At 60.6% G+C, this 56,794-nt stretch carries 55 protein-coding genes (2 of these 55 only partly in view); 30 read left to right on the top strand and 25 right to left on the bottom strand.

Annotated features, from left to right (window positions below; all coding sequences use genetic code 11):
- From JFT58_RS08295 to JFT58_RS08285, 3 genes are all read left to right on the top strand, one after another.
- Positions 1–1,243 carry the 3' portion of an OprD family porin gene (locus JFT58_RS08295; RefSeq protein ID WP_054898421.1) on the top strand. Its footprint begins 8 nt before the window's first position, so 1,243 of the gene's 1,251 nt are visible here — the last part of the coding sequence; its start codon lies off the left edge, out of view; its stop codon occupies positions 1,241–1,243.
- Between the two features lie 82 nt (positions 1,244–1,325).
- Positions 1,326–2,225 (top strand): polysaccharide deacetylase family protein, encoded by a 900-nt coding sequence (locus JFT58_RS08290; RefSeq protein ID WP_054898420.1) that lies wholly within the window; start codon positions 1,326–1,328, stop codon positions 2,223–2,225.
- 108 nt (positions 2,226–2,333) lie between these two features.
- Positions 2,334–3,947, top strand: coding sequence for a M91 family zinc metallopeptidase (locus JFT58_RS08285; RefSeq protein WP_054898419.1), 1,614 nt, complete (start codon positions 2,334–2,336; stop codon positions 3,945–3,947).
- On the opposite strand, the gene pcaC is transcribed toward JFT58_RS08285, so the two are convergent.
- The 11 genes from pcaC to pcaR all read right to left on the bottom strand — a co-directional run bounded on the left by pcaC (position 3,944) and on the right by pcaR (position 14,750).
- The gene (pcaC, locus tag JFT58_RS08280; protein WP_054898418.1) at positions 3,944–4,342 is read right to left on the bottom strand and encodes a 4-carboxymuconolactone decarboxylase; all 399 of its coding nucleotides are present in this window, start codon (positions 4,340–4,342) and stop codon (positions 3,944–3,946) included. The two genes, JFT58_RS08285 and pcaC, sit on opposite strands and share 4 nt — an antisense overlap.
- A 10-nt stretch (positions 4,343–4,352) precedes the next feature.
- The gene (gene pcaD / locus JFT58_RS08275; protein ID WP_054898417.1) at positions 4,353–5,144 is read right to left on the bottom strand and encodes a 3-oxoadipate enol-lactonase; all 792 of its coding nucleotides are present in this window, start codon (positions 5,142–5,144) and stop codon (positions 4,353–4,355) included.
- A 10-nt stretch (positions 5,145–5,154) separates the two neighbouring features.
- Positions 5,155–6,519 carry a 3-carboxy-cis,cis-muconate cycloisomerase gene (locus JFT58_RS08270; RefSeq protein WP_054898416.1) on the bottom strand — a complete coding sequence of 455 codons (1,365 nt, stop codon included), beginning with the start codon at positions 6,517–6,519 and terminating at the stop codon, positions 5,155–5,157.
- Positions 6,520–6,529: 10 nt separating this feature from the next.
- Positions 6,530–7,825 carry an MFS family transporter gene (locus tag JFT58_RS08265; protein WP_032893116.1) on the bottom strand — a complete coding sequence of 432 codons (1,296 nt, stop codon included), beginning with the start codon at positions 7,823–7,825 and terminating at the stop codon, positions 6,530–6,532.
- Positions 7,826–8,043: 218 nt separating this feature from the next.
- Positions 8,044–8,610 carry a protocatechuate 3,4-dioxygenase subunit alpha gene (gene pcaG / locus JFT58_RS08260; RefSeq protein ID WP_054898415.1) on the bottom strand — a complete coding sequence of 189 codons (567 nt, stop codon included), beginning with the start codon at positions 8,608–8,610 and terminating at the stop codon, positions 8,044–8,046.
- 1 nt (position 8,611) lies between these two features.
- Positions 8,612–9,316 carry a protocatechuate 3,4-dioxygenase subunit beta gene (gene pcaH, locus JFT58_RS08255; protein ID WP_019817832.1) on the bottom strand — a complete coding sequence of 235 codons (705 nt, stop codon included), beginning with the start codon at positions 9,314–9,316 and terminating at the stop codon, positions 8,612–8,614.
- 21 nt (positions 9,317–9,337) lie between these two features.
- Entirely contained in the window at positions 9,338–10,540 is a 1,203-nt protein-coding gene (pcaF, locus tag JFT58_RS08250; protein WP_169918776.1) for a 3-oxoadipyl-CoA thiolase, read from the bottom strand.
- Positions 10,537–11,316, bottom strand: a complete 780-nt coding sequence (locus JFT58_RS08245; RefSeq protein WP_003189301.1) for a CoA-transferase subunit beta — start codon at positions 11,314–11,316, stop codon at positions 10,537–10,539. Before JFT58_RS08245 ends, pcaF begins: the two co-directional genes overlap by 4 nt.
- Positions 11,316–12,173, bottom strand: a complete 858-nt coding sequence (locus JFT58_RS08240; protein WP_014717292.1) for a CoA transferase subunit A — start codon at positions 12,171–12,173, stop codon at positions 11,316–11,318. The genes JFT58_RS08245 and JFT58_RS08240 overlap by 1 nt, the downstream gene beginning before the upstream one ends.
- Before the next feature lie 248 nt (positions 12,174–12,421).
- Positions 12,422–13,762: an MFS transporter gene (locus tag JFT58_RS08235; protein WP_034125964.1), complete on the bottom strand. Its 1,341-nt coding sequence runs from the start codon at positions 13,760–13,762 to the stop codon at positions 12,422–12,424.
- 145 nt (positions 13,763–13,907) lie between these two features.
- Positions 13,908–14,750 (bottom strand): pca regulon transcriptional regulator PcaR, encoded by an 843-nt coding sequence (pcaR, locus tag JFT58_RS08230; RefSeq protein ID WP_003189296.1) that lies wholly within the window; start codon positions 14,748–14,750, stop codon positions 13,908–13,910.
- A 561-nt stretch (positions 14,751–15,311) separates the two neighbouring features.
- On the opposite strand from pcaR, the gene JFT58_RS08225 reads away from it, so the two are divergent.
- Both JFT58_RS08225 and JFT58_RS08220 read left to right on the top strand, forming a co-directional pair.
- Positions 15,312–15,512, top strand: a complete 201-nt coding sequence (locus JFT58_RS08225; RefSeq protein WP_054898413.1) for a hypothetical protein — start codon at positions 15,312–15,314, stop codon at positions 15,510–15,512.
- A gap of 315 nt (positions 15,513–15,827) precedes the next feature.
- On the top strand, positions 15,828–17,303 hold the full coding sequence (locus JFT58_RS08220) for an inorganic phosphate transporter (protein WP_003189291.1): 1,476 nt from the start codon (positions 15,828–15,830) through the stop codon (positions 17,301–17,303).
- 230 nt (positions 17,304–17,533) lie between these two features.
- On the opposite strand, the gene ccoM is transcribed toward JFT58_RS08220, so the two are convergent.
- Both ccoM and JFT58_RS08215 read right to left on the bottom strand, forming a co-directional pair.
- Positions 17,534–17,650 (bottom strand): cytochrome c oxidase subunit CcoM, encoded by a 117-nt coding sequence (gene ccoM / locus JFT58_RS30670; protein ID WP_019817835.1) that lies wholly within the window; start codon positions 17,648–17,650, stop codon positions 17,534–17,536.
- Positions 17,651–17,793: 143 nt separating this feature from the next.
- A complete protein-coding gene (locus JFT58_RS08215) occupies positions 17,794–17,955 on the bottom strand; it encodes a hypothetical protein (RefSeq protein WP_005785860.1) in 162 nt (53 codons plus the stop codon).
- A gap of 133 nt (positions 17,956–18,088) precedes the next feature.
- On the opposite strand from JFT58_RS08215, the gene JFT58_RS08210 reads away from it, so the two are divergent.
- The 3 genes from JFT58_RS08210 to JFT58_RS08200 all read left to right on the top strand — a co-directional run bounded on the left by JFT58_RS08210 (position 18,089) and on the right by JFT58_RS08200 (position 20,701).
- Positions 18,089–18,961: a LysR substrate-binding domain-containing protein gene (locus tag JFT58_RS08210; RefSeq protein WP_054898412.1), complete on the top strand. Its 873-nt coding sequence runs from the start codon at positions 18,089–18,091 to the stop codon at positions 18,959–18,961.
- A 91-nt stretch (positions 18,962–19,052) separates the two neighbouring features.
- The gene (locus JFT58_RS08205) at positions 19,053–19,523 is read left to right on the top strand and encodes a RidA family protein (protein ID WP_054898411.1); all 471 of its coding nucleotides are present in this window, start codon (positions 19,053–19,055) and stop codon (positions 19,521–19,523) included.
- The gene (locus JFT58_RS08200; RefSeq protein ID WP_054898410.1) at positions 19,520–20,701 is read left to right on the top strand and encodes an aminotransferase class V-fold PLP-dependent enzyme; all 1,182 of its coding nucleotides are present in this window, start codon (positions 19,520–19,522) and stop codon (positions 20,699–20,701) included. Before JFT58_RS08205 ends, JFT58_RS08200 begins: the two co-directional genes overlap by 4 nt.
- Here JFT58_RS08200 and JFT58_RS08195 read toward each other — a convergent pair.
- A complete protein-coding gene (locus JFT58_RS08195) occupies positions 20,698–21,039 on the bottom strand; it encodes a hypothetical protein (protein ID WP_054898409.1) in 342 nt (113 codons plus the stop codon). The two genes, JFT58_RS08200 and JFT58_RS08195, sit on opposite strands and share 4 nt — an antisense overlap.
- Positions 21,040–21,258: 219 nt before the next feature.
- Between JFT58_RS08195 and rapA the strand changes: the two genes are divergently transcribed.
- Positions 21,259–24,105 (top strand): RNA polymerase-associated protein RapA, encoded by a 2,847-nt coding sequence (gene rapA / locus JFT58_RS08190; RefSeq protein WP_054898408.1) that lies wholly within the window; start codon positions 21,259–21,261, stop codon positions 24,103–24,105.
- A 714-nt stretch (positions 24,106–24,819) separates the two neighbouring features.
- On the opposite strand, the gene JFT58_RS08185 is transcribed toward rapA, so the two are convergent.
- Positions 24,820–26,166, bottom strand: a complete 1,347-nt coding sequence (locus JFT58_RS08185; protein WP_034125959.1) for a spinster family MFS transporter — start codon at positions 26,164–26,166, stop codon at positions 24,820–24,822.
- A 253-nt stretch (positions 26,167–26,419) separates the two neighbouring features.
- On the opposite strand from JFT58_RS08185, the gene JFT58_RS08180 reads away from it, so the two are divergent.
- Both JFT58_RS08180 and JFT58_RS08175 read left to right on the top strand, forming a co-directional pair.
- On the top strand, positions 26,420–26,788 hold the full coding sequence (locus JFT58_RS08180; protein WP_054898407.1) for a YkgJ family cysteine cluster protein: 369 nt from the start codon (positions 26,420–26,422) through the stop codon (positions 26,786–26,788).
- A gap of 139 nt (positions 26,789–26,927) precedes the next feature.
- Complete coding sequence (locus JFT58_RS08175) at positions 26,928–29,189, top strand: putative bifunctional diguanylate cyclase/phosphodiesterase (RefSeq protein ID WP_054898406.1); 2,262 nt, start codon at positions 26,928–26,930, stop codon at positions 29,187–29,189.
- A gap of 228 nt (positions 29,190–29,417) precedes the next feature.
- On the opposite strand, the gene JFT58_RS08170 is transcribed toward JFT58_RS08175, so the two are convergent.
- Positions 29,418–29,720, bottom strand: coding sequence for a DUF2288 domain-containing protein (locus JFT58_RS08170; protein WP_034125956.1), 303 nt, complete (start codon positions 29,718–29,720; stop codon positions 29,418–29,420).
- A gap of 341 nt (positions 29,721–30,061) precedes the next feature.
- Between JFT58_RS08170 and JFT58_RS08165 the strand changes: the two genes are divergently transcribed.
- From JFT58_RS08165 to JFT58_RS08125, 9 genes are all read left to right on the top strand, one after another.
- Entirely contained in the window at positions 30,062–31,189 is a 1,128-nt protein-coding gene (locus JFT58_RS08165) for a branched-chain amino acid ABC transporter substrate-binding protein (protein WP_003193533.1), read from the top strand.
- 227 nt (positions 31,190–31,416) lie between these two features.
- Positions 31,417–32,340: a high-affinity branched-chain amino acid ABC transporter permease LivH gene (gene livH / locus JFT58_RS08160; RefSeq protein ID WP_003193535.1), complete on the top strand. Its 924-nt coding sequence runs from the start codon at positions 31,417–31,419 to the stop codon at positions 32,338–32,340.
- A complete protein-coding gene (locus tag JFT58_RS08155) occupies positions 32,337–33,590 on the top strand; it encodes a high-affinity branched-chain amino acid ABC transporter permease LivM (protein ID WP_034125955.1) in 1,254 nt (417 codons plus the stop codon). The genes livH and JFT58_RS08155 overlap by 4 nt, the downstream gene beginning before the upstream one ends.
- Positions 33,587–34,354 (top strand): high-affinity branched-chain amino acid ABC transporter ATP-binding protein LivG, encoded by a 768-nt coding sequence (gene livG / locus JFT58_RS08150; protein ID WP_003193538.1) that lies wholly within the window; start codon positions 33,587–33,589, stop codon positions 34,352–34,354. The genes JFT58_RS08155 and livG overlap by 4 nt, the downstream gene beginning before the upstream one ends.
- Before the next feature lies 1 nt (position 34,355).
- Positions 34,356–35,057 carry an ABC transporter ATP-binding protein gene (locus tag JFT58_RS08145; protein ID WP_003193540.1) on the top strand — a complete coding sequence of 234 codons (702 nt, stop codon included), beginning with the start codon at positions 34,356–34,358 and terminating at the stop codon, positions 35,055–35,057.
- 257 nt (positions 35,058–35,314) lie between these two features.
- A complete protein-coding gene (locus tag JFT58_RS08140) occupies positions 35,315–35,611 on the top strand; it encodes a BufA1 family periplasmic bufferin-type metallophore (protein ID WP_034125953.1) in 297 nt (98 codons plus the stop codon).
- 22 nt (positions 35,612–35,633) lie between these two features.
- Entirely contained in the window at positions 35,634–36,512 is an 879-nt protein-coding gene (gene bufB / locus JFT58_RS08135) for an MNIO family bufferin maturase (RefSeq protein ID WP_054898405.1), read from the top strand.
- Positions 36,509–37,285, top strand: a complete 777-nt coding sequence (locus tag JFT58_RS08130) for an HvfC/BufC N-terminal domain-containing protein (RefSeq protein WP_054898404.1) — start codon at positions 36,509–36,511, stop codon at positions 37,283–37,285. Before bufB ends, JFT58_RS08130 begins: the two co-directional genes overlap by 4 nt.
- Entirely contained in the window at positions 37,282–37,767 is a 486-nt protein-coding gene (locus JFT58_RS08125; RefSeq protein WP_034125950.1) for a DoxX family protein, read from the top strand. Before JFT58_RS08130 ends, JFT58_RS08125 begins: the two co-directional genes overlap by 4 nt.
- Here JFT58_RS08125 and JFT58_RS08120 read toward each other — a convergent pair.
- A complete protein-coding gene (locus tag JFT58_RS08120) occupies positions 37,758–38,672 on the bottom strand; it encodes a LysR family transcriptional regulator (protein ID WP_054898403.1) in 915 nt (304 codons plus the stop codon). The genes JFT58_RS08125 and JFT58_RS08120 overlap by 10 nt on opposite strands.
- A gap of 218 nt (positions 38,673–38,890) precedes the next feature.
- Between JFT58_RS08120 and JFT58_RS08115 the strand changes: the two genes are divergently transcribed.
- The 3 genes from JFT58_RS08115 (at position 38,891) to JFT58_RS08105 (ending at position 41,978) form a co-directional block, all read left to right on the top strand.
- A complete protein-coding gene (locus tag JFT58_RS08115; RefSeq protein WP_034125948.1) occupies positions 38,891–39,490 on the top strand; it encodes a short chain dehydrogenase in 600 nt (199 codons plus the stop codon).
- Positions 39,491–39,586: 96 nt separating this feature from the next.
- Positions 39,587–40,258: a COG3650 family protein gene (locus JFT58_RS08110; RefSeq protein ID WP_034125947.1), complete on the top strand. Its 672-nt coding sequence runs from the start codon at positions 39,587–39,589 to the stop codon at positions 40,256–40,258.
- 106 nt (positions 40,259–40,364) lie between these two features.
- A complete protein-coding gene (locus tag JFT58_RS08105) occupies positions 40,365–41,978 on the top strand; it encodes an NAD(P)/FAD-dependent oxidoreductase (RefSeq protein ID WP_034125946.1) in 1,614 nt (537 codons plus the stop codon).
- Positions 41,979–42,070: 92 nt separating this feature from the next.
- Here the strand turns inward: JFT58_RS08105 and JFT58_RS08100 are convergent, their stop codons facing one another.
- On the bottom strand, positions 42,071–43,165 hold the full coding sequence (locus JFT58_RS08100; RefSeq protein WP_054897976.1) for a PLP-dependent cysteine synthase family protein: 1,095 nt from the start codon (positions 43,163–43,165) through the stop codon (positions 42,071–42,073).
- 216 nt (positions 43,166–43,381) lie between these two features.
- On the opposite strand from JFT58_RS08100, the gene nhaA reads away from it, so the two are divergent.
- Positions 43,382–44,566, top strand: coding sequence for a Na+/H+ antiporter NhaA (gene nhaA, locus JFT58_RS08095; RefSeq protein ID WP_054897977.1), 1,185 nt, complete (start codon positions 43,382–43,384; stop codon positions 44,564–44,566).
- Between the two features lie 101 nt (positions 44,567–44,667).
- Here nhaA and JFT58_RS08090 read toward each other — a convergent pair whose 3' ends face one another.
- The 6 genes from JFT58_RS08090 to dinG form a co-directional block, all read right to left on the bottom strand.
- Positions 44,668–45,132, bottom strand: a complete 465-nt coding sequence (locus JFT58_RS08090) for a glycine zipper 2TM domain-containing protein (RefSeq protein ID WP_003189251.1) — start codon at positions 45,130–45,132, stop codon at positions 44,668–44,670.
- 265 nt (positions 45,133–45,397) lie between these two features.
- Positions 45,398–46,045: a pyridoxamine 5'-phosphate oxidase gene (gene pdxH / locus JFT58_RS08085; protein WP_054897978.1), complete on the bottom strand. Its 648-nt coding sequence runs from the start codon at positions 46,043–46,045 to the stop codon at positions 45,398–45,400.
- Between the two features lie 27 nt (positions 46,046–46,072).
- Complete coding sequence (locus tag JFT58_RS08080) at positions 46,073–47,224, bottom strand: OmpA family protein (RefSeq protein WP_082423425.1); 1,152 nt, start codon at positions 47,222–47,224, stop codon at positions 46,073–46,075.
- 143 nt (positions 47,225–47,367) lie between these two features.
- A complete protein-coding gene (locus JFT58_RS08075) occupies positions 47,368–48,513 on the bottom strand; it encodes a serine hydrolase domain-containing protein (protein WP_054897980.1) in 1,146 nt (381 codons plus the stop codon).
- An 82-nt stretch (positions 48,514–48,595) separates the two neighbouring features.
- Positions 48,596–50,893, bottom strand: a complete 2,298-nt coding sequence (locus tag JFT58_RS08070; protein ID WP_054897981.1) for a beta-galactosidase — start codon at positions 50,891–50,893, stop codon at positions 48,596–48,598.
- A gap of 88 nt (positions 50,894–50,981) precedes the next feature.
- Positions 50,982–53,126 carry an ATP-dependent DNA helicase DinG gene (gene dinG / locus JFT58_RS08065; protein WP_014717263.1) on the bottom strand — a complete coding sequence of 715 codons (2,145 nt, stop codon included), beginning with the start codon at positions 53,124–53,126 and terminating at the stop codon, positions 50,982–50,984.
- Between the two features lie 99 nt (positions 53,127–53,225).
- Between dinG and JFT58_RS08060 the strand changes: the two genes are divergently transcribed.
- On the top strand, positions 53,226–53,690 hold the full coding sequence (locus JFT58_RS08060; RefSeq protein ID WP_034125939.1) for a CopD family protein: 465 nt from the start codon (positions 53,226–53,228) through the stop codon (positions 53,688–53,690).
- A 117-nt stretch (positions 53,691–53,807) separates the two neighbouring features.
- On the opposite strand, the gene JFT58_RS08055 is transcribed toward JFT58_RS08060, so the two are convergent.
- Positions 53,808–54,566, bottom strand: coding sequence for a hypothetical protein (locus JFT58_RS08055; protein WP_034125938.1), 759 nt, complete (start codon positions 54,564–54,566; stop codon positions 53,808–53,810).
- Between the two features lie 179 nt (positions 54,567–54,745).
- Here JFT58_RS08055 and JFT58_RS08050 point away from each other — a divergent pair, with 179 nt between their 5' ends.
- From JFT58_RS08050 to JFT58_RS08030, 5 genes are all read left to right on the top strand, one after another.
- Positions 54,746–55,243 (top strand): DUF6231 family protein, encoded by a 498-nt coding sequence (locus tag JFT58_RS08050; protein ID WP_054897982.1) that lies wholly within the window; start codon positions 54,746–54,748, stop codon positions 55,241–55,243.
- 4 nt (positions 55,244–55,247) lie between these two features.
- Positions 55,248–55,718, top strand: coding sequence for a YchJ family protein (locus tag JFT58_RS08045; RefSeq protein ID WP_034125936.1), 471 nt, complete (start codon positions 55,248–55,250; stop codon positions 55,716–55,718).
- A 21-nt stretch (positions 55,719–55,739) separates the two neighbouring features.
- On the top strand, positions 55,740–56,222 hold the full coding sequence (locus JFT58_RS08040) for an LEA type 2 family protein (RefSeq protein WP_054897983.1): 483 nt from the start codon (positions 55,740–55,742) through the stop codon (positions 56,220–56,222).
- A complete protein-coding gene (locus JFT58_RS08035) occupies positions 56,219–56,425 on the top strand; it encodes an SEC-C metal-binding domain-containing protein (protein ID WP_057975615.1) in 207 nt (68 codons plus the stop codon). Before JFT58_RS08040 ends, JFT58_RS08035 begins: the two co-directional genes overlap by 4 nt.
- Positions 56,426–56,664: 239 nt before the next feature.
- Positions 56,665–56,794, top strand: partial view of a penicillin acylase family protein gene (locus tag JFT58_RS08030; RefSeq protein ID WP_054897984.1) — the start only. Its footprint extends 2,312 nt past the window's final position; only the first 130 of its 2,442 coding nucleotides appear in the window; its start codon is at positions 56,665–56,667; its stop codon lies beyond the right edge, outside the window.

Genomic DNA, 56,794 nt, shown 5'->3' with positions numbered 1-56,794 from the left:
TTTCCAACCGCGCCAGCTGTTGCTGGCGGCTGCTGTCGCCAGTTCTGCCCTGCCCGTTCTCGCCCAGGATCACGGCTTTCTCGAAGACGCCAGCGCCAACCTCAACCTGCGTAATTTCTTCTTCAACCGCAACTACACCAATCCTACGAAGGCTCAGGGTGGCGCGCAGGAGTGGACGCAAAGTTTCATTCTCGACGCCAAGTCCGGGTTCACCCAAGGCACAGTCGGTTTTGGTGTGGATGTGCTGGGCTTGTACTCGCTCAAGCTTGATGGCGGGCGTGGCACGGGCGGCACGCAGTTGCTGCCGCTGGACCATGACGGTCGGCCAGCCGATGAATTCGGCCGGCTCGGCGTGGCATTCAAGGCGCGCTTTTCCAAGACCGAGTTGAAGGTGGGCGAATGGATGCCGGTGCTGCCGATCCTGCGTTCCGACGATGGCCGCTCCCTGCCACAGACCCTGCGTGGTGGGCAGATCACCTCGAAGGAAATCGACGGCCTGACCCTCTATGGCGGCCAATTCCGCGCCAACAGCCCGCGGGACGACGGCAGCATGAGCGACATGTCGATGTTCGGCAAAACCGCCTTCACCTCCGACCGTTTCAATTTCCAGGGCGCCGAATACGCGTTCAACGACAAACGCACCCAAGTCGGCGTGTGGAATGCCCAGCTCAAGGACATCTACAGCCAGCAGTTCGTCAATCTGATCCACAGCCAGCCTGTGGGCGCCTGGACCCTGGGCGCCAACCTGGGCTTCTTCTACGGCAAGGACGACGGCAGCGCCCGCGCCGGCGACCTGGACAACAAAACCTGGTCCGGTTTGTTCTCGGCCAGGTACGGCGGCAACACCTTCTACGTCGGTTTGCAAAAACTCACCGGCGACAGTGCCTGGATGCGCGTCAACGGCACCAGCGGCGGTACCCTGGCCAACGACAGCTACAACTCCAGCTACGACAACGCGCAGGAGAAATCCTGGCAGGTTCGCCACGACTACAACTTCGCCGCCCTCGGCGTACCGGGCCTGACCCTGATGAACCGCTATATCAGCGGCAGCAACGTACACACCGGCACCATCACCGACGGCAAGGAGTGGGGCCGCGAGACCGAAGTAGGCTATACGGTGCAAAGCGGCACGCTGAAAAACCTCAACGTGCGCTGGCGCAATTCGAGCATGCGCAGGGACTACAGCAACAACGAGTTCGATGAGAACCGGTTGATCGTCAGCTATCCGATCAGTCTGCTGTAAACCGGCATAGCACTTACTGTATGGTGCGCGCCTGCCGCTGCTGATCCCCCCAGCAGCGGCCTTTACTCGGGCCCTGCACGGCATGAAATCCTTCGCTACAGCAATCGTACTGTTTGCCCTGGCCTTGAGCCTGGGGGGCTGCATCAGCGCCCCCATCGCCCTGACGCCACAGACCGAACAGCGCCTGCTGGCCCAGGCGCCGATCCGCTTTTTGCTGACCTTCGATGACGGCCCAAGCGCCTCGGGCTACAACAATCCGAGCCGTTCGGTAGTGGCGGACCTGGCCAACAACCCGGTGCTGCCGGGAATCAAGGCGGTGTTCTTCCTGCAGACCGAAGCCGCTCGCTCCGGCGGCAGTGCCCGGGGGCGCAAGACCATGGAACGTGAATTCGCCGCTGGCCATGTCCTGGCCTTTCACACCGCCACGGCGTTTCACACCAATCATCGCTGGCTGAACGACGCCACCCTGGAACACACCCTTACCGAAGGGGCCGCAGACATTGCCGCCATCACGGGCGCGCCCCCCGTGCTGGTACGCCCACCCTTCTGGAACTACGACAAGCGCACCTTCGCCGCCTACCAACGCCACGGCATGCACGTTCTGCTGACGGACCTGAGTGCCAATGACGGCAAGATCTGGGGCTTCAACGCCAGCCCGCGTCGGCGGGCCAACCTGTATCGGCAACTGTCGGTGGTGCGCGAACGCATCGCCTTGGGTGAGCTGCCAACGGTGGAGGGGGTGATCCCGGTGGTGGTGACCTTCCATGACATCAATCGCTACACCGCGCGGCATATGCAGGAGTATTTGCAGATCCTGATGGACAGCGCGCGGGTCAACGGTTTGAAGACCGCTGCCGAGCCGTTCTACACCGACACGGCCCAGGTTGAGCGCGCGGCGATTGCGCGAACCGTGAAAAATGTGGACGACCCAGTGCATTTGCCTGGGATTTGGAATCTGGTGTGGGACGCAGACTCTCATTAACCTCGTCGCAACAACGGATAACATCTGCTGCCGTCCCCGCCCACCTGCTGTCGGGAACCTCAATTCCAGCACCACCACTCAGGGTCAACACACAATGAGATGACCCACATGAATACGTCTTCGCTTTCTGGCGCATACGCCGTCAATCCACAACCCATGGCGCCCGTGGAGGCACCTTCCAGCACAACCTCACCGCGACCACCCATCCAGATCAACGCTAAATCTGCCGGGTATGTAGGACCGGACAGGACAGTGGATTTCCTGTACTTTTCCAGCCATTCCAGGCTCACACCTGATCAGGACCCACTAGACACAACCCAAAAAAAATACATCAACACTGATGTGTTGCGTCATGACGCGAACGTAAAGATCTATCAGGAGATAACCTACTTAAGCAAAAACGGCGAGCCGATAGGGGCTGCTGGTAATGAATGTGTAATCGAGACAACTGACCGTGCCGATAAGGTCATTATCAAAAAAGGCCCGGACGACAGTCTGGTCGCCACCATCAATAACATACCGTATCAACTGAGTCTTGCTCGCTCCTCTGACGGAACTGAAATCCAGCCCCTGCGCATAAAAACCAAAGGCGGCGATGACTGCGTTGTGATCCACCCAGACGTTAATAACGACATTCGCATTGAACTGGGCGAGGGCAATGATTATGCCCGTGCTGGCTCGGGTAATACGCGTCTATACGGAGGCGCAGGGAACGACTGGCTAAAACTGGGCAGCGGCGTCGGCATCGCATTTGGTGATGATGGCGACGATTTACTCATCGCAGGCTCCGGCAGTGGCATTCTCAAGGGAAACAACGGTAATGACCGCATGCAGTCAGGAGAGGGTTCTGCTGATCGCCATATCTACATGGACGGTGGTGACGGTCACGACTTTATGATTAGCACCAGCAATGACTCCCCAAACCCGATAGTCATGCATGGAGGCAAAGGTGAAAACCTGATAGTCACGCAGGGCCCTGCCACGATTTATACCGGGCGCGACAAAAATATTGTCAGGTCCAATAGCGATGACACCGTCATTTATGCCAAGCCTTCGGACGAGATTCACCGCACGCCAGGTTCCACGCTCATTCACACGCAATACCGCGAAGCAGGAAAAAGTGGCTATGTCGTTGAAGGCTCTCCCGAGTTCATACAATACGTAGAGGACGACATGGAACTGCTGAGAATGTCCCTGCCAGGCAAAAAAATGTTAAGCACTGCCGATAACTCGGCCCAGCGCAATGACTCTCCGGTGCGCATCACTGAAACGGCTGATGATAACGGCTTTTACATTTTTAATAACGCAGCGGTGCGCAACCACCTGGCTACAGGTAAATCCCTGGAGACCCTTGAACCAGCAGCCCAGGGCTACATTGCTCACAATCAACGTGGCGCCTTCGCGACGGGCGCACAATTACAATACAACCCCTCCTTCGTGCCTAATGACGAAACTGCTCCGGTCAACGTCCTATTCCATGAAATGGCCCACGCCTACAATGGGGCCACGGGTACCTTCCTCGAAGGTCAAACAGTCATAGACGAGAATCCTGAGGGCGAGCCCAACGACGAACGTCAAGCAGTAGGCTTGCCTACAGATGCATTATCGTTCGATTTTGACGATCATCGTGCAACCGAGCCCACGACAAGCAACCCCCCTGCATTTACTGAAAATGCACTGAAGGAAGAAATGCGCCGCCCACTACGTACGGAATACATCTAGACCGCGCCCCGCGACTCAACTCCCAACTCATCCCACACTGACTCAGCCAAGTGAAACGTCGCATTCGCCGCCGGGATCCCACAGTAAATCGCACTCTGCATCAGCACTTCCTTGATCTCGGCGCGGGTCACGCCGTTGCTGGCGGCGGCACGCAGGTGCAGTTTCAGTTCTTCACTGCGGTTCATGCCGATCAGCATCGCGATGGTGATCAGGCTGCGGGTATGCCGAGGCAGGCCGGGGCGGGTCCAGATGTCACCCCAGGCATGGCGGGTGATCATTTCCTGGAACTCGCTGTTGAACTCGGTCAGGGCATTGAGGCTGCGGTCGACATGGGCATCGCCCAGTACTTCGCGGCGCACCTGCAGGCCTTCGGCATAACGTTGTTTCTCGTCCACAAATAGCTCCTCAGCGGGCCAGCAGAAATTCGATCACCCGGTCGCTGAACGCAGCACCGGCCTGAACGTTGGACAGGTGCGCCGCATAGAACTCGGCATACTCGGCACCCTGCACATGGCTCTGGATAAAGTGGCCGCCGGCTGGCGGCGTCACCGCGTCTTCGGTGCCGGCAATCACCAGGGTCGGCACCTTGATCGAGGACAATTGCTCACGAAAATCCGCATCGCGCACGGCGCCGCAGTTGGCGGCATACCCCTCGGGTGACGTGGCCGCGAGCATGTCGGTGATCTGCTTGGCCTGATGCGGGTTGGCAGCGGCGAAATCCGCGGTGAACCAGCGCGCAATCGACGCATCGCGCAGCGCCACCATCGCGGCTGCGCCATCACGCAGGACCATTTCGATACGCGGGTTCCACACCTCGGGCGTGCCGATCTTGGCCGCGGTATTACACACCACCAGGCGTTGCAGGCGCTCGCCGGCATGAATGCCCAGCCATTGGCCGATCAAGCCACCCATGGACAGTCCGCAAAAATGCGCCTTCTGGATATCCAGCGCATCCAGCAGCGCGATCACGTCTCGGCCCAGTTGCTCGATGCTGTAAGGCCCCGCGGTCACCAGGGATTGGCCGTGGCCACGGGTGTCGAATCGCAGCACACGAAAATGCTCGGTAAAAGCCGGTATCTGGATGTCCCACATATGCAGGTCGGTACCCAAGGAATTGGACAGCACCAATACCGGTGCGTCGGCGGGCCCCTCGAGTTGGTAATGCAGTTCGCCCTCGGCGAGTTGTACAAAAGCCACAGCGTTCTCCTCAGGCAGTCAAAGCAAAATGTTCGGTCACCGCACGCGTGACCCAGGTAGACGCCTGGCCTAGGTAGTGGGCAGGGTCGAGCAGGCGATCCAGTTCAGCCGCCGACAGCTCGGCGGTGACGTGCGGCTCATCCGCCAGTACCGCGCGCAAATGGCGCTGCTCGGCGACCGCACGTTTGCAGCACTGTTCCAGCAGATGGTGCGCGGTGTCACGGCCCAAGCGTTGGGCGAGCACGATACTCACCGCTTCGGCCAGTACCAGGCCTTGGGTCAGGTCGAGGTTCTGTGCCATGCGTTCGGCATTCACCTCCAGCCCTTCACTGACCAGAATTGCCTGATGCAAGGCACCGGATACCAGGCGGCAAATTTCCGGCAAGGTTTCCCATTCGGCATGCCACAAGCCCAGGCTGCGTTCGTGCTCCTGGGGCATGGCGCTGAACATTGTCGCCACCAGGCCGGGTACGCGGGTGGCTGCGCTGATCAGCACCGCGGCGCCCACCGGGTTACGCTTGTGCGGCATGGTGGACGAACCGCCCTTGCCCGGCGCCGAAGGCTCGAACACCTCCGCCGCTTCGGTCTGCATCAACAGGCTGATATCGCGGCCCAACTTGCCGAGGCTACCGGCGATCAGACCGAGCAGGCTGGCAAACTCCACCAGGCGGTCACGCTGGGTGTGCCAGGGTTGCTCCGGCAAGCCCAGTTGCAACTCGGCGGCCAAGGCCTCGGCCACAGGCATGGCGTGTTCGCCGAGGGCCGCCAAAGTGCCCGACGCGCCGCCAAATTGCAGCACCAACAGGCGCGGTTTCAATTCGGCCAGGCGCTGGCGACTGCGCGTCACCGCGCCCAGCCAACCGGCGATTTTCATCCCCAGGGTGACCGGCGTCGCGTGCTGCAACCAGGTGCGCCCGGCCAACGGCACGGTGGCGTAACGCTGGGCCTGGGCGGCCAACACCTCCCCCAGACGAGCCAGGTCGGCCTCGATCAATTCCACCCCACGGCGCAGTTGCAGCACCAGGCCGGTGTCCATCACATCCTGACTGGTTGCGCCCAGGTGCACATAACGCTCGGCGTCAGCGTCCTCACTGGCGATCAACTTGCCCAACGCCTTCACCAAAGGAATCGCTGAGTTGCCCGCCGTGGCAATTGCGCTGCCAAGGGCATCCACGTCATACAGCGACGCCAGGCACGCCTGGGCAATCGGTGCGACGGCGGCCTGGGGAATCAACCCTACGCGGGCCTGCGCCCGGGCCAGTGCGGCTTCGAAATCCAGCATGCCCTGCAAGCGCCCCTGGTCACAGAACACCTCGGCCATGCTGTCAGCAGTGAAATAAGCGTCGAACAGTTGATTGCTCGTGCGCAACGTCATAACTCATCCCTTACAGATCGTGATGCAGGTACGCCGCCTGTTTCGGCAGGCGCAAGCTGAACAGGAAGGCCACCGCCATCATCGCGGTGACGTACCAATAAAAGGTGTTTTCCATGCCGATGGATTTGAGGCTCAGCGCAACCACTTCTGCCGAACCGCCAAACACCGCGTTAGCCACCGCATAGGCCAGGCCTACGCCCAAGGCACGCACCTGCGGCGGAAACATCTCCGCTTTGACCAGGCCGCTGATGGAGGTGTAGAAGCTGACAATCGCCAAGGCCAGGGTGATCAGCACAAATGCCAAAAACGGGCTGGTCACGGTTTTCAAGGTCAACAGGATCGGCACAGTGAACAGCGTGCCAAGGCCGGCAAACCAGAGCATCGAATTACGCCGGCCGATCTTGTCGGCCAACATGCCGAACAACGGCTGCATGCACATGTACAGGAACAGCGCGCCGGTCATGATGTAGCTCGACGTCTTGGCGTGCATGCCGACGGTGTTCACCAGGTACTTCTGCATGTAGGTGGTGAAGGTATAGAAAATCAGCGAGCCGCCGGCGGTGTAGCCCAGCACCGTAATGAAAGCTTTGCCGTGGTCGCGAAACAGCGCGACGATACTGCCGGCGTCCTTGTCTTCGCGCATTTCCTTGCTGGTGGTTTCTTTCAGGGTGCGACGCAGCAGCAGGGAGATCACGGCGGCTATGGCGCCGATCACAAATGGGATGCGCCAACCCCAGGCACGCAGTTCTTCTTCGGTGAGGATCTGTTGCAGGATCACCACCACCAGCACCGCCAGCAACTGGCCGCCGATCAGGGTCACGTACTGGAACGAAGCAAAGAAGCCACGCTGGCCCTTGAGCGCGACTTCACTCATGTAGGTGGCCGTGGTGCCGTATTCGCCGCCCACCGACAAGCCCTGGAACAGTCGTGCCACCAACAGCAGCGCCGGGGCCCAGGCACCGATGTCGTTATAAGTGGGCAGGAAGGCGATGACCAGAGAGCCCCCGCACATCATCAGCACCGAGATCATCATCGAGTTCTTGCGCCCGTGCTTGTCGGCCACCCGGCCAAACAACCAACCACCGATCGGTCGCATCAGGAACCCGGCGGCAAACACACCGGCGGTGTTGAGCAACTGCACCGTGGGGTCATCCGAGGGGAAAAACGCCGGGGCAAAATAAATCGCGCAGAAGGCATAGACGTAGAAGTCGAACCATTCGACCAGGTTGCCGGAGGACGCACCGACAATCGCAAAGATCCGTTTGCTGCGTTCTTCTCCGGTGTAGTGGCTGGTTTTTGTTGTCATGTTTTTTTACTCAGTGGGAACGGTTATAGCCTAGACATACTTTGCAACAACCCTGTTCCGCAAGCAGACTTTTGGATAGGTGGAGCCTGGATGATCGTTCCCACGCTCTGCGTGGGAATGCCGCATGGGACGCTCCGCGTCCTGCCGTTCGCGGGTGACGCGCAGCGTCACGGGATGCATTACCACGCAGAGCGTGGGAACGATCGTCAACAGCCAACTCAATAGTCGAAGAACACCGTTTCCTTATCTGTGCCCTGCAAAATCACATTCCACTGATATACCCCTGCCGCATCCGCCTGGGCAATCAAGGTGTCACGACGTTCTGCCGGCACACACGCCAGCAACGGGTCATCGCCGTTCAAGGCCTCACCGTCAAAATAAATCCGCGTCAGCAAGTGCTTCACCAACCCACGGGCAAACACCAGCACCACCAAATGCGGCGCCTGGGTGGTGCCCTTGAGCCCCGGCACACTGCCCGGCTTGATGGTGGTAAAACGAAAACGCCCTTCGGCATCCACCGGCACGCGGCCGAAGCCTTCGAAGTTCGGGTCGAGCGCTTTGTCCTGCTCGTCTTCGGGGTGAGCATATTTGCCGACGGCGTTGGCCTGCCAGACTTCCAGCATGGCGTCGTTGACGACATCACCGTTGCCGTCCACCACTTGACCGCTGATTGCCACGCGCTCACCGAGGGTGGCGGTGACGGTCAGGTCTTCACGGTTCAGCCAGGTCAGGCCAATGTGGTAATACGGCCCGACGGTGTGGGACGTGGTCGCGTTGAGTGTCATCTCATTTCTCCATCGGCGTGGCGTCGCGGCCGCGCAGGACGATGTCCCAGCGGTAGCCGAGGGCATAGGAAGGAATGGTTTTTTCCAGGTCGAAGCTAGCGATCAAGCGTTGCTTGGCGCTGGTATCCGGCACGCAGTTGTAGATCGGGTCGTACTCCAGCAACGGGTCACCCGGGAAATACATTTGCGTCACCAGGCGCGTCAGCACGCTGGGGCCGAACAGCGAAAAGTGGATATGCGCCGGGCGCCAGGCGTTGTGGTGGTTGCCCCACGGGTAGGCGCCGGGCTTGATGGTCTGGAACTGGTACCAGCCATCGGCGTCGGTGACGGTGCGCCCGGTGCCGGTGAAGTTCGGGTCCAGGGGTGCATCGTGCAGGTCGCGCTTGTGGTTGTAGCGGCCGGCGGCATTGGCCTGCCAGATCTCCACGAGGATGCCCGGCACTGGCAGGCCGTTTTCGTCCAGCACACGGCCATGAATGATGATGCGCTCGCCTTGCGGCTCGCCCTCATGCTGGGCTGTCAGGTCGTTGTCCTTCTCATTGATACGTTCGGCGCCGATGGTCGGGCCGGTGATTTCCGACAAGGAATGGGGCAGGAACACCAAAGGCTGGGACGGCGAACGCAGGTTCGTCGACTGGTAGGCCGGGTGCAGGTAATCAGGTTGAGTGCCCGCTTGCGGGCGCCGGTAACCGGGCTTGTCACTCATGGAGCAATCCTCTTTTATTGATCAGACGCGTTCAATCGCCAGGGCCAAGCCTTGGCCGACGCCCACGCACATGGTCGCCAGGCCTTTGCTGCCGCCGGTTTTTTCCAATTGGTGCAGGGCCGTCATCACCAACCGCGCACCACTCATCCCCAAGGGATGGCCGAGGGCAATGGCGCCGCCGTTGGGGTTGACCTGGGGCGCATCGTCCGCAATACCCAGCTCGCGCAGCACCGCCAGGCCTTGGCTGGCGAAGGCTTCGTTGAGTTCGATCACATCAAAGTCGGTGACAGCCAACCCAAGGCGCTCCACCAGTTTGCGCACCGCCGGCACCGGGCCGATGCCCATCACGCGCGGGGCTACACCAGCACTGGCCATGCCCAGCACACGGGCGCGGGCGGTGAGGCCGTGTTGCTTGACGGCCTCGGCGCTGGCGAGGATCAGCGCGGCGGCGCCATCGTTGACGCCCGAGGCATTGCCAGCAGTGACGGTCTTGTCCGCGCCGTTGACCGGCTTGAGCTTGGCCAGGGCTTCCAACGTGGTGTCCCGTGGGTGTTCATCGTGTTCCACCAGGGTTTCGCCTTTTTTATGGGCGACCCGCACCGGAACGATTTCCTCGGCAAAGAACCCGGCGGCCTGGGCAGCGGCGGTGCGTTGCTGGCTGCGCAGGGCGAAAGCGTCTTGGTCGGCGCGGGAAACCTGATAGTCATCGGCCACGTTATCGGCCGTCTGCGGCATGGCATCCACGCCGTACTGAGCCTTCATCAGCGGGTTGATAAAGCGCCAGCCAATGGTGGTGTCTTCCAACTTCATGTTGCGCGAGAACGCCGCGTCGGCCTTGCCCATCACAAACGGAGCGCGGGACATCGATTCGACGCCACCGGCAATCGCCAGCTCCATTTCACCGCTGGCAATCGCACGAAAGGCGGTGCCGATGGCATCCATGCCCGAGGCGCACAGGCGGTTGAGGGTCACTCCAGGAATACTTTCCGGCAGCCCCGCCAGCAGCAACGCCATGCGTGCCACGTTGCGGTTATCTTCACCTGCCTGGTTGGCGCAGCCGAGGAAGACTTCGTCTACGGCGCTCCAGTCCACCGACGGGTTGCGCTCGATCAGCGCCTTGATCGGCAGCGCCGCCAGGTCGTCGGCACGCACCGTGGACAGGCCACCGCCGAAACGGCCGATAGGTGTGCGAATGGCATCACAGATAAAAACCTCGCGCATCAGGCTTCTCCCGGTGCTTGGCCGTGGGCAGCCGCGGTGCGCGCTTCGAGGTCACGCAGGGCGGTCAGTTCGGTCTCGGTGGGTTCAGCGGTGGTGCTCACCTGGTCGGCAAAGCGAATCGCCCAGCCGGTGGCGGCGACCACTTGCTCGCGGGTCACGCCCGGATGCAGCGCAGTGACCACGAACTCATGGCTGCCCTCCTCCGGCTCCATGATGCACAGGTCGGTAATGATGCCCACCGGGCCGGCGCCGGGCAGGCCCAGACGCTTGCGTGAGTCGCCACCTTCGCCGTGACCGACGGAGGTGATGAAGTCCAGTTTGTCGACGAACGAACGGGACGATTGCTTAAGGATGATCAACACGCTCTTGGCCGAACCGGCGATTTCCGGCGCGCCACCGGCACCCGGCAAACGCACTTTGGGCTGGTGATAATCACCGACCACGGTGGTGTTGATATTGCCGAAACGGTCGACCTGGGCCGCGCCGAGAAAACCGACATCAATGCGCCCGCCCTGCAACCAGTAGCGAAAGATCTCACCGGTGGGCACCACGGTATCGGCGGTCTCCGCCAGCTCGCCATCACCGATGGACAGCGGCAACACACTGGGCTTGGCCCCAATCGGGCCAGACTCGTAGATCAGTACCACATCCGGCGAAGACGTCAGGCGCGCCAGGTTGGCCGCCTTGGATGGCAGGCCGATGCCAACGAAGCACACCGAGCCGTTCTTGAGGCGGCGTGCGGCGGCGACGGTCATCATTTCATTGGTGGAATAAGCCATTACTTAGCCTCCTGCGCGGCGGCCAGCTTGGCCTGGAATTCACTGAAGTCGGCAGTGCCGTGGATGTATTCGTCGATCCAGGCGGTAAAGGTGCCACGGTCGCGGGCAATCGGGTCCCACGCCTGGTAGAAACGGTTATCCCGCTCGTTGTAGCCGTGCGCGTAGGACGGATGGGCACCACCGGGTACGTGACACACCGCCGTCAGCGCCCAGGTCGGCAGCACGCAGCTGTTCATCGGCGCATTCAGGTCGTCGACGATTTCCTCGACGGTGACGATGCAGCGCTTGGCCGCCAGGGCCGCTTCCTTCTGCACCCCGAGAATGCCCCAGAGCAGCACGTTGCCTTTGCGGTCGGCTTTCTGCGCATGAATCACGGTAATGTCCGGACGCACCGACGGCACCGCCGCCAGCACTTCGCCGGTGAAGGGGCAGGTGACGGTCTTGATTAGCGGGTTGACCTTGGGCAAGTCGGAACCGGCGTAGGCACGCAACACCGCGAACGGCAGGCCGGAGGCACCGGCGACGTAGGCATTGGCCAGGTCGGCGTGGCTGTGCTCTTCGATCTCCAGCGCTTGCGGCCATTGTTTCTCTACCGCGTCGCGCAGCCGATGCAGGGAACCCACGCCCGGGTTGCCGCCCCAGGAGAAAATCAACTTGCGCGCACAGCCGGCACCGATCAACTGGTCGTAGATCAGGTCAGGCGTCATGCGCACCAGCGTCAGGTCTTTCTTGCCCTGACGAATGATTTCATGGCCTGCAGCCGTAGGGATCAGGTGGGTGAAGCCTTCGAGGGCGACGGTATCGCCGTCATTCACGAAGCGCTTGACCGCATCACGCAGGGTGAGGATTTCAGCCATGGGGTTGGGCTCCCGGTGTTGATCGAAAAAGGCGCTGAGGTGGCGCCGAAGTGCTTGAAGATTAAGCCGGGGAAATGGACCGAACAATCCGATAATCGACTGAGCGTTCGATTATCGAACCGATTGTTACTTAACTAACCATTGTAAGGAACAGGGTCAATGTGGGAGCTGGCTTGCCTGCGATGGCGCGAGTGGATTCAGCACCGATATCGCAGGCAAGCCAGCTCCCACAGGGGTAGCGATTGGTTTCAGGTGGCATCGGCATGGCTGACCATGCCCTTGATCACCACCGCTGCCGTGGCCAATGCCGCCGGAATCACCAGTGCCGTAAGCACCTGCTCGAAGTTCCAGCCCAGGCCCAGCAAAGTAGCGCCCATCCACGCCCCCAGGATCGCGCCGAAGCGGCCGATGCCAAGCATCCACGACACCCCGGTGGCACGGCCTTGGGTGGGGTAGAAACGTGCTGCCAGGGATGGCATTGCCGATTGCGCACCGTTGACGCACATCCCGGCGACCAGCACCAGGGTGGCCAACAGCGTGATGTTGCCCAGGCTCTGCCCCACCGCGTAGGCAAACACCCCGGCCAGCAGATAGAAAGTGCCGATCACTTTGTGCGGGTTGAACCGGTCCATCGCCCAGCCCACGCCCACCGCGCTCAATACCCCACCAAACTGAAACAGCGCGCCGATAAACGCGGCCTGCTCCATGCTCGCGCCGCTGTCACGCATCAAAGTGGGGAGCCAACTGGTCAGCAGGTAAACAATCACCAGGCCCATGAAGTACGTGAGCCACAACAGCAACGTGCCAGCGCTGTAGGTGCCCGAGAAAATCACTGCGAAGACATTGCGGGCCTTGACGGTTTTTTGCTCCGGTACGCTGAAGTGAGTGGCCTGGGCAACGATGTTTGGCTCGATGGGGGCAAGGGTCTTGCGTACCTTGTCGGTGCCGCGATTGCGTACCACCAGGTAGCGGGCAGACTCCGGCAGCCACACCAACAGCACCACCGCCAGGATCAACGGCAGGATGCCGCCTATCAGCAACAGGCTGTGCCAGCCGAACGCGGGAATCAGCTTGGCCGAAATAAACCCACCACCGGCCATGCCGAGGTTGAAACCACAGAACATGCTGGTCACCAACAAGGATTTATGCCGCTCGGGGGTGTATTCAGACAGCAAGGTGGTGGCATTCGGCATGCCGGCGCCCAGGCCCAGGCCGGTGAGAAAGCGCAGCACCAGCAACTGGTCGACATTGGTGCTGTAGGCCGACGCCAGGCTGAACGCACCAAACACCAACACCGCGCCGACCAGCACGACTTTGCGGCCGAAGCGGTCGGCCAGCGGGCCGGAACCGAGTGCGCCAAACACCATGCCGATCAACGCGGCGCTCATCACCGGGCCGAGGCTGGCGCGGTCGATACCCCAGTCCTGGGACAGTGCCGGCGCGATAAAGCCCATGGCGGCTGTATCGAGGCCGTCGAGAAAGACAATCAGGAAACACAGGATCACCACGCGCCACTGATAGCGCGAGAGTGGCTGGGTGTTGATAAAGGACTGTACGTCCAGGGTGGTACCGACAGAAGGCTGATTCATTATTTTTATTCCACACCGATGGCGGGCTGACGACCTGGGGCCGTCATTCTTATTGGGCAGCTCCTCAGAGCGCTGCCGCACATTAATAAGCCAAGGGAAACACCGTCAATCGAGCCAGCCGGGATCTGTGCGGTCACCGAACAGCTTAGGCAAACAGCTGCGCACTCAGCTCACGGCTGGCGCTGAGCATGCTCGGCAAAAAGCGCTGCTCCAACTCGCTGCGGCTGACCCGACCGGCGTGGGTGCTGACATTCAGCGCGGCCAATACCTGGCCGGACGCGTCATACACCGGCACCGCGATGGAGCGCAGGCCCTGCTCCAGTTCCTGGTCGACAATGCACCAGCCCTGCTGACGCACCTGTTGCAGGCATTCGAATAACGCTTGCGGTGTTGTCAGGGTGCGGCTGGTCTTGGTTTGCAGGTCGGCATGGTCGAGATAATCCTGCAGCGAGGCATCGTCGAGGGCGGCCAGCAGAATGCGACCCATGGACGTGCAATACGCAGGCAGGCGCCCGCCCACCGACAGGTCAACCGAGATCAGGCGCTGGGTGGTGGCGGAACGGGCGATATAGAGGATGTCATCGCCTTCCAGGGTAGCCATGTTGCAGGCTTCATGGAGCTGCTCGCTCATGCGGTCCAGATAAGGCTGTGCCGAAACGGCCAGCGGTGTGGACGACAGATAGGCGTGACCGAGGGTCAGCACCTTGGGCAACAGCGAGTAGGTGCGCCCATCCGTGGTGGCGTAGCCGAGCTTGATCAAGGTGTGCAGGCAACGGCGCACGGCGGCGCGGGGAATTTCGGTGCGGTGGCTGATCTGGGCGATGGTCAGGTGACGCTTGCGCTCCTGGAACGCCTGCACCACGGCCAGGCCACGGGCCAGGGACGTCATGAAATCCGGATCACCGGTGAATGCCTGGATGCGCTTGGCCGGTGAAGCCACGATCGGCGGCGCTACTGATGCAAAGGAGTTGCGCAATTGATCGTTCATTTCAACGGGCCTTCTCTTGTTATCACCACGGGAGGGTTGGCGGCTATTACAAGCCGTGCCGGCCGCCCTGCACAAGTCAACGCCGGTAACATTGGGCGATTATCGGACAACCACGCGATTATCGCAATTTGGCCGGCATGGGTGCAGATCCCGCAGATAACGTTCGAGATTTAGCTGATGTCGCCGAAAAGTGTAGGTATTTACCCTTCTATCAGTATGAATACAGATATGAAGATGACGCTGTTCACAAATACGTCGGCGATATGTAACAAAACCCAAGCACGCCGTTGACGCTTTTTAACTTCATGATGATAGTGTTCTTCAAATGCGCCGCTATAATGCAACCTGTGCAGAGGTCAGCCCGGTATCACTATCGGGAGGGGAGCTCACCAGGCATTGCAGGCTGCAGGCAACGCCGGCCACAAGTACTCGCTTAAAAGAACGGCCCTCAGGCCCGTATACCAACTTGAACGGTTCTACTGTTCTATTTGGAATCGCCCCGAGCACGACTTTCAGGCATGACACTGCGCAATCAATAACTCAACTCAATTAGGTAATACTGTGACGAAAGATGAACTGCGCGCGGAACTTGAGCGCCAGGAGCAACGTTACAAGGACGTCTACGGCGGGGAAGTCACCACCTACGCCGCGCAACCTGAGCCGGAACGCAAACCATGGCGCAAACGAGCCAGCCTGCTGGATCAGGCATTTGCCCAGGAAATCCAAAAAATCGAGGAGGAACTCAAGACCGAGGAGCCCTGAGCACTTCGGTCGAGTTCAGCGCCTTGCAGTCGCTGCCGGTCAACCACTGGTTCAACGGCCGCTGGTCAGTAACCTACAGCTACCCACGAAATTTCATACAAATGTTTCAGGCATGGCGTTTTCATGACAAAAGTCCGCCTTCCGCGGCCTGCGCTTTATAAATCAAAGACTTGCCAAAGCCCCGAAAACCCTGGGATACGTGTGTCTTGCCGGTTTTTTTTCCAGGAAGATTGTTACCGATGAGCAGCTAATGCATCGATTACTGATGTTTTCTGGCATAATCGCGCCCCCTTACGACCGGGTCAGAAAACCTTCATGATCGATTTATTCAGCGGACTGGATGCTTGGGTTCTCGTGAGCCTGTTGCTCGCCCTGGCCTTTGTCCTCGCCTTCGAGTTCATCAATGGCTTTCATGACACCGCTAACGCGGTGGCCACAGTCATCTATACCAAAGCCATGCCGCCACACCTGGCCGTGTTCTTCTCCGGGGTGTTCAATTTCCTCGGCGTATTGCTCGGCGGTGTCGGTGTCGCCTACGCCATCGTGCACTTGCTGCCGGTGGAGTTGCTGATCAATGTGAACACCGGCCACGGCTTGGCAATGGTCTTCTCGTTGTTGGCGGCGGCGATCACCTGGAACCTGGGCACCTGGTACTTCGGTATCCCCGCCTCCAGCTCCCACACCCTGATCGGCTCGATCCTCGGTGTCGGCCTGGCCAACGCGTTGATCAACGACATCCCCCTGGCTGACGGTGTGAACTGGCAGAAGGCCGTGGATATCGGCGCGTCCCTGGTGTTCTCGCCGATGGCGGGCTTTCTGGTCGCCGCTCTGGTACTGATCGGTCTGAAGTGGTGGCGTCCGCTGTCGAAGATGCACAAGACCCCGGACCAGCGCCGCAAGCTTGACGACAAAAAGCACCCGCCATTCTGGAACCGCCTCGTCCTGGTGATTTCGGCCATGGCGGTGAGCTTCGTGCACGGCTCCAACGATGGCCAGAAGGGCATCGGCCTGATCATGCTGGTGCTCATCGGTATCGTGCCGGCGCAGTTCGTATTGGACCTGGGCAGCACCACTTACCAGATCGAACGTACCCGCGACGCCACCCTGCACCTGAACCAGTTCTACCAGCGCAACCACGAGACCCTCGGTGAATTCCTGGCCCTGGGCAAAAGCGTGAAGGATGACCTGCCGGGCAAGTTCCGCTGCAACCCGCAGCAGACCGAACCGACGATCAACGCGCTGCTGGGCACCCTCAAGGGCGTCTCGGACTACCACTCGCTGACGGCCGACCACCGCATCGAAGTGCGTCGCTACCTGCTTTGCCTGGATGACACCGCGAAAAAGGTCGGCAAGCTGCCAGGCCTGGACTCCCGTGAGAAGTCAGACCTCGACAAGCTGCGCAAAGACCTGACCGCCACCACCGAGTACGCCCCGTTCTGGGTGATTCTCGCGGTCGCACTGGCCCTGGGCCTGGGCACCATGGTGGGCTGGAAGCGCGTGGTACTGACCATTGGTGAGAAGATCGGCAAGCAAGGCATGACCTATGCCCAGGGCATGTCGGCGCAAATCACCACGGCCACCATGATCGGCTTTGCCAATATCTTCGCCCTGCCAGTGTCCACCACCCACGTCCTGTCTTCTGGCGTGGCGGGCACCATGGTTGCCAACAAAAGCGGCCTGCAAGGTGGCACCGTCAAGACCATCCTGATGGCCTGGGTATTGACCTTGCCAGCGACCGTAGGCCTCTCGGCCGGGTTGTTCTGGTTGGCGTCCAAGGCTTTGGGCAACTGATAGCCAGCCGGCGATAAAAAAGGTGCGATCCGCGAGGGTCGCACCTTTTTTTATGCTCGTTCCCACGCTCTGCGTGGGAATGCCGCCACGGACGCTCCGCGTCCCACTCGCGCACGGGTGACGCGTAGCGTCACAGGATGCATTCCCACGCGGAGCGTGGGAACGAGCCAAAAAAAAGGGCGACCGAAGTCGCCCAAAATGCCTTGCGTGCTCATGTAACCCGGAAAGACTTAAGGTTTTTTACGCTTGTTCGCGTCTTTCCAGATAAAAAATCCAAACCCTACAAAAAACAGCACCATGAGGCTAACAGTCAGCACTCCGGCGAAAACCACATTATCGAAAAACATGACCGGCCTCCTGCACTTGCCCTGTTGCGATAGGGCTAAGTTAATGGAGAAGGCGCAGTGGGAAATTGACCAGGATCAATGTCGCCCACAACGGGGCGTAAAGAAGGGGAATAACTGACCTGCATCAATGGATGCAGGGCGTTTCAACGTTTTTTCGGCTTGTTCTTGGACTTTTTCTTGGGCTTGCCCAAGGGCATGGCTTGTTCAAAGGCTTGGCGCACTTCATTCAAGCGTTTGTCATTGAGGTCGTGCACGCGCTTGGCACGTTCGGCGTTCAGGTCGATCAGCTTGTCGTCATCACTCATGGCTTGGCTTACGTCGTGGCGGGAATGCCTCAATAATGCGGCCTGCCCCGCCCGACGGCAATTAAGCGGGCGACAAAATGCAGGCCATCGACCAAAATCGGCATTTTCTACCCTGCCCAGGAGGCGCATCCAGGTGGCCTTGCACAACGACCTTCCACCGCTGCTGGCCCTGCGCGCCTTCGAGGCCGTGGCGCGGCACTTGAGTTTTATCAAGGCGGCCAACGAGTTGTCGGTGACCCAAAGCGCGCTGAGCCACCAGGTACATAAGCTCGAACACCACCTGGGCAAACCGTTGTTTATCCGGCGAACCCGTGCGATTGACCTGACGTTGGCCGGGCAAGATTACTACGCGCAAATCCGCCCTGCCCTGGACGCCATCGCCGCTGCGACGCGCAACCAACGGGGTGCGCCCAGCGCCAGTGTGTTGCGTATCGGCTTGCTGGCATCCTTTGCCACGTTATGGCTGGCGCCGCGCCTAGCCGAGTTTCTACGGTGCTACCCGCATATCCAGGTGGAGTTGCTGCCCGCGATTCAATTGGCCAACGTCGCCACGGCCGAAGTTGATCTGGCCATCCGCTACGGCAAGGGCGACTGGCCCGACGTGCTCGCCACACGCCTGATGACCGAAACCCTGTCACCGGTATGCAGCCCGGCGTTCAAGGCCAGACAGGTCGCCACAGGCCCGTTGTTGATGGCGACCTCGCACCGCCCTTTCGAGTGGACCGATTGGTCGACCCATTACCAGGTCAACCTTGATCACCACCCCCGCGTGATGCTGCATGACTACAACATCGTGGTCGAAGCGAGCGTGGCCGGCCAGGGTATCGCCATGGGCCGCCATCGCCTGATTGAACGCAGGCTCCACGACGGCAGCCTTGTGGAGGCCTTTGACTGGCCGCCCTATCACAGCGAGATCGGTTATTGGCTGATCGCACCTCAGGGTCCGCTCAGTGAGGCGGCTGAATGCTTCAGCCAGTGGTTGAAGCAGGCGTGTGCCGACGCGTGAGTTTTTTAGATACGTCGGTTGAGATCTATCCGTTTGTCGCCCCTCGCCACCGCCAACATGCTGGAACCTTCTGACACCAGAGGATTTCACCATGACCGACTCCATCCGCCAGCGCGTACACGCCCTCGGCCTGACACTGCCCACGCCCAGCCAACCCGCTGCCAACTATGTCAATCATGTGATCAGCCAACACCAGCTGTTCATCTCGGGACAAATTCCCATGGCCGATGGCAAACCTGCCTACCTTGGCCGGCTGGGCGATTCTCTCAGCGATGAAGATGGCGCCCAAGCGGCGGAATTGGCGGCGCTGGGCCTGCTGGGGCAATTGAGCGACGCGTTGGGCGATGACCTGTCGCGGGTGGTGCGCATCCTGCGCCTGGGCGTGTTCATTGCCAGCAGCGCCGACTTCCAGCGCCAAAGCCTGGTCGCCAATGGCGCTTCGAACCTGCTGGTCAATGCCCTCGGCGACAAGGGCCGGCACGTGCGCACCGCCGTAGGGGTCTGCAGTCTGCCGGCTGGTGTCGCCGTGGAAGTGGACGCCATTTTCGAGCTGCAGCCATGACCCCGCTGCAAGTCCAGCACTTGCGAGAAGCCACGCCCGGTTGCCAGTCCGGCATCGTGCACTTCAACCACGCCGGGGCATCCTTGCCCAGCCAGGCGACGCTCGACGCCATCATCGAACAGCTGCAACGCGAAGCCCGCGACGGCCCGATGGAGGCCGGAGAACAGGGTGCCGTCTTAGTGGAAAATGCCCGCCGAGCCGCCGGCCAACTGCTCAATGCGCCCGCCTCATCGATTGCCTTCGCCAGCAGTGGCTCGACGGCCTGGAGCATGGCCTTCCAGGCGCTGGGGCCATGGCAGCCGGGCGATCGTATTCTAGTGGGGCGCCACGAATGGGGCGGTAACCTGGCGAGCATGGAACTGGCCGTTCAAGCCGGGGCGCGGGTGGAGGTCATCCCGTGCGATGCCAGCGGCGCGGCCTGCCCGGTGGCGTTGGAGGCGATGCTGGATGCAAAGGTGAAGCTGATCGACCTCACCTGGCTCCCGGCCAACGGTGGCTTGATCAACCCGGCCCAGGCCATCGGCGATGTGGCCAGGCGGCATACCATTCCCTACTTCATCGACGCGGGCCAAGCCGTCGGCCAGGTGCCGGTGGATGTACAAGCGTTGCAGTGCGATGTGCTCAAGTCTGCCGGCCGCAAACACCTGCGCGGGCCTCGCGGTACCGCGCTGCTGTATATCAGGCCGGATTTTCTGCCGCATCTGAACCCGGCCCAACGCGACGTGTTTTCAGCGCCCTGGACCGCAGAAGGCTTCGACCTGCGCAACGACGCCCGGCGCTTTGAAACCAGCGAAGTCTCTTTCGCCCTGCTGGCCGGCCTGGGCAATGCGTTGCACGAGATCAATCAACTGGGGATTGAGCAAGTATGGCAAAGGGTCTCGAAGACCAGCGCGCGAATCCGCGAAGCACTGCGTCAGATACCGGGAATTACCTTGCATGACTTAGGCAGAACGCATTCAGGCTTGATCGCGTTCAACCTGGCCGGCTGGGACAGCTTTGAACTCAAGCAACGCCTGGCCTGCAAGCGCATCAACATCGGCGCCAATGGCGTGGCCTACACCCCGCTGGATATGCAAGCACGTGGGTTGAACAGCATTGCGCGCATCTCCGTCAGCCCGCTCAACACCGATGACGATATTGAGCTGCTGGTGAAGGCCCTGCGCGAACTGAACGGTTAGACCTCGATATCCACCCACAGGCCCTGGCGCGGCGCGTCTTCGATCAGCGGCGCCACGGGCACGGTGTTGTCAGCGTTGAGCAAGTCGCCGGGAATCGGCAAATGCTGCTCCGCGTCGTCGTCGGCTTCGCGCCGGCGTTTCTGCTGCTCCTGCTGGCGACGCTGCTCTTCGCGCAGCAGAAAGGTCGATTGCTCGGCATCGCCTTTTTTCAGGTCGATCGTGCTCTCGTTGGAGCCCGGTTGAATGGGCACCACCGGCGGAATATCCGGTTTCTGGCGTGCCGGGTCGAGTTGCGACGTGACCGGCACAACACTGACGGGCAGCATGGGTGGCAGCATGATAATTATTCTCCTGATCAACAGGCTGTCGGCGGGTGGCAGGGCGACTTGAGCACCCGCGTGCCAAGCTGTGACTCAGTCGACACTCTCAAGTGCCCGCCACCCGTCGATTCAATTTCCGCCTGCCCGTACAAACAGCGTAGTTTTTGTCAGAGTTCTTGGGCGCCGGGCCGTGTTCCGTTAACATAGTCGGCTTTTTCACGGCGGGAGTCAGGCAGCATGGCGCAGCAGTATCAACCGGGGCAACGCTGGATTAGTGACAGCGAAGCAGAGCTGGGGTTAGGCACCGTTCTGGCACAGGACGGCCGCTTGTTGACCGTGCTCTATCCGGCCACTGGCGACACTCGCCAGTATGCGCTACGGAATGCGCCCCTCACTCGCGTGAGGTTTTCGCCGGGTGACACCATCACCCATTTCGAAGGCTGGAAAATGACCGTACAGGAAGTCGACGACGTCGATGGCCTGCTGGTCTACCACGGCCTCAATGGGCAGAACGAGCAGGTCACCCTGCCAGAAACCCAACTGTCCAACTTCATCCAGTTCCGCCTGGCCAGTGATCGCCTGTTCGCCGGGCAGATCGACCCGCTGGCGTGGTTCTCGCTGCGCTACCACACCCTGGAACACACCAGCCGCCAGTTGCAGTCCTCGCTGTGGGGCCTGGGTGGCGTACGCGCCCAACCGATTGCCCACCAACTGCACATCGCCCGCGAAGTCGCTGACCGTATCGCGCCACGCGTGTTGCTGGCGGACGAAGTGGGTTTGGGCAAGACCATCGAAGCAGGCCTGGTGATCCATCGCCAACTGCTCTCGGGCCGTGCCAACCGCGTACTGATCCTGGTCCCGGAAAACCTGCAGCACCAATGGCTGGTGGAAATGCGCCGCCGCTTCAACCTGCAGGTTGCGCTGTTCGATGAAGAGCGCTTTATCGAAAGCGATGCCACCAACCCGTTCGAAGACACCCAGCTTGCACTCGTTGCGCTGGAATGGCTGGTGGACGACGAGAAGGCCCAGGACGCGCTGTTCGCCGCCGGCTGGGACTTGCTGGTAGTCGACGAAGCCCACCACCTGGTGTGGCACGAAGACAAGGCCAGCGCCGAATACTCGCTGGTCGAACAACTGGCCGAAGTGATTCCTGGCGTGCTGCTGCTAACCGCCACCCCGGAACAACTGGGCCAGGACAGCCATTTTGCACGCCTGCGCCTGCTGGACCCGAACCGCTTCCACGACCTGCAAGCCTTCCGCGCCGAGAGCGAAAACTATCGCCCGGTGGCCGAAGCCGTGCAGGAGCTGCTGGACAAGGGCCGCCTGTCGCCGACCGCGCACAAGACCATTCAAGGCTTCCTCGGTGACGAAGGTGAAGCCCTGCTCACCGCCGTCAACGATGGCGACACCGAGGCCAGCGCGCGCCTGGTGCGTGAACTGCTGGACCGCCACGGCACCGGCCGCGTGCTGTTTCGCAACACCCGTGCTGCGGTGCAAGGCTTCCCCGAGCGCAAGCTGCACGCCTACCCGCTACCGAACCCGGACGAATACCTCGAACTGCCCCTGGGCGAACACGCCGAGCTGTACCCGGAAGTCAGCTTCCAGGCGCAACCGGACATCGAGGAAGAGAACCGCTGGTGGCGTTTCGACCCTCGGGTCGAGTGGCTGATCGACCAGTTGAAAATGCTCAAGCGCACCAAGGTCCTGGTGATCTGCGCCCACGCCGAAACCGCCATGGACCTGGAAGACGCCCTGCGTGTGCGCTCCGGCATCCCGGCCACGGTATTCCACGAAGGCATGAATATTCTGGAGCGTGACCGCGCCGCTGCCTATTTTGCCGATGAAGAGTTCGGTGCCCAGGTGCTGATCTGCTCGGAAATCGGCAGTGAAGGCCGCAACTTCCAGTTCTCCCATCACCTGGTGCTGTTCGACCTGCCGTCCCACCCCGACCTGCTGGAACAGCGCATCGGGCGCCTGGACCGGATCGGCCAGAAACACGTGATCGAACTGCACGTGCCCTACCTGGAAACCAGCCCGCAAGAGCGCCTGTTCCAGTGGTACCACGAGGCGCTCAATGCCTTCCTCAACACCTGCCCGACCGGCAACGCCTTGCAGCATCAGTTCGGCCCACGCCTGGTGCCCTTGCTGGAAGCCGCCGACGACGGCGAGTGGCAAGCCCTGATCGACGAAGCCCGTGCCGAGCGCGAGCGCCTGGAGCAGGAGCTGCACACCGGTCGCGACCGCTTGCTCGAACTCAATTCAGGCGGCGCTGGCGAAGGCGATGCACTGGTCGAGGACATCCTCGAACAAGACGACCAGTTCGCCCTGCCGATCTACATGGAAACCCTGTTCGACGCGTTCGGCATCGACAGCGAAGACCATTCGGAAAACGCGCTGATCCTCAAGCCCAGCGAAAAAATGCTCGACGCCAGCTTCCCCCTGGGGGACGACGAGGGTGTAACCATCACCTACGACCGTAACCAGGCGCTGTCGCGCGAAGACATGCAGTTCATCACCTGGGAGCACCCGATGGTGCAAGGCGGCATGGACCTGGTGCTGTCCGGTTCCATGGGCAACACCGCCGTGGCACTGATCAAGAACAAGGCGCTCAAGCCAGGCACCGTATTGCTTGAACTGCTGTATGTCAGCGAAGTGGTCGCCCCGCGCTCCCTGCAACTGGGTCGCTACCTGCCACCGGCCGCCTTACGCTGCCTGCTGGATGCCAACGGTAATGACCTGTCGGGCCGCGTGTCGTTCGTAACCTTGAATGACCAGCTGGAAAGCGTGCCACGGGCCAGCGCGAACAAATTCGTACAGGCGCAGCGCGACCAACTCACACCGCGCATCAACGCCGGTGAAGAGAAGATCGCCCCGCGTCACGCCGAGCGTGTAGCCGAAGCCAAGCGTCGCCTGGCGGCAGACACCGACGAAGAGCTGGCGCGCCTGACCGCGCTGCAAGCGGTCAACCCGACCGTGCGAGACAGCGAGTTGGTCGCCTTGCGTAACCAGCGCGAGCAAGGCCTGGCCATGCTCGATAAAGCGGCACTGCGACTGGAAGCGATTCGGGTGTTGGTGGCGGGTTGATAATCCGCTGAACGTAAAAGGCCCGCGCAATGCGGGCCTTTTTATTAGCCTTGCCGGCCTCATCGCGGCATAGATATCTCCACAACTCTGAAGCGATCGACAGTAACCACGATGCGAAGCGAGCCGCTCTTGATCTTGATCTGCTTGTGATCTTGATCTCAGGCGCCCCGTTAAACCACGCTGGCCGAACGCAGGCTTGAATTCGTGGGTAACCCGGCAGGACGCCGGGTTAGCCGCCCCGCGCCATGGATGGCGCGTGGCGGCGGCCCACGGATTCAAGACTGCGTTCGGGCACACCGAGCCTAGGCGAGGTGCCGAGTGGTGGGGCAAGAGCGTTTTGCTTACTTTGCCGCTTTTGCAAAGTGAGCCGCCGTCAGGGCGGAACCCTAGGTGGCCGTTACCTAAATAACGGATATGTACCCGGTCCAACTGTGTTGAATGTTAGGCCGCCTTCGCGAGCAAGCCCCCCCACAGGTTAATCGTGGTGTACCAGGTAGATGGGTGTCGGCTATCAGGCCGTCATCGCAGGCAAGCCAGCTCCCACATTTAGATCGCGGCACGTCAGTTAGAACAGCGTCGGCTATCCGGCCTAGAGATCGTTCCCCCGCTCGGCGTGGGAATGCATCATGTGACGCTCTGCGTCACGACTTTTAAGCGGACGCAGAGCGTCCAGAGCGGCGTTCCCACGCAGAGCATGGGAACGATCACTCGGTCTCACGCCGTTGCCGCCGCTGCCGGCACCTCAACCGCACTCAACCCTTCCTTCATCCGCTTGGCATCACGCACAAAACTGCGCGAGGCCTGGAACAGAAACAGCATGGTCAAGAACAACGCCACTGGAATCAGGTACATGGCGTCATGCAAGCCTACCGCTTTATAAGCCTCTGTCATCTGCTGCGCCCCAGCCGCATACATCGCTGAATGGGCAAAGTGATCGGACAACGCCCCGACCACCACCGGCCCCATGCCACCGCCGAGCAGATACAGCCCGGCAAAGAACAGCGCCATCGCCGTTGCGCGCAAGCGTGGTTCGACCACGTCCTGGATCGCGGTATACACGCAGGTATAGAAGTTGTAGGCAAACAGCCAGCCCACACTGAACAGCGCGACAAACACCCCGATTTCGACACGCCCGGCATGCAATGCCCAGGCGGTGGTGACCGTGGAGATGATCAAGCTGAAGGCGGCGAACAACAGTCGGCCATTGGCGACCCGCTGATGAATCTTGTCGGCAATCCAGCCCCCCAGCGTCAAGCCCACCAAACCGGTCAGGCCGACGATGACACCCGTCGCGACGGCCGCGTCCTGCAACGGCATGAGGAAATAGCGCTGCAGCATCGGCACCAGGAACGAGTTGCACGCATAGGTGGCAAAGTTAAAGCACAACCCGGCCAGCACCAGCCACAGAAAGGTCGGCACAGCCAGCACGCGACGGATCGGGCGGTCGACGCGCTCTTGGGAGACTTGCACGGTTTCCGCCGCACCACGCTTGGGTTCTTTTATGTAGAACATAAACACCGCAAGGATAAGACCCGGCACCGCCGCAATAAAGAAGGGCGCGCGCCAACTGTCGAACGCCTTGACCATCGCACCGATCGTAAAAAACGCCAGCAACAGGCCCAACGGCAGGCCAAGCATGAAAATCCCCATGGCTCTGGCACGGCGGTGGGCGGGAAAGAGGTCGCCAATCAGCGAATTGGCCGCGGGTGCATAGCTGGCTTCGCCGATGCCAATGCCCATGCGCACAAGCAGGAAGGTCCAGAAACTGCCGACCATGCCGTTGACCGCCGTCAGCCCACTCCAGGCGAACAGGCCCCAACCCATCAACTTGCTGCGTGAACCGGTGTCGGCCAGGCGCCCGAGCGGCAGCCCGGCAATGGCGTAGACGATGGTAAAAGCGGTGCCGATGATACCGAGCTGGAAGTCGCTCAGGTGCCATTCCATGCGGATGGGCTCAATGATGATCGCGGGAATGGTGCGGTCAAAAAAGTTGAACAGGTTAGCGAGGAACAGCAGGAACAGAATGCGCCAGGCATTCGCCGCTTGGGTCGAGTTCTGCATGGGTCCGTCTCTTTTATTGTTATGAGAGCTGCGATGCCCGATGCATCCTGCTCAGGTCACTGCAACATAGTCAGGCTGTCAGTGATTGTCTGTAATGATTCGTAAAGCTGATAGGACATGATTTCACCCAGGCAACAGCGGATTTTGCCCACGAAAATATAAGTGCGTGCCCCTCTTCCCAATGGCGATGGCACGGATAGAATGGCGAGCCTTTCGTAGCACCCTCCTCCTACTTTTCTTATTGATGACGCCCATGTCCGAAGCCAGTCCGTGTCTGAATTGCGGTGCCTGCTGTTCACACTTTCGCGTGTCTTTCTTCTGGGGTGAGTGCGCCTCGTCCGGGGGCACGGTGCCCGATGACCTGGTGGTGCAGATCAACCCCAGCCGCGTGGCGATGATCGGCACCGATCAGAAACCTGCACGGTGCTGCAGCCTTGAAGGTGCAGTCGGACAGGCCACCAGCTGCTCTATTTATGAGCAACGCTCCAGCGTATGCCGTGAGTTCGACTCGTCCTGGAGCCAGGGCGTGCAAAATGTCGATTGCGACGCCGCCCGTGCCGCATTCGGCCTGGCGCCGCTGGAAGCCCCACACTTCGAACTCGACTTGCCCATCAGCGCTTAGCACCAAACGCTATGGAAGGCATGTCAAAATAATTTGAGATCAAAACGCCATTATTCATGGCAAATCTTCGGAGACTTCTATACTCGATCTCATCGGTCATCGCCTCTGGCAGTGACATGGCTCTATGACGGGATACGCTATGGAATGGCTGGGGCAGCACTTTTTTACCGACCTTCCAGACAGTGGGCATTTATTACTCAATTGCAGTCATAACCCCTTTCTGGTGCTACTGGCGTACCTGGTCGCCTGCGCGGCGGGCTTCGGTACGCTGGACATGGCCGAACGTGTGGGCCATGTCGAAGACCCCACCGCCCGCCGCCATTGGCGCTGGCTGGGCGCGGGTTGCCTGGCAGGCGGAATCTGGTCGACCCATTTCATCAGCATGCTGGCGTTCCAGGCCCCCATCGCCATTCACTACGAATTGATCATGACGTTCGCCTCGCTGCTGATCGCCCTGATCGCGTCGCTGCTCGCGATGCAGACCCTCAGTCATACCCACCTGCGTTTTCATCAGTACCTGGTGGCTTCGGTGTGGATGGGGCTGGGTATCGCGCTGATGCACTACGTGGGCATGTCGGCCATGCGTTCCCAGGCCCAGGTGTACTTCGAAACACGGCTGTTCCTGGCCTCGGTGGCGATTGCCATTGGCGCCAGCCTGGCGGCATTGTTGCTGTCCAGCTACCTGCGCAACGGAGCCGGCGTGTTTCACCAGTTGCTCAAATACGCCGCCAGCCTGGTGCTGGGAGCCGGAATCCTGAGCATGCACTTCACCGGCATGGCGGCCATGCAAATGCTGGTGCCCGGTGGCGCGGATCTTTCATTGCCGGTGGATGGCAGCCCGATTCAACTGGGGTTGTCGGTGGCGGTAATTACCTTGCTGGTGATCGGCAGTAGTGTCAGCGCAGCCCTGGCAGATAAAAAGCTGCAGCACAAAGAGCGGGACCTGCGCCGGGTCAATGCGCTGCTCAGCGAACTCGACCAGGCCCGCGCATCACTGCAACAAGTGGCCCACTTCGATGCGCTGACCAGCCTGCTCAACCGCCGTGGTTTCAATCAGATCTTCGCGGAAAAGGTTGCGGAAAAAACCCGAAGCCAAGGCATGCTGGCGGTAATCTTTCTCGACATTGATCACTTCAAGCGCATCAATGACAGCCTTGGCCACGATGCGGGCGACCAGTTGCTCACGGTGCTGGCCGGGCATATCAAGGGCTCGATACGCAGCCATGAAGATGTAGTGGCACGCTTTGGCGGCGATGAATTCTGCATTCTGATCACTATTCATCACCGCGACGAAGCCCGGCAGATGGCCCAGCGCATCATGCAGAAGATGAAAGAGCCCATCGAGCTGGCTGGCCGGCGCATGGTGATGACCACCAGCATCGGCATCAGCCTGTTTCCCGAGGACGGCCACACCTGCGAAGAGCTGCTGAAAACTGCCGACCTGGCGCTGTACCAATCCAAGGACGCCGGGCGCAACAGCTTGCACTTCTTCAGCTCCAACCTGAAAACACGCGCGTTCCTTGAGCTGCAACTGGAGGAGGAACTGCGCGCCGCCTTGCGTACGCGCAACCAGCTGGTGCTGTTTTATCAGCCGATCTTCGACATGAAGCTGGGCAAGGTCACGCGCCTGGAAGCCCTGGTGCGCTGGCAACACCCCCAGCACGGACTCCTGGCTCCGGACCGCTTTATCGGCATTGCCGAGAACAACGGGCTGATCGCCGAGCTGGACCACTGGGTATTGCGCCAGGCCTGTCACGACCTGAGCCTGTTGTCTGACCGGGGCTACACCGAGTTGATCATGGCGGTAAACTGCTCGGCGTTGAACCTGGCGCGTGACGAACTGGCCGATGAAATCGAAGACGCCCTGCGCTTCGCCGGCATAGGCACCAACCGACTTGAACTGGAAGTCACTGAAAATGCGCTGATGGGCAACATCAGCAGCACCCTGGCACTGTTGCGGCAAATTCGCGCCCTGGGTGTGTCACTGGCCATCGATGACTTCGGCACTGGCTATTCGTCGCTGGCTTATCTCAAGCGCTTGCCGCTCAACACCTTGAAGATCGACCGCTCGTTTATCCAGGACATTCCCAAATCCACCGCAGACAGTGAAATCGTCCAGGCGGTTATCGGCATGGCCCACACCCTGCACTTGCAGGTGGTTACCGAAGGCGTGGAAACCCAGGCACAGTTCGAGTTGCTGCTCAAGCATGGCTGTGACTACATCCAAGGCTACCTGCTCAGCCCGGCGGTGCCTTTCAATGACATCATCGGCGTGATGCAGGGGATTGCCATGCGCAACCCGCTATACCCGCTCAGCGTGGAGAACAACGACGCTCCACAGCCAAAAGACCCGGCGCCAGGGCGTATCGGCCCGCCGTCTATTGTCAGGCCGATTCGCTGAGACCCAGGCACGGGGAGTGGTGGTGTAATCGCTGCTTCTCTTCACGCCGGGTCATACCTGGAAACAATTGCGCCACTCATTCCTTCGGACCTCAACTGTTCCCGTGACGCTTACGTCACCCTCGGCTGTGACCTTTCTCTACGGCAAGGTGCCATCACGCGTTCAGCGGTTACTCGGCTACACACTTCAGCGCGTGAAAAATACGCACCTTTTTCGTGCACGCCATTCTTATGCTGCCCTTTCCTGGATCAGGATCCATGGCGAGACCACCACTGCCCATAAGCTTGGATCCCGTTCGACCAGGTCCAATGCCCGCGTCGCAGACACCTCGCCAAGGGTGCCTGCAGCCAGCCAGGCGGCGACTTTGTCACGGTTGTCTTCGGCCATTCCTTCGGCGGCCTCGATCAAATCCAGGCCGGCATCGACCCACAATAGGGCACCCTTGGCAAAGAACGGTTCAAGCTCCTTCCAGGAAATTTCGGCGGTTTCACCGAGCAGCTTGGCATAGAGGGTGCTTGGTTCTTGCGTCATGGGAATTCACCTGAGTAGAAAATCGGCGCAATCATAGCCCCGTCGCTCAGGCAGAAAAACCCAGTAGCAAATGAAGTAGCGATTGAAACTGCCAGGAAAGCCAAGGAATGCCTTGAAAGCTGTTAGCAGCCCGGCGCAATTCTGTCTTTTTCTTTCACTTAAGCGACATACCCAGGTTTTGCCCCCAGCTGCCAGCTTTTCAAGCGATCAACCGGCGCTCTACACTGTACCGGTACAGTTGCCAGGGCAATGCCGGGGGGATATCCGCGATATCTGATCCGGTTCTGCAGCTCACAAGGCCGCTAGAACTATAAAAAATACAACAGTAAGAGTGGAGCACTATGAATAAGGCTACTAAGCAGATTTCCAAACTGTTTGCCGCTATGGTCCTGGCTGGGGTTGCCGGCCATTCGTTCGCAGCCGACACCATCAAGATCGGCATCGCCGGTCCCAAGACCGGTCCGGTGACGCAATACGGCGACATGCAATTCATGGGTGCCAAGCAAGCCATCAAAGACATCAACGCCAAGGGCGGCGTAGACGGCAAGATGCTTGAGGCCAAGGAATACGACGACGCTTGCGATCCAAAACAAGCCGTGGCCGTTGCCAACAAAGTGGTCAATGATGGCGTCAAGTTCGTCGTCGGCCACCTCTGCTCCAGCTCCACTCAGCCAGCATCGGATATCTATGAAGACGAAGGCGTCATCATGATCACCCCCGCTGCCACCAGCCCTGAAATCACTTCCCGTGGCTACAAGCTGATTTTCCGTACCATCGGCCTGGACAGCGCGCAAGGCCCAGCGGCCGGCAACTACATCGCCGACCACGTGAAACCGAAAATCGTTGCCGTGCTGCACGACAAGCAGCAATACGGTGAAGGTATCGCCAGCGCCGTGAAGAAGACCCTTGAAGAAAAAGGCACCAAGGTTGCCGTCTTCGAAGGCCTGAACGCCGGTGACAAAGACTTCTCCTCGATCATCCAGAAACTCAAGCAAGCCAACGTCGACTTCGTCTACTACGGCGGTTACCACCCTGAGCTGGGCCTGATCCTGCGCCAAGCCAAGGAAAAAGGCCTGAACGCCAAGTTCATGGGCCCAGAGGGCGTGGGTAACGACTCCATCTCGCAAATCGCCCAGGGCGCTTCCGAAGGCCTGCTGGTGACCCTGCCGAAATCCTTCGACACCGACCCTGCCAACAAAGCCATCGTTGAAGAGTTCGCCAAGAACAAACAGGACCCAACCGGTCCGTTCGTATTCCCGGCGTACTCGGCAGTTGAAGTCATCGCCGGCGGTATCGCTGCCGCGAAGAGCGAAGACACCGCCAAAGTGGCCGAGGCCATCCACGCGGGTACCTTCAAGACCCCTACCGGCGATCTGAGCTTCGACGCCAAGGGCGACCTGAAGGACTTCAAGTTCGTGGTCTACGAATGGCACTTCGGTAAACCAAAAACCGAAGTTTCCCCTCAGTAAGCCAGGCGTTACTGGTCAACAAGCCCACTGTGCAAGCAGTGGGCTTTGTTTTACGAGGTTTATGGGCCATGTCACCCGCGATCCGGGCGCTGGCTCACCTGAAAATCTTAAAACCGTCACCAGCGGTTCGCTGGCAAACGCTTCGTGCAACCTGGTCACAGAACAGGGCACCGAGCCGGAAATGACTCCACCAGTGAAATGCGTATCGGGTTTTTAGGAGCGCTGTAATGCCTGAGATCTATCATTTTTTCCAACAGCTGGTTAATGGCCTGACCATTGGCAGCACCTATGCCTTGATAGCCATTGGCTACACAATGGTTTACGGCATCATTGGAATGATCAACTTCGCCCATGGCGAGGTGTACATGATTGGTTCCTACGTGGCCTTTATCGCCCTTGCCGGGCTGGCCATGATGGGGATCCACTCCCTGCCGCTGTTGATGACCGCTGCGTTCCTGGCATCGATCATCGTGACCAGTGCCTATGGCTACAGCATCGAGCGGGTTGCCTACCGTCCCCTGCGGGGCAGCAACCGTTTGATCCCGCTGATTTCCGCGATCGGCATGTCGATTTTCCTGCAGAACACCGTATTGCTGTCCCAGGACTCCAAGGACAAGTCCATTCCCAACCTGATTCCGGGGAGCATCTCCTTCGGCCCGGGTGGCGCACAAGAAGTGCTGATTTCGTACATGCAGATTCTGGTTTTCGTGGTCACCCTGGTGGCCATGCTGGGCCTGACGCTGTTCATCTCCCGCTCCCGTCTGGGGCGCGCCTGCCGGGCCTGCGCCGAAGACATCAAGATGGCCAACCTGCTGGGCATCAACACCAACAACATCATCGCCCTGACCTTCGTCATTGGTGCTGCGCTGGCGGCCGTGGCGGCCGTGTTGCTGAGCATGCAATACGGCGTGATCAACCCCAACGCCGGCTTCCTGGTGGGCCTCAAGGCCTTTACCGCTGCGGTATTGGGCGGCATCGGCAGCATTCCGGGCGCCATGCTCGGCGGGCTGGTGCTGGGTGTGGCCGAAGCCTTTGGCGCCGATATCTTCGGTGACCAGTACAAGGATGTCGTCGCGTTCGGCCTGTTGGTTCTGGTGTTGTTGTTCCGTCCGACCGGCATCCTGGGCCGTCCGGAGGTTGAGAAAGTATGAGCAGATATCTTAAATCGGCGTTTTTCAGCGCCTTGCTGGTGTGGGCCGTGGCCTTCCCGGTACTCGGCCTCAAGCTGAGCATTGTCGGCATCAACCTGGAGGTGCACGGCACCGGGCCTGTGACCCTGACCGTCATCGCCCTGTGTTCGGTGCTGATGTTCCTGCGTGTACTGTTCACCCAGCAGGTCGGTGCCTTGTTCAAGGGCAACCGTGGCCCGTTGGTGTCGCCCAAGGTCAGCCAATTTCTGACCCTGCCGCGCACCCAGCGCTACATCATCATCGGGTTGATCATCGCGGCGCTGATCTGGCCGTTCTTCGGCTCGCGCGGCGCGGTCGACATTGCCACGCTGATCCTGATCTACGTGTTGCTGGGCCTGGGCCTGAACATCGTGGTGGGCCTGGCCGGCCTGCTCGACCTGGGGTATGTGGGCTTTTACGCCGTGGGTGCCTACACCTACGCGCTGCTCTCGCATTACCTGGGCTGGAGCTTCTGGATCTGCCTGCCACTGGCCGGTATGGCAGCGGCGACGTTCGGCTTCCTGCTGGGCTTCCCGGTGCTGCGCCTGCGCGGTGACTACCTGGCGATCGTGACCCTGGGCTTCGGCGAGATCATTCGCCTGTTCCTGCGTAACCTCACCGATATCACCGGTGGCCCCAACGGTATCAGCAGCATTCCCAAGCCGACGTTCTTCGGGCTGTCGTTCGACCGCACCGCCGCCGAAGGCATGCAGACCTTCCACGAGTACTTCGGGATTGCCTACAACCCGGTGAGCAAAGTGGTGTTCCTGTACCTGGTCGCACTGTTGCTGGCATTGGCGGCCTTGTTCGTGATCAACCGCCTGCTGCGCATGCCCATCGGCCGTGCGTGGGAAGCACTGCGCGAAGATGAAATCGCCTGCCGTGCCCTGGGCCTGAACCCGACCATCATCAAGCTTTCCGCATTCACCCTGGGCGCTGCATTCGCCGGTTTTGCCGGCAGCTTCTTCGCCGCTCGCCAAGGCCTGGTGACGCCGGAATCGTTCACCTTTATCGAGTCGGCGATCATTCTCGCCATCGTGGTACTGGGTGGCATGGGCTCGCAACTGGGCGTGATCCTGGCGGCCATCGTGATGATCCTGCTGCCGGAAATGATGCGTGAGTTCAGCGAATACCGCATGTTGATGTTCGGCGCCATGATGGTGCTGATGATGATCTGGCGCCCTCAAGGCCTGCTGCCCATGCAACGTCCACACATGGAGCTGCGCAAATGAGCCGCGAGATCCTGAAAGTCGAAAACCTGAGCATGCGCTTCGGCGGTTTGCTGGCGGTCAATGGCGTGGCCCTGACCGTCAAAGAGAAACAAGTGGTAGCGCTGATCGGCCCCAACGGCGCCGGCAAGACCACGGTGTTCAACTGCCTCACCGGTTTCTACAAGCCGAGCGGTGGCAGCATCCTGCTGGACGGCCAACCCATACAGGGCCTGGCCGGCCACGAAATCGCCCGCAAAGGCGTGGTGCGTACCTTCCAGAACGTGCGGTTGTTCAAGGACATGACGGCGGTCGAGAACCTGTTGATCGCCCAGCACCGTCACTTGAACACCAACTTCTTCGCTGGCCTGTTCAAGACCCCGGCGTTCCGCAAGAGCGAACGCGAGGCCATGGAATACGCGGCGTACTGGCTGGACAAGGTCAACCTGACCGAGTTCGCCAACCGCCCGGCAGGCACCCTCGCCTACGGCCAGCAACGTCGCCTGGAAATCGCCCGCTGCATGATGACCCGCCCGCGCATCCTGATGCTCGACGAACCTGCCGCGGGCCTGAACCCCAAGGAAACCGAAGACCTCAAGGCGCTGATCAGTGTGCTGCGTGAGGAAAACAACGCCACGGTGCTGTTGATCGAACACGACATGAAACTGGTCATGAGCATCTCCGACCATATCGTGGTGATCAACCAGGGCACGCCGCTGGCCAACGGGACGCCGGAGCAGATCCGCGACAATCCTGAAGTGATCAAAGCCTACTTGGGGGAAGCGTAAAATGCTGCAATTCGAAAACGTTTCCACTTTCTACGGCAAGATCCAGGCCCTGCACAGCGTCAATGTGGAAGTGCGCCAGGGTGAGATTGTCACCCTGATCGGCGCCAACGGTGCCGGCAAATCGACCTTGCTGATGACCTTGTGCGGTTCGCCGCAAGCCTACAGTGGCAGCATCCGCTACATGGGTGAAGAACTGGTGGGCAAGCACTCCGCCGAGATCATGCGCAAGAGCATTGCGGTGGTGCCCGAAGGCCGTCGGGTGTTCTCGCGCCTGACCGTGGAAGAGAACCTGGCCATGGGTGGGTTCTTCACCGACAAGGGCGATTACCAGGAGCAGATGGACAAGGTGCTGCACCTGTTCCCCCGCCTCAAGGAACGCTTCAGCCAGCGCGGCGGCACCATGTCCGGCGGCGAGCAGCAGATGCTCGCCATCGGCCGGGCGCTGATGAGCAAGCCCAAGCTGTTGCTGCTGGACGAGCCTTCCCTGGGCCTGGCACCGATCATCATCCAGCAGATCTTCGACATCATCGAACAACTGCGCAAGGACGGTGTGACGGTGTTTTTGGTGGAACAGAACGCCAACCAGGCGCTGAAAATCGCTGACCGTGCCTATGTACTGGAGAATGGCCGGGTGGTGATGCAGGGTACGGGTGAGCAATTGCTGACCGATCCGAAGGTGCGGGAGGCCTACCTCGGCGGCTAAGAAAGAGTGAGTTCTAAGTAGGAGCTGGCTTGTGTGGGAGCTGGCTTGCCTGCGATGGCATCACCCCGGTGTATCTGAAGAACCGAGGCGTTTGCATCGCGGGCAAGCCCGACTCCCACATTTGCTTTGTATAAGTCATTAAACAGGTGTTGTTTGCAGTTTTTTTCGATGGCTTTGTAACGAATTCCCTCCCCCTTTCTCTAGTGGTGCATGCAGGCAATCAAGCCTGCGCATTCAACCACTGCTGGAGACACACCATGACCACCAAACTGTCCGCTGCCACCCTCGTTCTGGCCCTTGGTTCTGCCCTGAGCCTGTCCGCCCTGACCACCACCGCCCACGCGGCCGACGACATGCAGAAATGCTTCGGCGTGGCTGAAGCCGGCAAAAATGACTGCGCCGCGGGCGCCGGCACTTCCTGCGCTGGCACCTCCAAAACCAAAGACCAGGCCAATGCCTGGAAGCTGGTACCCGCCGGCACTTGCACCAAGACCCCAAGCACCACCTCGCCGACCGGTTTTGGCCAGGAAGCGGCCTTCACCGCCAAATCCTGAACCCCGCGCAGCCTGAGTACTGATGATGACGCCTACAGCCCAACACGCGGTCTCACCGGCTCAGGTGCCCGGCCTCCCCTATCGGGCCGGGCTGGGGCTCAAGACCGAGCACTTCACCGAGGTTCTCGAGACCCGCCCCGACATCGGTTTTTTCGAAGTACACGCCGAAAACTACATGGTGGCCGGCGGCCCGTTTCATCACTACCTGGGGTTGATTCGTGCGCAGTACCCCCTGTCACTGCACGGCGTCGGCCTGTCCATCGGCGGCGAAGCCCCCTTGGATCGCGAGCACCTGGCACGCCTGGCCACGCTGATCGAACGCTATCAACCCCAGTCTTTTTCCGAACACCTGGCCTGGTCCAGCCACGGCCCGGTGTTTCTCAACGACTTGCTGCCCCTGGCCTACGACGCCTGCACCCTGGAGCGGGTATGCGAACACGTGGATCAGGTACAGAGCACGCTCAAGCGGCCGATGCTGTTGGAAAACCCCTCCACTTACCTGCAGTTCCAGCGCTCTACCCTGGACGAAACCGACTTCATCAGCCAGATAGTCCGCCGTACTGGTTGCGGCCTGCTGCTCGACGTCAACAACGTCTACGTGTCCTGCATCAATCATCAGCGCGACCCGCTGACCTACATCGATGCCTTGCCATTGCACGCAGTGGGTGAGATTCATCTGGCCGGTTTTGCCGAAGACACCGACAGCCTGGGCGACCGCCTGCTGATTGATGACCACGGCGCGCCGATCGATAACGCCGTGTGGCAGCTTTACGCACAGGTACTGGCGCGGACCGGAGCGGTGGCGACGCTGATCGAGCGGGATAACCAGGTGCCCGCGTTCAGCGTGTTGCAAGCAGAGGCCCGGCAGGCCGAATGGTATTTGTCGCAGGTGGCCCGATGAGCATTCAGCAAACATTCGCCGAGGCTTTACTGGCCCCGCAAGCAGCCTGCCCCGAGGGCGTGTTCAGCAGCAACGGTGCTGAACCGGCGAGCCGCTTTGCGGTGTATCGAAACAATGTCCATAGCGCTTTGATCAATGCTTTGGCAGCCGCCTACCCGGTGGCGCGGCAACTGGTCGGCGATGAGTTTTTCCGCGCCATGGCCGGCCTGTATGCCCAGGCCCACCCCCCCACCAGCCCCTTGATCAGTGAGTACGGCGGCACGTTCGCTGACTTTATCCAGGGTTTCGAACCAGCCTGGAGCGTGCCCTACCTGGCCGATGTCGCCCGGCTGGAACGCTTGAGGGTCCGCGCTTATCACGCGGCGGATTGCCAGGTTCTGGATCAGCACAGCGTACTTCGGCAACTGCAAGGTTGCGCGCAACTGGGGCAACTGCGTGTACGACTGCATCCATCACTTGCCACGCTGGAATCTTCCTACGCGGTGGTATCGGTCTGGACGGCGCACCAGGCCGACGGGGCCATTACCAGCTTTAACCCCTGGCATGCTCAAGGCGGGCTGGTCTTGCGCCAAGGGTTGGTGGTCAAGGTATTCGCCATCGACCGCGGGTCTGTGACCTTTATCAACCGACTCAACCAAGGCGCAGGGCTGGAAATGGCCATAGCTGATGCCCTGAAAGCCTCTGACGAATTCGACTTGCACCTATGTCTCACGCTGTTGATCAGCCACGACGCCATCACCCATTTGCATCTGCAACCAGAGGTATCGCCATGAACTTTCCCGCTCCCTGCCTGGTAAAACGAACCGTCGCACTGTTTGAAAAAATCCCCTACAGCCTGATCGCCTTTATCGCGCGCTTCTCCATTGCTGCGGTGTTCTGGAAGTCTGGCCAGACCAAGGTCGAAGGCTTTGCCATTGACCTGATCAGCGGCACCTTCCAATGGGGTGAGCCCAAACTCGCCGCCTCGACGCTCTTTTTGTTTCGCAGCGAATACCAATTGCCTCTGCTGTCGCCAGAGGTGGCCGCGCACCTGGCAACCTTTGCCGAGCACTTTTTTCCGGTATTGATTCTGCTGGGGTTCGCCACGCGCTTCTCGGCCCTGGCCTTGATAGGCATGACCTTGACCATCCAGCTGTTCGTCTACCCTGACGCCTACCCCACTCACGGCACCTGGCTTGCGCTGTTATTGTTGTTGCTTGCCAAAGGCCCCGGGTGCCTGTCCATCGACCACCTGATTGCCCGTCGTTATCGCTGAAGCCGATCCAGCGCTTCGCCGCTGCGCTTGAACCAGTCCACCAGGTAGTCGGCCAACACCTGGGTACGCCGAGGCAAACCGCCTTGGTAGGGATGCACCAAGTACATCGGCATGCTGCGTGTCTGATAATCGCGCAGCAGCCAGCGCAATCGGCCGTCAGCCAGCTCCGTGGGTAGAACGTAGGACGGCAGGCGGGCAATACCGGCGCCGACCAACGCTGCTTTTTTCAACAGGTTGTAGTGGTTGGAGGCGAAGGTGCCGCTCACCTTTACCCGCAGCAATTCGTGTTGCTGGTGGTACAACCACTCCTCGCGGCCACTGTAATGACTGTTGAGCAAACAGCTGTGCGCCGCCAGGTCCGCTGGGGTCTGCGGCTCGCCATGCTGTTCCAGATAAGCCGGGCTGGCGCAGGTCATCTCATGCCAGGCCAGCAAAGGTTTAGCCACCAAGCGTTCATGTTCGATGGCGCCCGACCGTACCCCCAAGTCAAAACCATCCCGTGCCAAGTCTCGGTAGTTGTTATTGAGCTCCAGCTCGATCTGCACCTGCGGGTATTGCTTGGAGAACTCCATCAGCAAGCCATCGAAGAAGGTTTCACCCAACGACACTGGAACGGTCATACGCACAGGGCCAGCCAAATCATCTTTGAGCCGCGCCAATGCCTGGCGGGCGCGTTCCACCTGCACCACCAATGCTTGTGCCTGGGGCAGCAACGCCGCGCCGGCAGCAGTCAGGCTCAGCTTGCGCGTGGTGCGGTGCAGCAAAACCACGGCAAACTGCGCTTCCAACTGGCTGATGCGCTTGGACAACTGCCCTTTGCTGCAGCCCAATTGTGCGGCCGCCACGGTGAAACTGCCGGCTTCGATCAGCACGGCGAACGCCGCCAGGTCATCCATTTCGCTCATGGACTGTTTCCATTTGAAAACCAAAGGTTGCCTATTAGCACGTTTATCCAATTAAAAAGCCACACTAGACTGAACGCAAATCCCAACCCCTGTAGGAGCGAGCTTGCTCGCGAAGAACGTCAACGATCACGCGGTAAGCCTGACTACACGCCGGCGACCTTGAGTTTTTCGCGAGCACGCTTGCCCCTGCAGGAAATCAGCCCCAGAGGAACAGCACGATGAAAATCCTATTGATCGGTGCCAGCGGCACCATCGGTTCAGCGGTCAAGGCGGAACTGGCCCAGCGCCACGAAGTGATCAGCATCGGCCGCACCAGCGGTGACTTCCAGGTGGATATCAGCGATAGCGCCTCGATCCGTAAGCTGTTCGAGCAGACCGGTAAGTTCGACGCCCTGATCTGCGCGGCAGGCAGCGTCAACTTCGTGCCCCTGGCAGACATGAACGACAGCGATTTCGAACTGGGCCTGCGTGACAAGCTGATGGGCCAGGTCAACCTGCTGTTGATCGGCCGTGAGTACGCCAACGACGGTGCTTCGTTCACGTTCACCAGCGGCATCCTGAACCGTGATCCTATCCGTACCGGCGCTTCGGCGGCCTTGGTCAACGGTGCTCTGGACGCCTTCGTCAAAGCGGCGGCCATTGAATTGCCTCGCGGCCTGCGTATCAACTCGGTCAGCCCGACTGTGCTACTGGAAGCCATGGGCAGCTATGCCCCTTATTTCCGTGGCTACAAACCTGCCCCCGCCGCCGATGTGGCGCTGGCTTACGCAAAAAGCGTCGAGGGCCTACAAACTGGTCAGACCTTTATCGTGGGATGAGGGTGAGTACTGTAAGAAACGCCTGAAGCTGGCAAGCGGGCTTGTGATGCACGGCCAGCCTGCGTAACGTGGCGGCACTTGCCTGGAGACCCGATAATGCGCGCCGCCCGTACCCTCGTCCTGTTTGCCTTGCTTCCTGTATTCGCCGCCTGCCAATTGTTCGAAAGCGAGCCGGCCAAGCCATCGACTGTCGGGCTGACCCGTATGCAGGGTGAGTTGACCGCGGTGGACGGCAAACTGCTGTTCCAGCCGTGCGGCGACCAGCGTAGCTACGTGGTCAACGACACCGGCGGCACCAGCGTCCTGCAGGAAGCCGCCTCGCTGGCCGGCCAGCAGGGCAAGCTGTTTGCCGACCTGCGCGGCAAGTTTTCCGGGGTCGCCAGCGGCACCCAGGGTTCAGTGGACCTGCAACAGCTGTATCGCGTCGAACGCTCGACTTCAGCGTGCTCCGACCCGGACTTCAAGCGCATGATTCTGCGGGCCAACGGCCATAAACCCGCCTGGGCAATGAATGTCACGGCCAAGGGTATGGTGCTGGAACGCGAAGGCCATCCACCTTTGGCAGTACCCTACGTCGAGGAACAACTGGGCGACGGCCGCTTCAATCTGATGACTGAAGCCAACAACCAGCACATCGAACTGTGGGTGGCGCCCCAGCGCTGCGTCGACAGTGTGAGCGGCAGCCTGCAACACATGAGCGCCGAGTTGCGCGTGAACGGCCAGGTGCAGCGTGGTTGCGCAGCATTCGGCGGCTCGCGGGACGACTGATTAGGCCCTGTGCTGTTTTAACCTGACGGAAACTTGCCATTGGGGCTTATAATCGCCGGTTTGCAAAACAGCCGGCCTCCTTGCCCGCCGCCTACCGGATCCTGTCATGTTACGAATCACCGAACTCAAGCTGCCCATCGACCATCCCGAAGAAGACCTGCGCACTGCCATCGTGCAGCGCCTGGGCATCGCCAGTGATGACCTGCTCGATTTCACCCTGTTCAAGCGCAGCTACGATGCGCGTAAAAAGACCTCTGAGCTGTGCTTCATCTACACCGTCGACCTGAACGTGAAGGGTGAAGCCGCGCTGCTGCTCAAGTTTGCCGACGACCGCAACGTCAACCCGGCACCGGATGTCAGCTACAAGGTGGTGGGCCAGGCGCCGGAAGGCCTGGCTGAGCGGCCAATCGTGGTGGGCTTCGGTCCCTGCGGGATCTTCGCCGGGCTGCTGCTGGCACAGATGGGCTTCAAGCCGATCATCCTCGAGCGCGGCAAGGAAGTGCGCCAACGCACCAAGGACACCTGGGGCCTGTGGCGCAAAAGCGTGCTCAACCCCGAGTCCAACGTGCAATTCGGTGAAGGCGGCGCAGGCACCTTCTCCGACGGCAAGCTGTACAGCCAGATCAAGGACCCGAAATTCCACGGTCGCAAAGTGCTGCACGAGTTCGTCAAGGCCGGCGCGCCGGAAGAAATTCTCTACGTCAGCAAGCCCCACATCGGCACCTTCCGCCTGACCGGCGTGGTGGAAAACATGCGCGAGCAGATCATCGCCCTGGGCGGTGAAGTGCGCTTCGAGCAGCGGGTCACCGACGTGTTGATCGAAGACGGCCAGTTGAACGGCGTGGTCATCGACGGCGGCGAGCAGATCCTCTCCAAGCACGTGATTCTTGCCCTGGGCCACAGCGCCCGTGACACCTTCCGCATGCTCCACGACCGTGGCGTGTACATGGAAGCCAAGCCGTTCTCGGTGGGTTTCCGTATCGAACACCCACAGTCGCTGATCGACGCCGCACGCCTGGGTAAATACGCCGGCCACCCGAAGCTGGGTGCTGCGGACTACAAGCTGGTGCACCACGCCAAGAACGGCCGTTCGGTCTACAGCTTCTGCATGTGCCCGGGCGGCACCGTCGTGGCTGCGACCTCGGAGCCCCATCGCGTCGTGACCAACGGCATGAGCCAATACTCACGTAACGAGCGCAATGCCAACTCTGGCATCGTGGTAGGGATTACCCCCGAGGTGGATTACCCGGGTGGCCCGCTGGCCGGTATCGAGTTGCAGGAGCGCCTGGAGTCCCACGCCTACATCCTCGGCGGCAGCAACTACGAGGCCCCGGCGCAACTGGTAGGTGACTTCATCGCCGGAAAACCCTCCACCGCGCTGGGCAGTGTGGAGCCGTCCTACAAACCCGGAGTGTCGCTGGGTGACCTGGCCCTGGCCCTGCCGGACTTCGCCATCGAAGCCATCCGCGAAGCCTTGCCGGCGTTTGAGAAACAGATCAAAGGTTACTCGCTGCACGATGCGGTGCTGACCGGCATCGAGACCCGCACCTCATCGCCCTTGCGCATTACCCGCAACGAGTCAATGCAGAGCCTGAACGTCAAAGGCTTGTTCCCGGCCGGAGAAGGCGCGGGGTATGCCGGTGGGATTCTGTCGGCGGGTGTCGACGGGATTCGGATCGCCGAGGCGTTGGCGCGGGATATGCTCGGCATCCACGGTTGAAGCTTCGAGTTGTAAGCTTCAAGCCACAAGCTAAAAACAGGTATGCATCCTGCTTTTCTTGTAGCTTGGAGCTTACAACTTGGCGCTGCTTGTCAGATATTAGCGCGCAGGATGTTAGCGGGTAGCGCCTCACCGCGCTCGACACTCGCCGCAACCGCCGCGATCAACCCTTCCAGCTCATAGCCCTGCCCCGCCAGCCAAGCTTGATCGTAATAGGTCGTGGCATAGCGCTCACCACCATCGCACAAGATCGCAACGATCGACCCCGACTCCCCCGCCGCTTTCATCTGTTGCGCCGCCATCAGCGCACCGATCAGGTTGGTCCCGCTGGACCCGCCAACCCGTCGCCCCAAACGCTCAGCCAGGTAATGCATGGCCGCCAGGGACAATGCATCCGGCACTTTGACCATGGCGTCAATCACCGCGGGCAGAAACGATGCCTCCACCCGTGGGCGACCAATCCCTTCAATCCGTGAGCCACAGTCCAGGCGCAGGCTGGCGTCACCACTCTGGTAGAAGTCGAAGAACACCGAGCGTTCGGCGTCGGCACATAGAACACGCGTGCAATGTTGACGATAACGCACATAGCGGCCCAGGGTCGCGGTGGTGCCGCCGGTGCCAGGGCTGGAAATCAACCAACTCGGCTCCGGGTGCTGTTCAAAGCGCATCTGCTGGAAGATCGATTCGGCGATGTTGTTGTTCGCCCGCCAGTCGGTGGCACGCTCGGCGTAGGTGAACTGGTCCATGAAGTGCCCCCCGCTTTCCTGGGCCAGGCGTTCGGATTCGGCGTAGATCTGCGTCGGGTCCTGGACCAGATGGCTCTTGCCACCATAGAAGGCAATCTGGGCGATCTTCTCTTGGGACGTGGTCGCGGGCATGACGGCAATGAACGGCAAGCCGAGCAAGCGCGCGAAGTAGGCTTCAGAGATCGCGGTGGAGCCGCTGGACGCTTCAATAACGGGGGCGCCCGGCTTGAGCCAGCCATTGCACAGCGCATACAGGAACAGCGAGCGCGCCAGCCGGTGTTTCAGGCTGCCGGTGGGGTGGCTGGACTCATCCTTGAAGTACAACTCGATGCCTGGCAAACCCGGTAATGGCAGCGGGATCAGGTGGGTATCGGCGCTCCGCTGGAAGTCCGCTTCAATGATACGAATGGCTTCGCGGGCCCAGGTACGGTGGTCGCTCATGGTGGCTTCTCTAAAGGTTTTCAGCGGTGATCTTAGGATGTTTCCCACACTTCACACAGATACAGTGACGACGCAATTGGACACACAATTGCTAGTCTTTAACCCACCGATGTTCCGGCCAACTCCTTATAACAAATAAGAATATAACTTTTGTTTTAACAACTAACGGTACGGGTTAGGGTACCCACCTATTGAACCTGGATTGGAGAGCATCCCTTGCCTCTGCGTAGCACTTTCACCCGTTTCTTCCAGCTGGAAGCCGCCAGTGGTCTGTTGTTGATCGCCGCTGCCGCTTTGGCGCTGATTATCAACAACTCACCGTTGTCGCACCTGTACAACGCCTTTCTCGACACGCCGGTGGTGGCTCAGGTTGGCGCGTTGAAAATCGCCAAGCCGGCGCTGCTTTGGATCAACGATGGCCTGATGGCCCTGTTTTTCCTGCTGATCGGCCTGGAGGTCAAGCGTGAGCTGCTGGATGGTCACCTGTCCAAGCCTTCGCAAGTGGTGCTGCCTGGCGCAGCGGCCATCGGCGGCATGGTTGTGCCGGCGCTGATCTACTGGGCGCTTAACAAGGACAACCCGGCCGCCCTGGCCGGCTGGGCGATCCCCATGGCCACCGACATTGCCTTTGCGCTGGGCGTTCTGGCCCTGCTGGGCAAGCGCGTACCAGTGTCGCTGAAGCTGTTCCTGATGACCCTGGCGATCATTGATGACCTTGGCGCCATCATCGTCATTGCCTTGTTCTATTCCGCTGACTTGTCCACGGCATCCCTGGCGGGCGCGGGGGCGTGCTTGATTGCGCTGATTGCGATGAACCGCCTGGGCGTGATCAAGCTGGGGCCGTATATGATCATCGGCCTGATCCTGTGGGTGTGCGTGCTCAAGAGCGGTGTGCATGCGACCTTGGCGGGTGTAACCCTGGCGTTCTGCATTCCACTGCGCACCAAAAATGCTGAAACCTCACCGCTGCTGAGCCTGGAACACGCCCTGCACCCGTGGGTGGCCTACGCCATCCTGCCGCTGTTCGCGTTTGCCAATGCCGGGGTCTCTCTGACAGGTGTCAGCCTGGAGAGCTTCACCCACTCCGTGCCCATGGGCATCGCCGCCGGTCTCTTGATCGGCAAGACCGTCGGTGTGTTCGGCCTCACCTGGCTGGCGATCAAGACCGGCATCGCCTCACTGCCCAGCGGCGCCAACTGGGGTCAGGTAATGGGCGTGGCGATTCTGTGCGGGATCGGCTTCACCATGAGCCTGTTTGTCGGCTCCCTGGCGTTTGTGCCAGGCGCCAGTGAGTTTGCCGGTGAAGATCGCATGGGGATTCTGACCGGGTCGATCCTGGCGGCCTTTATCGGGTATGCCGTGACGGCGATGGCAAGTCGCAAGAAAGTCGTCGTTGCATGATTGAAGTCAGTCAGTTGTAGGAGCGAGCTTGCTCGCTCCTACAAACAAAACCCCCAACCGGTCACCCGGTTGGGGGTTTTTCTTCGCCTGAAGCTTAAGGCTTAGCGAGTAACGCGGCTGGTACCGTCGACGGTCATGATGCGTACGCGGTCACCAATGCGGAAGATTTCATTTTCCTGCACGGCTTGTACGTAGGCACGCATGCTGCCGTCGTCTTCGCGCACGGTGATTTCCACGCCCTGCGTACGGGTCAGGCCTTCTTCAGTGGCCGAGCCCAGCAGGCCGCCCGCAACTGCGCCGATCACAGCAGTAACGATGCTGCCACGGCCGCCACCGATGGCGCTGCCGCCAACGCCGCCGATGACTGCGCCCGCGGCGCCGCCGATTGGGGTCTTGGTCCCTTCGATTTTCACCGGACGCAGGGATTCGATGGTGCCCATGCGAACGGTCTGTACACGACGCGCCTCATCACGAGAGTACGAGTCGCCGGTCAGACTCGAGGCGCAGCCACCCAACAGCAACGACAGGGTGGTAAAGCAGGCAACTAGTAAAACGGACTTACGCATAGCATCAACTCCAAAGGACAGGTATTCATTAAACGCTGTGGCTTGGCGCGTGTCACGGCGCACCAGGCAGAAACTTGCTTTCATTCAGCCTGAGTACAGACTGCCAGCACCAGAGAACTCGACGAACGGTAACCAAGCCAGGGTACGGAACGATGCCATAACCGGCTCGATCAGTGTAGCCGCACAGCCGAAAGCGTCCGAAGTCTCTTGAACAGAGACTTCGACGCAACGGTGTTGATTCAGGTGGGATGACGAAAGGTGACGCTCAGGGCGCCAGGCGCTCGCGGCACCATTGGCCGTCTTGCAAGCGGTAGTTGAGGCGATCATGCAGGCGGCTGGCGCGGCCTTGCCAGAACTCGATGCGCTCAGGCAGTAAACGGTACCCTCCCCAATGCTCGGGGCAATCGGGCTGGGTATCGCTGAAACGCTCTTCAGTGGCCTTGAGCAGCGCCTGCAGCTCTTCGCGATCACGAATGACTTTGCTCTGCGGAGAGGCCCAGGCACCCAGACGGCTGCCCAACGGGCGCACCTGATAATAAGCATCCGACTCTTCAGGCGTGACCTTGACCACGCGCCCTTCAATGCGTACCTGGCGCTCCAGGGTGGGCCAGAAGAAGGTCATGGCCGCAAACGGCCGCGCCGCGAGTTGTTCACCCTTGGCGCTCTGATAGTTGGTGAAGAAGGTAAAGCCCTGTGCATCCAGGCCCTTGAGCAGCAGGATGCGGCAGTGCGGGCGGCTGTCCTGATCCACTGTCGCCAGCGTCATGGCATTGGCCTCCACTGGCGGCTGTTCGGTTTTCACCGCATCAGCAAACCAATGGTGGAACAACGCAAACGGCTCGTCCGGGGCCTGGGCCTCGCTCAAACCGTCCCGTGTGTAGTCACGGCGCATATCGGCCAGTGCCTGGGTCATGCGGCTTTATCCTTGTGGTTCAACAGCTCAGTTCTTCGCCTGGTCGTTCGAAGCGGGTGCCGCCTTGGCTTTTGCCGTGGCAGGTTTCTTCGCAGCCGGCTTGGCCGCAGCCTTTTTAGCCACTGGCTTGGCCGCCGCTTTCTTGGCCGTGGCCTTTTTGGCAGGCGCTTTGGCCGCCGGTGCTGGCGCAGGCACATTCTGCACCGCGACCATTTCGGCTACGGGCGGGGTCTTGCCGGAGTTGTACTTGCTCAGCAGTGCCAACATCGTTGTACGCTGAGTGAACATGATTTCCATGCGACGGTTCAGCGCACGCCCCTGATTGCTGTCGTTGGCGGCACGCGGCATAAGGTCGCCCATGCCACGCAGCATCAAGCGATCCTGTTTCAAACCACTCAGGCTGAAAATCGAGGCAATGGACTGCGCACGTTCCTTGCTCAACGCCTGGCTGGCCGGGGCGCTGCCCGTGGCATCAACGTGGCCCAGCACCAGTACGGCGGTCTTCGGGTCAGCTTCGACGGCCTTGGCCACCCGCGTGAACGGGCCCAGGGTCACCGGCAGCAACATGGCCGGACGCTTCGGGTTGTAGGAGCCGTCTACCGGGGCAATCACCACCAGGGTGTTGTCACGGCGCTCCAGTTGCAGGTTGCTGTCCTTGATGGCGGCACGCAGGCGTGGTTCGTATTCGTCCAGCCAGGCTTGGGTGATCTTCGGGTCAGGCATTTGTACATTGGTCACATCGACCTTGGCCAATGGCTTTGGCTTGCTTTCGAACGGCCACCACCAGCGCGGCTCGCTGTCGGTCTTGGCGAGGACAGGTGCCGCGTCCGAGGCCGGGGTTGCCGCCTTGAGGTCGGCTTTCAGGTCGGCCTTGGCGTCGGCGGCTTTGTCTTCGGCACTCTTGGTGGAAAACGGCCACCAGCTGTAACCGGTGTCAGCTTTGGCGGCCGGGGCTGCGGCAGCAGCGGTGACAGGCTCAACAGGCTTGGCACCGGCGGCCGGCTTGGCGTCGGGTTTGGCATCCGACTTGGCGTCGGTCTGGGCCACTGGATCCTTGGTCGCGGTTTTGTCAGATCCAAATGACCACCAATGCCCACCTTCGGCATCATTTTGTGGAGTTTGTGCACAACCCGTAATAGTGAGGCACAGCGCCAGTGCCAAAGACTTGTTCGATAACATGAGATATCCACAAAATGAGAAAAAAACAGAGGGTCGCAGGACCCGTTAAACAGACGCTAAAAGAGCATTCAAGTTACAACATGTCGTTCAGCATCTTTTTTATACTTGCCTTTGTAACAAAAAATTGTGAAACAGCAAGGGGTTTATAGACAACCGGCCAATATTCCGACCAACTTCTGGGCCCGCGGGTCCATAAGTACGTAGGGCCCCAAGGTATTAGTCACAAAACCGAAGGCTACATCATGTTCAGGGTCGGCAAACCCGACTGAGCCCCCTGCCCCGGGATGCCCGAATGCACGTGGTCCGAGGCCGAACGTGGCATTGGGCAACTGCGGTTGATCCAACATGCAGCCCAGGCCGAAGCGGGTTTGGGTCAATAAGGTTTTATCCAGCCCGATACTGTGCTCGCGGGTCAATTGTTCGAGCATGTCGCTTTCCAGCAAACTACCGTCCAACAAACCACTATAAAACCCGGCCAGGCTGCGTGCATTACCGTGGCCATTCGCCGCAGGCTGCTGCATGCGTCGCCATTCAGGCTTATTAGTGCTGGTCAGAATAGACGGTGGATTGGCAAATGCACGGGTAGTCATCGCCGCCGGCTCGCGCATCATTACTTGAAGTAACCGTTGCGCGGCTTCATCCCCCCTAGTGCCTTTGCTGCGCGCTATATGAGCGACGCGATAAAACTCTTCATCCGCCAGGCCTACATGGAAGTCCAACCCCAATGGCCGTGCCACCCGCGCCACGATCGACTCCCCCGGCCCGCGCCCGTCGGCGCGACGCAACAGTTCGCCAACCAGCCAGCCGTAGGTGATCGCCTCATAGCCGTGGCCCTGGCCCGGTGTCCACCACGGGGCTTCTGCCGCCAGGGTATCGACCATCAATTGCCAGTCGTACAACGCTTGGGTGGGCAGCATTTCGCGGATGGCGGGCAGCCCGGCCTGGTGGCAGAGCAACTGGCGCAGCGTGATCGCGTCCTTGCCAGCAGCGGCAAACTCCGGCCAGTACTCGGCTACCGGCGCATCGAGCTTGAGCTTGCCTTCGGCCACCAGTTGCAGGGCGGTCACTGCCGTGAAGGTCTTGGTGCAGGAGAACAGGTTGACGATGGTATCGCTGTGCCAGGCCTCGGCACCGTCCTTGTCGGCAGTACCGGCCCACAGGTCGACGACGGTTTGCCCGCCGATCTGGATGCACAGCCCGGCACCACGCTCCTGAGGATCATCGAACAGGGCGGCGAAGGCTTCGCGCACCGCTTCGAACTGCAGCTCGTAATGACCCTGAATCTGCACCTAAGTCCCCTCGGAAAACACCATGAAAAGCGGTCGCCATTCTTTCAGCCATTGTAGGTTTTGTGAACCCGTCAACGATGAATCAATGACCGTTTCCAGCGTGTCCACCGGCATGCCCAGCGCCCTGCCCCGCGCCTTTGCCGTCGCGCCTCGGCTTGCCCGCTTCACTTTCACGCATCGCTTGGGTGGCCTTGGCTTTTTGCGCCTCACGGCCCAACTGGTCGAGCGCGGCCAGGTTGCTCTTGCGCACCGTCTCGACAAAGCCCTGGAAGGATACATCGGTGATGCCGACCAGGCCGAAATGGCCGTTTTCACCATCCAGCAGACGCCCGGTTACCGGCTGGTCCAGGTACTGGAACCAGTGCACCCCGACAATCGACGGCTCGGCCACCGCCTGCTTGAGGAACGCGGAGTACGCCGCGCCGCGGTCCTCTTCGCGGGCCAGTTGCGTCACGCCGCCCCAGAACGGGCCGCGGTCGGCGGAGCCAAAGTTGAATTCGGTGATCAGTACCGGTTTGTCCAGCGCACGCAGGGCGGCGAAGTCGTAACCGTCCTGGGGTTTCAAGGTGTACATGTTGAAGCTCAGCACGTCGCAATACTGCGCGCACGAAGCGACGGCCTCGGGCGTGCTCACCGCAAAACGGCCGCCCAGCAACAGCTGGTTGGGCGCGTGCCACTTCAGCGAGTCGGAAATGGTCTTGAAGTAAGCATCGGCGAAGGTCTTCTGGAAATACTTGAAGTCGGCTTCGATTTCCGGGTGTTCAGGGCTGGGCATCGGCGGCTCGAAGCCTGGGTCTTCCATCAGTTCCCAACCAGCCAGTTGAATACCCCAGGCTTTGGAAAGGCCCTCTTCATTGCGATATTTATCGCGCAGTTGCTTGAGGAAGGCGCGCTTGGCCGGCACGTCGGTGGTCATGCGCAGGGTGCCGTACGCCAGGGCGTAGCGGGATTTTGCATCCTCGCCAGGACCGGCCCAGGCCAGTTCGTTGTCGGCAAAGAAACCGATCAGCCAAGGATCGTCACGGTGATCGCGTGCGGCAATAGCCACTGCGCGCTCGGTGGCCATGGCAAAGCGCGGGTCGAAGGGGTCGGGCATGCCGCCCCACCAGTCGGTGCCGGTGCTGATGCTGGCATAGTCACCGACAATCGACAGCGGCAAGGTGTACGGCACGCGGTCGGCAGTGGCCAGGTCCGGATCGCTCCAGTTGCCGACGGTGTTGAAGCCCCAGGCTTGCAGGCGATCGAGGGTGTGGGTCACCCAGCGTGGCTGGTCCAACGCGTCCCCGCCGTAAGTACGTTGCAGGTTGGCGCCATAGAAATCGTACCAACGCCCGGAGCCAAAACCGCGGCCTTCACCGGCGCCGTTGCCGGTGCGGCTGTCGTCGCTGCCGTAGTACTTGTCAAAGGGTTCGCCGGCCTTGGGCAGCGCCGCGAACATCCACTCGCGCCCCGCCACATAGGTCTGGCTGTTGTCCGGCGCCACGGTGTTCACCCCCAGCGAGTAGAACGGATGCCCCTGCGGCGTCACCAGGTACCAGCGGCCGTCGCGCTTCTGAGTGCGAAAAAAACCACTGGCATCGAAGGCCGGGCCCTTCTTCCAGCCACCGTATTGATCCAGGGAGGACTTGTCCCGCTCGGCCAGCCAGGTCTTGAGCTGCTGTTGTTCCTTGGCGGCCGATGCCTTGAGTTGCTCGTCGCTGCTGACCTTCTCCGGCCAGCGTGCGCGGTTGGATTGGCCATAGGCATCCACCAGTTCAGTGTAGGCAGCCTTCAATACCGGCTCGCTGTCCTGCACGCCGAAGCGCTCCAGCAGGATACTTTGAGCGGCATTGGGCTTGAGCATCGACAGGGTCACCGAGACGATCTGGCTGCGGTCGATTTCCCCGGCGCTGGCAGCCAGCAATACCCGTTGGCCATCCACAGTCATCGGCATCGGCGGGCCGGCCTTCATGCCCTGGCTCAGCGGTGAGTTGGCTTGCAGCGGGACGAGCAGCGTCTGGGCCGGGCCGGCAGGCAGGTCGATGCGGCTGACGAGCGTCTTGCCGTCGGCGCTCTGCACCTTGACGTAAAGGGTCAGCGCCCAGTTCATCGCGCTCTGGATACGCAGGCTCATGGCGCTCGATTGCGACCAATCCCACGTCCCCGTCTGCGGGCTGAGCACCAGGCTCGGCTCGGCCGCTGGGTTGAAGGTGATGCGGCGCAGCACCTCGCCTTCGGGCGTTTGTTCGGCATTGTATTGCGGCAGGCTGGCGTCCTGGGTCGCCACCTTGACCACATCGGCCGGCCGGACGAAGTTGAACAGCGTTTGTTGCCCCTCGGGCGCCGCCATCAACGGCGCAGCGAACAGCAGGGCAAAAAGAGCGGGCAGCGTGCGAATCATACGAACAAGGTTCTCCCAAACGGCCGATGACTGGCCTGATGATAGTGATGAGATAGACCACAGAGTGGGCGAATCCGCCCACGGTGGCTTAAGAAATTTCGCGCCTGAACGGCGGCAATGCATTGAGGATCGCCTTGCCATAGCGCTGGGTAACCAGGCGACGGTCGAGCAAGGTGATGGTGCCGCGGTCTTCTTCGGTACGCAGCAGACGCCCGCAGGCCTGCACCAGCTTCAGTGAAGCATCCGGCACCGAGATTTCCATGAACGGGTTGCCGCCCCGGGCTTCGATCCATTCGGCCAGTGCGGCCTCGACCGGGTCATCCGGCACCGAGAACGGGATTTTGGCGATCACCACGTGTTCGCAGTAGGCACCGGGCAAGTCCACGCCTTCGGCAAAGCTGGCCAGGCCGAACAACACACTGGAATCCCCACCGTCGACCCGCGCCTTGTGCTTGTTCAGGGTTTCCTGCTTGGACAGGTTGCCCTGGATAAACACCTGCTTGCGCCAGTCGCGGTCGAGGCCGTCGAACACGTCCTGCATCTGTTTGCGCGACGAGAACAGCACCAGAGTGCCGCGGGAGCCTTCCACCAACGACGGCAGATCACGAATGATCGCCGCCGTGTGCGCCGCAGCGTCCCGTGGGTCGGCCTTGAGGTCTGGCACCCGCAGCACGCCGGCGTCAGCGTGATGAAACGGGCTGGGCACCACGGCGGTAACGGCCTTTTTCGGCAGGCCGGCGCGCATGCGGAAGCGGTCAAAGGTGCCCAGGGCCGTCAGCGTGGCCGAGGTTACCAGGCAGCCGTAGGCGACGTTCCACAGGTTGCGGCGCAGCATTTCAGCGGCGAGGATCGGACTGGCGTTGACCTCGATATCGAACAGCGCACCGCTTTCCGACAACGTCAGCCAACGGGCCATGGGCGGGTTGTCTTCCGGGTCTTCGACGGTGAAGGCGGTCCACAGCTCCCAATTGCCTTGGGAACGAGACAGCAGGCTGCCGAACAAGGGGTACCACTCTTCGGCCTGGTTGCTGGCGATGCCGATATTGACCTCGCCATCCATGCCTTCCTTGAGCAAGTCCGTCAGGCGCGTGAACAGGTCGGTGAGGCGTGAAAAGCCTTTCTTCAGCTCGATGCCCATTTCGCGCATGTGCTCGGGAATCATCCCGCCGACAAAACGGTGACGCGGGCGCTCTCGGCCTTCGACGTCTTCACCGGGCTTGAAGTCCGCCACCTGCTCGCAGGCGCTGAACATGAACTGCTGCTGGGTCTTGATCTCGCGCGCCAGCTCCGGCACTTGCTCGATCAACTTGCCCAGGTCGCCGGGCAACGGGTGCTGGGCCAGTAACTTGGTGAGGTTCTTGGCAGTGGTTTCCAGCCAGTCGGCCGTGGAGCGCAAGCGGGTGTAATGGGCGAAATGGCCAATGGCCTTGTCTGGCAGGTGGTGGCCTTCGTCGAACACATAGAGGGTGTCGCGTGGGTCGGGCAGTACCGCACCGCCACCCAGGGCAAGGTCAGCCAATACCATATCGTGGTTGGTGACGATGACATCTACCTTGCCCATGCCTTCGCGCGCCTTGTAGAAGGCGCACTGGCCGAAGTTAGGGCAATGGCGGTTGGTGCATTGGCTGTGGTCGGTGGTCAGGCGCGCCCAGTCTGAATCTTCCAGGGCGGTGGGCCAACTGTCGCGGTCGCCGTCCCATTTGTTGCCGGCCAGCTTCTCGATCATGCTGGTAAACAGCTTCTGGCTGGCCTCATCCACCTCGATCTTGAAACCTTCTTCTTCGAACAAGGAGGCGGTGGCGGTTTGGGCGTGGCCTTCCTGCAGCAATACGTCGAGCTTGGACAGGCACATATAGCGGCCACGGCCCTTGGCCAGGGCGAAGGTAAAGCTCAAGCCGCTGTTGCGCATCAGGTCGGGCAAGTCTTTGTAGACAATCTGCTCTTGCAGCGCGACGGTAGCGGTGGCGATCACCAGGCGCTTGCCAGCAGCCTTGGCCGTAGGGATCGCAGCCAGGCTGTAGGCCACGGTCTTGCCGGTACCGGTACCGGCCTCGACGGCCACTACCGCAGGCTCGCCCTCGCGGCGGCCTTCGTCGTCGGTGTCGATATCCCCGAGGACTTTTGCCACTTCGGCGATCATCAGGCGTTGGCCGTAGCGCGGTTTCAAGCTCTTGGCTTCGAGAAAACGCGAATAGGCGCCCTGGATCGTGGTTTTGAGTTCAGTGCTGATCATGGATAGTCGGGCGCAAAAAACGCTGGATAAATTTTCAGTGGTTCGGATCGGCCGCTATCATACCCCGCTAATTAATCCCGCGCAGAACGGAGTACCACAATGACCGCGTTTAGCCTCGCCTATACCCTGCATGTACTGGCCGCCTTGATCTGGGTAGGCGGCATGTTTTTCGCCTGGATGATCCTGCGCCCCGCCGCCGTGGCGGCACTTGAGGGCCCTGCCCGGCTCAAGCTGTGGGCAAATGTGTTTCAACGTTTTTTTGTTTGGGTATGGGTGGCTGTGGTGCTTTTGCCGATCAGCGGCATTGGTTTGCTGCAACTGCGCTTCAGTGGTTTTGAGACCGCGCCGCGTTATGTACAGGTGATGATGGGGTTGTATCTGGTGATGACGGCGTTGTTTATCCGCATCCAGGCCTTGAAGTTCCCGGAGCTGAAGGCAGCGGTGGCGGCTGAGGATTGGCCGGCGGGCGCGGCAGCGCTGGGGCAGATTCGCAGGTTGGTGGGGATTAATTTGATCGTGGGGTTGGTGGTGGTGGCGGTGGCTTCGGCTCGGCCGATGTTCTGAGCTGTTGGCTTGCCCTAACGCGTGTAGGAGCGAGCTTGCTCGCGAAAAACTCACAGACGCCGCGTTTATTCAGGAAGCACGCGTTATCGTTGACGTTTTTCGCGAGCAAGCTGGCTCCTACAGCCGCTGGATAGTCACAGACCCCGCAGGCCCAGCCGGCCCCGGTTGCCCCTCCAACCCTGGCCGGCCCTTTTCGCCGCCGTCCGCGCGGTACACCAGGCAGCCCTTGGACTGCCCGCCCTTGCCGGGTTTACCTGCAACACCCGCCAGGCCTCCAGCCCCGCCATCGACCCAGACCTTGATCTGTTCAGCCGGGAATTCCTGTGGCAACTCCAGGCGTACCTGGGCGCCCGCTGCCCCTGGCCGGCCATCGCCGCCGTTATCGCCATTAAAGCCGCGCCCGGCTGAACCCCAGGTGCAACCCGGGTCCACGCCGTTGGCACCGTCCAGGCCCGCATATCCTTGGGCTCCAGCGCCACCACGGGCATCCACCGACAGCGCTTCGGCAGTCAGCGAGTTAATGCGCAAGGTCAGATCACGCCCAGCCTTGGCGGGTTTTTCGTGGGTGCCGGGGGCGCCCCGTGAAGTGATCTGGCTACCGTGCTCCAACTGCGCCTCGCGTACCTGCATTTGCAAGGCGGTATTGCCAGGCACAATGGTGATGCGTGCGTCGCGCCCCAAGTGCAGCTCATCCACCGTGACCTGGCTGATGGTGGCCGGAATCAGCAAGGTGCCGTAGTCCGCCACGTCCAGGCGCTCGAGCTGCAACACGCTGGTACTGCTGGGCAAGCGCATCAACGAGTTGGTTTCGACACTGACACTCTGGGCCAGGGCAACGGGGCTGACCAACAGGGCCAACAGAAAAACCTTACGCATCATGGGGCTCCTGAGTGTTTTCAAATTTTTCTTTGAGCGCACAGTAACGACTTCTACCGGCGATTTGCCAGTGAAGGATCAAAAAACTTCAATTCCACCTCGGTGGGTATCGACCGCCGCGCTCTAGGCCCACGCGCCCAGCCGCGCTAGTCTCTACGGTCTTGATGCGAGGATCTGCAATGACCGCTGGAATTTCTGCCCGTACGCCCCAACAAGCCTTGGCGGCCCTGCTGGACCTTCACAGGCCAAAACGCCTGTTGTTAGTGGGCGCCAGCCAATTTCCGGCGCTGGATGCCTTCCGGGCTGCGCACGCGGATACCGAGGTGTTCTATGCCGCGCCAGGGCCGTTGCCGGAAGACCTCGCCGTGCAGCGCTTTGACCTCGCGCTGGTGGTCGACTGCCTGGAGCACCTGTCCAACCCCCAGGGCCTGACCCTGCTCGGAGGCATCCGTAACCTCAACGCCAGCCGCATTGCCGTGCTGGTCGACCTGGGTGCCTGCGACTGGAAGGACACCGACTTTTTCTCCCTGGCCCTGCAAGCCGGCGAACGCTTCCAACGCGATGATCAGGTGCTGACGCTGTTTACCTATGATCTGCTTGACTATAAACAGGTGCCGGACTGGCTCAACGCCCGCTTCTGGGCCAACCCGGAAAACTTCGGAAAGTATTGGTGGTAACCCGATGAGTACATCCATTTGCCCGTGCGGCAGCGGCAATCTGCTGGATGCCTGCTGCGGCCATTATCACGCCGGCCACCCGGCCCCCTGCGCCAGCGCGTTGATGCGCTCGCGCTACAGCGCCTATGTGCTGGGCCTGGTCGATTACCTGGTCGCCACTACGCTGCCTGCGCAACAGGCCGGCCTGGACCGCGACGCCATTGCCGCCTGGAGTGCCCAGAGCACCTGGCTGGGCCTGGAGGTGGAAAGCTCCGAGGTATTCGGCGGCCAGCCTGAGCACGCCTTTGTCACCTTTACCGCGCGCTGGCATGACGCTGCCGGTGAACATAGTCACCGCGAGCAGTCTTCTTTCGTACAGAATGAAGGGCGCTGGTACTTCATCGATCCTACGGTAGAAGTGAAGGCCGGACGTAACGATGCCTGTTTGTGTGGCAGCGGGCAGAAATTCAAGAAGTGCTGTTCCAGCTACTTCTAATCACTCGACGGGGATAGCGCCATGCTTCGAATGTATAGCTTGATGCTGGCGTTGACCCTGGGCCTGACCGGCTGCGCGTCCTGGTTCGAAGACGACGCGCCGCCCCCTCACGTTTCCCTGGTCAAGGTCGAAGTGGTGCGGGCCAAGCTGCTGGAACAGAAATTCAAGCTGTACTTTCGCGTGGACAACCGCGACGACGCCGACCTGACCGTGCGCGGCCTGGTCTACAAGGTCAGCCTGGGCAATCTGGTGTTGACCGAAGGCGAGTCCAACGAGTGGCTGACCGTACCGCCACGCGGTCATAAATTCTTCAAGGTCTCGGTGCGCACCAACCTCTGGCCACAGGTGCGTGAGGTGGTGCAGATGCTGAAAAATCCCGACCGGCCCGTGCCTTATCGTTTAGAAGGCGAACTGAAAACCGGATTATTCATCGGTAATGACGTGCAGGTGGCACACAATGGCGAGATAATCCCCGGCGATTTTATTCCGGAGCAACATCGATGACACAGCAACCCCATGTCCATGGTCCTGACTGCAACCACGATCACGACCACCATGATCATGATCACGACCACGGCCATGTCCACGGCCCGAACTGCGGCCACGCTCATCAAGAGCCGGTGCGCAATGCATTGAAGGACGTCGGTCGCAACGATCCTTGCCCGTGCGGCAGCGAGAAGAAATTCAAGAAGTGCCACGGTGCTTAAACCGCACGAGTAGGAGCGAGCTTGCTCGCGAAAAACGTCAACGATAGCGCGCGTTTTCTGAGTAAACGCGGCGCCTATGGGTTTCTCGCGAGCAAGCTCGCTCCTACAAAACCTTAAGCCACCTCGATTGGTGGCTGTTTCAAGTTCTCACGCAATTGCCAAAACTCCCGCTTGCGTCGTTTCGCCGCGCTCACTAACGTAGCGCCTTTACTGACGCTACCCCCCGCAGGAGCTTTGCCATGGCCTCGCCAGCCCTCTTACATTTTCTTCCCCGGTTCGGCGTTGCCGCGGCAGTGGTCAGTGCCTTGGGCCTGGCCGGTTGCCAGCTCCAGAACACCCAGGACACCCTGCCGCCCGTTGCCGGCGTGC

The sequence above is a fragment of the Pseudomonas sp. MF6767 genome (assembly GCF_016405475.1).
GTDB classification, from domain to species: domain Bacteria; phylum Pseudomonadota; class Gammaproteobacteria; order Pseudomonadales; family Pseudomonadaceae; genus Aquipseudomonas; species Aquipseudomonas paracarnis.
This window is presented reverse-complemented; position numbering and strand designations above follow the sequence as displayed.

Bases quoted from the DNA above. Each gene is read 5' to 3' on its own strand.
- pcaG (WP_054898415.1), bottom strand. From the start codon at position 8,610: ATGACACTCAACGCGACCACGTCCCACACCGTCGGGCCGTATTACCAC.
- rapA (WP_054898408.1), top strand. From the start codon at position 21,259: ATGGCGCAGCAGTATCAACCGGGGCAACGCTGGATTAGTGACAGCGAA.
- JFT58_RS08155 (WP_034125955.1), top strand. From the start codon at position 32,337: ATGAGCAGATATCTTAAATCGGCGTTTTTCAGCGCCTTGCTGGTGTGG.
- JFT58_RS08130 (WP_054898404.1), top strand. From the start codon at position 36,509: ATGAGCATTCAGCAAACATTCGCCGAGGCTTTACTGGCCCCGCAAGCA.
- JFT58_RS08110 (WP_034125947.1), top strand. From the start codon at position 39,587: ATGCGCGCCGCCCGTACCCTCGTCCTGTTTGCCTTGCTTCCTGTATTC.
- JFT58_RS08040 (WP_054897983.1), top strand. From the start codon at position 55,740: ATGCTTCGAATGTATAGCTTGATGCTGGCGTTGACCCTGGGCCTGACC.
- JFT58_RS08215 (WP_005785860.1), bottom strand. From the start codon at position 17,955: ATGAGTGATGACGACAAGCTGATCGACCTGAACGCCGAACGTGCCAAG.
- JFT58_RS08180 (WP_054898407.1), top strand. From the start codon at position 26,420: ATGTCCGAAGCCAGTCCGTGTCTGAATTGCGGTGCCTGCTGTTCACAC.
- JFT58_RS08055 (WP_034125938.1), bottom strand. From the start codon at position 54,566: ATGCGTAAGGTTTTTCTGTTGGCCCTGTTGGTCAGCCCCGTTGCCCTG.
- JFT58_RS08125 (WP_034125950.1), top strand. From the start codon at position 37,282: ATGAACTTTCCCGCTCCCTGCCTGGTAAAACGAACCGTCGCACTGTTT.
- JFT58_RS08185 (WP_034125959.1), bottom strand. From the start codon at position 26,166: ATGCAGAACTCGACCCAAGCGGCGAATGCCTGGCGCATTCTGTTCCTG.
- JFT58_RS08105 (WP_034125946.1), top strand. From the start codon at position 40,365: ATGTTACGAATCACCGAACTCAAGCTGCCCATCGACCATCCCGAAGAA.
- JFT58_RS08290 (WP_054898420.1), top strand. From the start codon at position 1,326: ATGAAATCCTTCGCTACAGCAATCGTACTGTTTGCCCTGGCCTTGAGC.
- JFT58_RS08205 (WP_054898411.1), top strand. From the start codon at position 19,053: ATGACCGACTCCATCCGCCAGCGCGTACACGCCCTCGGCCTGACACTG.
- JFT58_RS08285 (WP_054898419.1), top strand. From the start codon at position 2,334: ATGAATACGTCTTCGCTTTCTGGCGCATACGCCGTCAATCCACAACCC.
- JFT58_RS08120 (WP_054898403.1), bottom strand. From the start codon at position 38,672: ATGAGCGAAATGGATGACCTGGCGGCGTTCGCCGTGCTGATCGAAGCC.
- JFT58_RS08140 (WP_034125953.1), top strand. From the start codon at position 35,315: ATGACCACCAAACTGTCCGCTGCCACCCTCGTTCTGGCCCTTGGTTCT.
- JFT58_RS08115 (WP_034125948.1), top strand. From the start codon at position 38,891: ATGAAAATCCTATTGATCGGTGCCAGCGGCACCATCGGTTCAGCGGTC.
- JFT58_RS08170 (WP_034125956.1), bottom strand. From the start codon at position 29,720: ATGACGCAAGAACCAAGCACCCTCTATGCCAAGCTGCTCGGTGAAACC.
- pdxH (WP_054897978.1), bottom strand. From the start codon at position 46,045: ATGACCCAGGCACTGGCCGATATGCGCCGTGACTACACACGGGACGGT.
- JFT58_RS08245 (WP_003189301.1), bottom strand. From the start codon at position 11,316: ATGGCTTATTCCACCAATGAAATGATGACCGTCGCCGCCGCACGCCGC.
- pcaR (WP_003189296.1), bottom strand. From the start codon at position 14,750: ATGAACGATCAATTGCGCAACTCCTTTGCATCAGTAGCGCCGCCGATC.
- JFT58_RS08165 (WP_003193533.1), top strand. From the start codon at position 30,062: ATGAATAAGGCTACTAAGCAGATTTCCAAACTGTTTGCCGCTATGGTC.
- JFT58_RS08080 (WP_082423425.1), bottom strand. From the start codon at position 47,224: ATGTTATCGAACAAGTCTTTGGCACTGGCGCTGTGCCTCACTATTACG.
- JFT58_RS08235 (WP_034125964.1), bottom strand. From the start codon at position 13,762: ATGAATCAGCCTTCTGTCGGTACCACCCTGGACGTACAGTCCTTTATC.
- dinG (WP_014717263.1), bottom strand. From the start codon at position 53,126: ATGATCAGCACTGAACTCAAAACCACGATCCAGGGCGCCTATTCGCGT.
- JFT58_RS08100 (WP_054897976.1), bottom strand. From the start codon at position 43,165: ATGAGCGACCACCGTACCTGGGCCCGCGAAGCCATTCGTATCATTGAA.
- pcaH (WP_019817832.1), bottom strand. From the start codon at position 9,316: ATGAGTGACAAGCCCGGTTACCGGCGCCCGCAAGCGGGCACTCAACCT.
- JFT58_RS08175 (WP_054898406.1), top strand. From the start codon at position 26,928: ATGGAATGGCTGGGGCAGCACTTTTTTACCGACCTTCCAGACAGTGGG.
- livG (WP_003193538.1), top strand. From the start codon at position 33,587: ATGAGCCGCGAGATCCTGAAAGTCGAAAACCTGAGCATGCGCTTCGGC.
- JFT58_RS08240 (WP_014717292.1), bottom strand. From the start codon at position 12,173: ATGGCTGAAATCCTCACCCTGCGTGATGCGGTCAAGCGCTTCGTGAAT.
- JFT58_RS08220 (WP_003189291.1), top strand. From the start codon at position 15,828: ATGATCGATTTATTCAGCGGACTGGATGCTTGGGTTCTCGTGAGCCTG.
- JFT58_RS08270 (WP_054898416.1), bottom strand. From the start codon at position 6,519: ATGACGTTGCGCACGAGCAATCAACTGTTCGACGCTTATTTCACTGCT.
- JFT58_RS08045 (WP_034125936.1), top strand. From the start codon at position 55,248: ATGAGTACATCCATTTGCCCGTGCGGCAGCGGCAATCTGCTGGATGCC.
- JFT58_RS08265 (WP_032893116.1), bottom strand. From the start codon at position 7,825: ATGACAACAAAAACCAGCCACTACACCGGAGAAGAACGCAGCAAACGG.
- JFT58_RS08090 (WP_003189251.1), bottom strand. From the start codon at position 45,132: ATGCGTAAGTCCGTTTTACTAGTTGCCTGCTTTACCACCCTGTCGTTG.
- JFT58_RS08200 (WP_054898410.1), top strand. From the start codon at position 19,520: ATGACCCCGCTGCAAGTCCAGCACTTGCGAGAAGCCACGCCCGGTTGC.
- JFT58_RS08060 (WP_034125939.1), top strand. From the start codon at position 53,226: ATGACCGCGTTTAGCCTCGCCTATACCCTGCATGTACTGGCCGCCTTG.
- bufB (WP_054898405.1), top strand. From the start codon at position 35,634: ATGATGACGCCTACAGCCCAACACGCGGTCTCACCGGCTCAGGTGCCC.
- JFT58_RS08070 (WP_054897981.1), bottom strand. From the start codon at position 50,893: ATGATTCGCACGCTGCCCGCTCTTTTTGCCCTGCTGTTCGCTGCGCCG.
- livH (WP_003193535.1), top strand. From the start codon at position 31,417: ATGCCTGAGATCTATCATTTTTTCCAACAGCTGGTTAATGGCCTGACC.
- JFT58_RS08195 (WP_054898409.1), bottom strand. From the start codon at position 21,039: ATGCTGCCACCCATGCTGCCCGTCAGTGTTGTGCCGGTCACGTCGCAA.
- ccoM (WP_019817835.1), bottom strand. From the start codon at position 17,650: ATGTTTTTCGATAATGTGGTTTTCGCCGGAGTGCTGACTGTTAGCCTC.
- JFT58_RS08050 (WP_054897982.1), top strand. From the start codon at position 54,746: ATGACCGCTGGAATTTCTGCCCGTACGCCCCAACAAGCCTTGGCGGCC.
- JFT58_RS08145 (WP_003193540.1), top strand. From the start codon at position 34,356: ATGCTGCAATTCGAAAACGTTTCCACTTTCTACGGCAAGATCCAGGCC.
- JFT58_RS08035 (WP_057975615.1), top strand. From the start codon at position 56,219: ATGACACAGCAACCCCATGTCCATGGTCCTGACTGCAACCACGATCAC.